Source organism: Aeromonas sp. s5, from assembly GCF_040907865.1.
Taxonomy (GTDB): domain Bacteria; phylum Pseudomonadota; class Gammaproteobacteria; order Enterobacterales; family Aeromonadaceae; genus Aeromonas; species Aeromonas dhakensis.
The window spans coordinates 114419-171449 of sequence record NZ_JBFOCO010000014.1 but is presented as its reverse complement, the minus strand read 5'-3'; the positions used below and the strand labels follow the sequence as shown (position 1 = coordinate 171449).

Genomic DNA, 57031 nt, shown 5'->3' with positions numbered 1-57031 from the left:
CATCAGGGCGCAGACACCGTAAGGGGCCAGCGCCATTACCATCTGGGTCAGCTTGAACATCCCCTCCGCCAGCGAGGTGAAGAAGAGGATGGCGGGGCGGCCGCGCCGACCGGTGGCGTTGAGGGCGAGGGCGAGGGCCACCGCGAACACGATCACCTGCAGGATCTTGCCATCCACCATGGCCTGCACCGGGTTGCGCGGCACCAGGTGGCTCAGCACGCTGGCCAAGGTGGGGGACTCCGCCATGCCGACCCGCTCATAGGGCCCCATATTGGCACCCATGCCGGGTTCCAGCAGCCAGCCCATCATCAGGCCGATGCAGATGGCGACAGCGGTGGAACAGAGGTAGAGGCCGATGGCCTTGCCGGCGATGCGGTCGAGGGCCTTGCCTTTGAGCAGCGAGGTGAGGCCGGCGATGACCGAACAGAAGATGAGGGGCACCATCAGCATCTGGATGGTGTTGACGAACAGCACGCCAATGGGTTTGAGCAGCAATGCCTGTTCGCTGAAAAGGGCGCCGAGCCCGATCCCCGTCAGCATGCCGAGCAGGGTCTTCAACCAGAGCGGACGGCGGGTCCAGATCCGCCAGGGTTTGAAAGCCAGTCCATGGAACAGCATGACGCCAATGTCCTTATATTCGGTCTGCGGTGGCAAAAAGGGGCGTTAGTGTAGCCATCCCCTGCTCAGGTTGCCACATTATCGACAAAGCCGTGACCATCACCAGTACGGGGGCAGGGAAATCGGCAATTTGTTGGCCTATATCAAGGTCGTCGGCAGTGGGGCAGGATTTAATAGGCATCAAATATGTCTATTAAAGAGGTTTGCAATGACTCAATCGGTACACGGTCACGAAGTGATGGAGATGATGTTGGCGCAGGGCGGCCAGTTCACCCGGGCCAGCCTCAAGCAGGCCATAGATGCACGCTTCGGGGCGGATGCCCGTTTCCACACCTGCAGCGCCAGCGAGATGGATGCCGAGGCCCTGATCGACTTCCTGGCCAAGCGCGGCAAGTTCGTCGAATCGGAGCAGGGTTTCCAGACCCGCGCCGACAAGATCTGCAACCACGGTTGATCCCCGCCGGCGAGCGCCTGCTGCGCTCGCCGAATCCCGCCGCCTTTGTTATATTCGCCCTCTTTCCCCTCCTCTGTTGAAGGCTTGGCCTGGGCGTTGTATGGATACTTTCTCCGCTGCCGTCATGTTGTTTCTGATCATGGATCCGCTGGGCAACCTGCCGGTCTTTCTGTCGATCCTCCGCCATATCGATCCCAAGCGACGCCGTAAGGTGATGATGCGGGAGCTGCTGTTCTCGCTGGTGATCATGATGGCCTTCCTGTTCGTCGGTCAGCAGATCCTCAATTTCCTCAATCTGCGCCAGGAGGCGGTCAGCATCGCCGGCGGCATCATACTGTTCCTCATCGCCATCAAGATGATCTTCCCGAGTGAAGGGGGGGTGACCGGGCTGGCCGCGGGGGAGGAGCCCTTCCTGGTGCCCATGGCGATCCCCATGATTGCCGGCCCCTCGATCCTGGCATCCTTGCTGCTGCTGGCCAACCAGGAGCCGACCCGGATGGCGGACTGGTCGCTGGCCCTGCTGATGGCCTGGGGCGCCAGCGCCGTGATCCTGATGTTCTACGAGGTCTTCAACAAGCTGCTGGGTGAGCGAGGACTCACCGCGGTGGAGCGGCTGATGGGTATGCTGCTGGTGATGATCTCGGTGCAGATGCTGCTCGACGGGGTGCACCACTACCTGGCGGTGACCGGTCAGAACTGACTGGCTAACAGGAAAGACGCGGGGCTCGACGAGCCCCGTTTTTTTTGTTTGTGATCCGGCGTTTTGGCTATCAGGTGCCTGCGGCTGCCGAAGGGGCCAGCTTGCTCATTCTGTCGGGTGCTCGCGGCCTAGCACCTGTATCAGGCCGGTTCGGCAGCAGTGGGCTCCAGCTTGCCCATGATGAGGGTTAGCAGGGTTTCCCGCAGCCAGCGGTGGCCCGGATCCTCCTCGTGGCGCTGATGCCAGATCAGCAAATGGGAGATGCTGTCGAGGGCGATGGGCAGCGGCAGCGGCACCAGCGGATAGACCTGGGTGGCGTGGCGGGCGTAGAGCCGGGAGAGGGTCACTATCATGTCCGAATGCATGCCCATCCGCAGCGCCGCCTCGAAGGAGGGCACGGTCGCCTCGATGCGGCGGTAGAGATCCTGCTCCGCCAGCTTGTGATCCAGCATCCAGCGGTCGCGCCCCTCGCAATAGGTCTGCACGTGGGGATAGGCCAGGTAGCGGGTGAGATCCCATTCGGGTTCGTGCAGGGCCGGGTGGTCGTGCTGCACCAGGCAGGTCAGATCGTCGATGGCGAGCAGCCGCTGACAGATGGCGTTGGGCAGGGTGTCGAGCCGAAAGTCAGAGTTGATGCAGTTCTCCCGCACCGTGAAGGCGATGTCCACCTGGCCCTGGCTCATCTCGGTCAGGCTGTTCTCGGTCCACTCCTCGTAGCGCAGCCGGATGCCGGGGGCCTGCCGTTTCAGCTCGCTCAGGTAGAGCGGCGCGAACAGGGTAAAGGCGCTGTCCATGCTGGCGATGACGAACTCCCGCTCGGTGGTGGTCGGGTCAAAATCCGGCGGCTGGATCAGGTTGTCCAGCGACAGCAGGATCGGCTGCAGTTGCTGCTGCAGGCTGAGGGCGCGTGCTGTGGGTTCCAGCCCGTAGGCCGAGCGCACGAACAGGGGATCGTCGAAGGTTTCCCGCAGCCGGCCGAGCGCCTTGCTGACGGCAGACTGGCTCAGATGCAGGCGACGGGCCGCCCGGCTGCCGTTTCGTTCTTCCAGCAAAACTTGCAGGATTATCAATAGATTGAGGTCGATACGCCCCAGCTGTTCCAGCAACATGATATGAATCCTCTTCAATTCTTAGATGAATTTATACCATTTGTTTTCATATCTAGGCGAACTTATGCTCGAAACGTCTCTCGCCTTCAATGGCGGCTGGTACAGGATGTAGTGGTTGAGGGGACAAGTAGCATCAAGCAATACGGCGGCCTTCGGGTCGCCGTATTTTTTGGTGATTTATTTGCAAACTTGCGCCTGTCTTGATTTTGCCCAACAATCTTTGCGCCTTCTTTTGATACAAACGATCGGTATCTATCAGTCAGGAGTATCCCTATGGGACTCGGTGGAATTCATATCTGGCATTTGTTGATCCTGCTCGTCGTCGTGGTCGTGGTGTTTGGCAGCAAACGCCTGGCCGGCGCCGGGGAAGATCTGGGCACCGCCATCAGGGATTTTCGTAAAGCCTTGCGTGACGATGAATCACAGCCGAAATAAGTGGGAGTTGAATGATGTCCGTAGAAGATAAAGTGGAATTGAACGAGACCTGTGACAGCTGCGGCTGCTTCGCCGAAATTGGCACCATCATCGGCGAGGGTGACGATGTGATGGAGCTGGTGATCGAGGCCGCCGAAGAGGCCGACGCCCGCGCCAAGCTGGCCGCCTACGAGGCGCTGGCCAAGCAGGTCTCCGCCGAAGCCAAGAGCAGCAGCGAACTGAGCCAGGGCGCCAACGGCGTGATCCTGAAAGCCCGCCTGCAATTCACCTGCACCGCCGAAAAACTCATTTTCGAGATGCGTGCCCGCTCTATCTGAGCCCCCTGAAAACACGGCAGGTTCGCCTGCCGTGCTGACCCTTCTGCTGTGGGTCTGCGTTCTATAGTTAGTTATCCCACAGACGGTTTTGCCCGACGCGAGTCGGCCAACAGAAGGCGATCTCATCATGGTTCAGCGCAGGCTCTTCGCCACCCCCCTCCACGTCGCTCATCATCTGTTTGACCAGCCCGGACAGCCACTGGCGGTGACGCCATGAGGCGGCGCTGGCTCTGGAGCCTGCTCTTCCTGTGGGCGCTGCCGCTGCTGGCGGCGGATCTCAAGCCGCAGCGGCTGCCCCAGCCAGGGGATCTCGCCAGCATATTGCAAAAGAAAGAGCTGAGGGCCCTGGTGGTCTATGAGCGGGGCTTTTTCTTCCTCGACAAGGGGACCCAGCACGGCATCCTGGTCAACCAGCTGCAGGGGTTCGAGCGCTGGCTGAACCAGACCTACCTGGCCAAGGAGAAGATCAAGCTCAAGATCATCTACATCCCGGTGCGCCAGGACAAGCTGCTGGACTATCTCGCCGAGGGGCGGGGGGATCTGGTGGCTGCCAACATGACGGTGACGCCGACCCGGCGCGAGCAGGTGACCTTCTCCAACCCGGTGATCGCCCCCATCGAAGAGTGGGTGGTGAGCCAGCACAGCCTGCCGACCTTCAACCGCATTACCCAACTCTCAGGCCGGCGGGTCTGGGTGCGGGCCAGCTCCAGCTATTACGAGAGCCTGCGCCAGCTCAACTGGCTGTTTCGCGAGCTGGGGCTGCCCCCCGTCTATATCGAAACCGTGCCTGAATACCTGCAGGACGGGGATCTGCTGGAGATGGTGGCGGCCGGCATCATACCGCTCACCGTGACCGACAGCTTCAAGGGGCGGATCTGGCTCGGCATGATCAGCGGGCTGCGAGCCCACAAGTTGATCCCGCTGCGGGACAACGGCCGCAGCGCCTGGGCCCTGCGCAACAACAGCCCAGAGCTGCTCAAGGCGGTCAACGACTATCTGGCCGATGCCGGCAAGCGCACTCTTTACAGCGACATGGCCCTGCGCCGCCTGCTTGCTCGCAACGACCAGATGAGCAACATATTGGCGCCGGATCCGCTGGGCCGGTTGTCGACCATCCGCAAGGTGCTGGAGCAGCAGGCCGACAAGTACCGGCTGGACTGGCTGATGCTGGCGGCGCTGGCCTACAAGGAGTCTGGCCTCAATGCCAATATCCGTTCCGAACGGGGGGCGGTGGGGATCATGCAGCTGTTGCCGAGTACCGGCAGCGAAGTGGGCATTCGCGGCGCCCGCCTCGCCAGCCTGGAGGGTAACGTGGAGGCGGCCTGCCGCTACATGCGGTTGATCCTCGACACCTATTTCAACGATCCCAAGCTGGACGTGCTCAACCGCCACCTGTTTGCGCTGGCGGCCTACAATGCCGGCCCGAACCGGGTGCAAGCGCTCAGGGCCAAGGCCGAGGCCGCCGGACTGGATCCCGACGTCTGGTTCGGCAACGTGGAGCAGCTGGTGGCCAACGAGGTGGGCCAGGGGCCCATCAACTATGTCAGCACCATCTACAAGTACTATGTGGCCTACCGCTTCAGTCTGCCCCAGCTGGAGGGGAAGGCGGCCGCCATCGAGGCGGTGGCCCAGCCCTGACGTCCGGCTAGTGCGATGGGGCGGGCGAGGTGAAAGGCTGCCAGGCCTGATCCCTGTGTTGCAGATACCAGGGGGTCAGCTGGCCGCTCGGCGAGGGATCCGGCTCACTGGCCTGCGGTCTGTGACTGATGGCGGGGCGATCCGTGAGTTCCATGGTAAATTCCTTCATCCTGTTGCTACGAGGCCCTTAGCCAGCGTTATGCCATTTCCTCATGACAGGCGGATGACGCCATGATCCCCGCTGAATTCGCCCTGATCGACCAGCCCGAGCTGGCGCTCAAGCTGCGCTGTCAGCTGATCCGCGGCGCCAGAAGCCGGATCCAGGCCCAGTACTACAGCTGGGAGGAGGACAGCAGCGGCAAGCTGCTGCTGTCGGAGCTGCTGCATGCCGCCAAACGCGGGGTGCGGGTGCAGCTGCTCATCGACGACCTCTATGCCGGCGACAACCGCTTCCTGGAGATGGTGGCCCACCAGCCGGGCATCGAGGTGCGTCTGTTCAATCCCTTCTGGTTGCGCGGCTGGCGGCCACTGACCCTGCTGCTGGAAGGGTTGCTCAGCTTTCGCCGCATCAATCACCGCATGCACAACAAGCTGCTGCTGGTGGATGGCAGCCAGGCGGTGATCGGTGGTCGCAATATCGGGGATCGTTACTTCGGACTCGGCGGTGCCCCCCAGTTCGTCGATCTGGATCTTGCCTGCCGCGGCCCGCTCTGCCAGCGGGTCGAGCAGGGATTCGATCAATTCTGGCGCAGCCGCTGGAGCCACCCGATCCGCCGTCTGTTGCGCCGCCCGCTGCAACGGGCCGAGGCGCAGGTGGTGAACGACTTCCTGCTGACCCTGAACGAGCCGCAGGTGGCGGCCGTCTATGACCTGCCGGCCAGCCTGTTCGATCCCGAGCCCATCCCCCTGCGCTGGCATGCCGGGCGGGCCGAGGTGTGGTTTGACCGCCCTGGCAAGGGGCTGGTATCCCGGCCCACCACGGCGCGCCTGCTCTGGCGCAAACTGGCCGACAATCAGGGCACATTGCGCCTGGTCACCCCCTATCTCATCCTGACCCGGGGTCTGCGCCGCCGGCTCAGGCAGCAGCGCCAGGCGGGGGTGACCATCGACATCCTGACCAACTCCCTGGCCAGCACGGATGTGCCGCTGGTGTACGGCGCCTACCGCCGTCACCGCCCCTGGCTGATACGCCAGGGCATAGCGCTGTCGGAGCTGGAGGGGGCATCTCTCAGCCTGCACGCCAAGCTGATCCTGGTGGGGGAGGAGGAGGCGCTACTCGGCAGCTTCAATCTGGATCCGCGCTCCCTGCTGCTCAACACCGAGCTGGTACTGCATCTGGCCTGCCCCGCGCTGTGCGCGGAGTTGCAGCAGTGGCTGACGACCTGGCAGCAGCGTTCATCCCACTCGGTGGCTGCCCCGCCCTCGACCCTGCGCCGCCTGCTGGCTAGGGTCAGTGACTGGTTGCCGTTGCAGCGCTGGTTGTGAGTGGATCACGGCTTGTGCGAGATCTCGCAAAGCCTTGTGCGCCTTCGAGGATAACGTTTGCCATCCAATGGCGATGGGGTGATTTATCGTATTGTTTTTAATCAGATTGTTTTCTGGTTGAAGTTGGATGAGCGGCAGATGCTTGCATAGATGGCCAAATATATCAGTTTTTTATTTTATTTATCTGCGTAATATTTCAACTGCAAGGACAACACGGCGGCTTGCCGTCGTGCGGAAGAGGGTCGTGAAGGGAATCGGCCGACTGGATCGCTCCAGCCGGAGCCTGCTTCAGATGGGTAGCGGAAACTCAGGAAACAGGAGAGGAACCCGACGGGACCGGATTCCAATATGGAACATGCTATTTGCGAGGGGGTGACATGCGAGTGTCACCCCATTTTTTATGGCCTGCTGGCTGGGCTGAACAAAAAGACCGCCGATTGGCGGTCTTTTTGTTTGCGTAGTCTGACGGCCGATGATCAGGCGATGCCTGCCAACAGGCGGCTCCAGTTGCGTTTGGCCACGGTGAAGGCATCGTGCAGGCTGCGATACTCCAGCTGCAGTTTCAGCTGGTCGTAGCGGGCCAGCGCCTTGCGCTTGCGCTGCTCCAGCAGGCGTTTGCGGCTGGCGTAGTAGTGCTGCAGCTGCTGGCTCAGCTTGTCGTACTCCTCTTGCAGCAACGCCTGCCACAGCTCCCTGTCGTCCTGTCTGTGCAGCCTGGCCTGGGCCCGTTTCAGCTGCATCTCCAGCCTGGCCTGCTCGATCCGCTCTTCCGGGCAGGCGCGCAGATCCCGTGCCAGCCCGCACCAGGCGGCACTGCGGATCAGCCACTTGGTAGGATCGAACTGCCACCAGCGGATGCCGTTGCGATAGTCGTTCTCGAACAGGTGGTGGAAGTTGTGGTAGCCCTCGCCGAAGGTGAAGAAGGCCAGGATGCCGTTGTCCCGCGCGCTGTTGCGGTCGGTGAAGGGCTGACTGCCCCAGATGTGGGCCAGGGAGTTGATGAAGAAGGTGGTGTGATGGGTCATCACCATGCGCAGCACCCCGGCCAGCAGCAGCATGCCGAGCAGATCGCCGTGGACGAGCCCCAGCAGCAGCGGGATGCCGATGTTGGTGGCCAGGGTCAGCGCCAGATAGTGCCTGTGCTGGAAGGCGACCACGGGGTTGTTCTGCAGATCCCGCACGTTGCTGTAGTCGTGGTAGATGTCGCGCTGATATTCCCGCAGCATCCAGCCGATGTGGGAGAACCAGAAGCCGCGGCCCGCACTGTAGGGATCCTTCTGGTTGTCATCCACGTGGCGGTGGTGGCGACGATGATCGGAAGACCAGTGCAGCGCCGAGTTTTGCAGGGCGAGGGCGCCGCCGATGGCGAAGATCCACTGCAGGATCGGGTGCGCCTTGTAGGCCTTGTGCGACCAGAGCCGGTGGTAGCCGGCGGTGATGGAGATGCCGCAATAGCAGAACAGCAGCAGGAAGCTGCCCCACTGCCAGAGGTCATAGCCATGGGTCATGCCGTACCAGGGCACGGCGATCAGGGCGGTCAGCCCGGAGAGGGCGAACAGCAGGGTGTTGGTCATGATGATCGGGGGGCGTTCCATCTCACTCGGTTCCTTTCAGCGAACAGCTGTGCGCTATTTTCCATGCAGCCGGAATTGGGGTCAATGGTAAAAAAGTAGGAGACAAACCTGATCCTGGCGCAGCCTTCGGGTTATCATTTGGCCTCGATAACCTGAAGGTGACTGTTTTCGTGGGTATTCGCGCGCAACAAAAAGAAAAAACCCGGCGTACTCTGATCGAGGCGGCGTTCAGCCAACTGTGCGCCAATCGCAGCTTTTCCAACCTCAGTCTGCGGGAAGTGGCGCGGGAGGCCGGCATTGCGCCCACCTCCTTCTATCGTCATTTTCGCGACATGGAGGAGCTGGGGCTGACCCTGGTGGATGAAGGCGGCCTGACCTTGCGCCAGTTGATGCGCCAGGCGCGTCAGCGCATTGCGGGTGGCGGCAGCGTCATCAGTACCTCGGTACAGACGTTCATGGAGTTCGTCGAGAACAACCCGAACATCTTCCGGCTGCTGCTGCGCGAGCGCTCCGGCACCTCTGCTGCATTTCGCCAGGCGGTGGCGCGGGAGATCCAGCATTTCATCGCCGAGCTGACCGACTACCTCGAAGCCACCACGGGGGCGCCGCGGGAAGAGGCCTACATCCAGGCCGAGGCCATGGTGACCATCGTCTTCAGTGCCGGTGCCGACGCCCTCGACATGACCAGCGAGGAGTGCCGGGCCTTGTCCGATCGCACCATCCGTCAGCTGCGCATGATCGCCATGGGCGCCGAGGTCCAGAACCAGAAGCGCCGTGAACCTCTCTCTTAAGTCAAAGGATGGACAGCTCCATGCATGACCAGAACACGATTCCGAAGAAACCCCTGCTGCTGGCCCTGCTCATCGGCATCTGTGGTGATGCCTCCCTGACGGTCTTGTCAGAGTCTGCGGTGCCCTTCTCCTTCTTCCCGATGATCGCCTTCGTGCTGGCCGCCTATCAGCTATACCAGCACTACCGTCATGTCTCGCTGGAGGGCAACACCCCGGTCTGCATGCTGCTCAGCTTCTTCATCGGCGTGTTCGGCCATTCGGCGCTGGTCAAGGTGCAGTACCCAGAGCTTGGCAGCAACTTCTTCTCGCTGATCATGATGTTGCTGCTGCTGGCCGTGCTCTCCATCAAGCTCGGCATCAGCGTGGGGAAAAAAGAGAAGGAGTGACCAGCACTCCTTCCATCACCACCATGACAGAGCCGGGATCACCCGGCTTTGTTGTCTTCGCCGCGCCGCTTGGCATCGACGATGGCCTGCAGCTTGGCGCGGATCTCCACCATGCCGAACACCCCGAACACCAGCACCTGGGTAAACTCGAGCCGGCTAACCGCGAAGTAGGGCTTGCAGGCAGCCTTGACCATACTGGCCTGCACCCAGTGCATCAGGATCACGATCACGCCGCACACCGGCAGGAAGCCATTGAGCTTGCCCGGCAGCGGGGCGATCAGGCTGACCAGCACGCCGAACCAGAAGAACAGGATCAGACCCATCGCCAACAGATTAAACACCCGCTTCATCGTTTACCTCCCGCACATAGTGTTGATAGCAGACCTGATTTGATCGGCCTGTTTGTCCTTGAGTCGTTGTCCAGATTGACGGGGAGGGGCTCGTGCCCATCTTCCCCAGCCACCCGGCTGTTAAACCGCGGCGTCATTCTTGATCTCTCGCAGATAGAGCTGGTAGCAGACCTGACCCGCTTGCTTGTCCTTGAGCAGTTGCCAGCTGGCCGGCAGCGGCAGATCGGCCATCTCCTTCTCTCGCTCCAGATAGATTAGGGCGTCCGGCGCCAGCCAGCCGCGCAGCTCCAGCAGCTCGCACACCTGGGGCAGCAACTCGCGGCGAAAGGGGGGGTCGAGAAACACCAGGTCGAACGGCGTGGCCGGCCCCTGCAGCCAGCTGACGGCATCGGCCTGGATCACCTGACCCTGGCTGCTACCGAGGGTGGTCAGGTTCTTCTTGATCTGCTCGGCGGCGCCCCTGTCCATCTCGATCAGGGTGACCTGCTCGGCGTAACGCGATAGCGCCTCCAGCCCCAGCCCGCCGCTGCCGGCGAACAGATCCAGGCAGCGGGTGCCGCGCACATGGGGAGCCAGCCAGTTGAAGATGGTCTCCTTGACGCGATCCGTGGTGGGTCTGAGTCCTTCCACATCCCTGACCGGCAGTTTGCGGCCTCGCCACTGGCCGCTGATGATTCTTACAAAGCCCGATTTCCCCTGCGGGGCTGGGCTCTTGCTCGGGCCGTTACGGCTGGATTTCACTCTGGGCATCGCGTTTCGTCGTCAGAAAATAAAGTGATAGTATAAGGCGGTTCATTTTTATGCCGACCCGCCGAGGGACGGCTATCTTAGCAGTCAGCCTTTGATGTGAGTATTTTTAGATGGCAAAAGGTTTGTTTTCCTGGCTGGGTTTCGGCCGCAAGAAAGAAGAGGCTGAGGCTGTCCAACCACAGACACCGCAAGCCACCCCGACTACCGCTGAGCCCGAAGTCGCGGCTCACCCCGCTCCCGCTCCCGTTTCCGAGACGACTGTTTCCGATAGTACGCCGGCCGTCGCTGCTGAAGTGCCCGCCAGCGCACAGAATTCCGTTTTGCACGATGATTGCTGCCCGCCTGCCGAGCTGGACGACCATGGTCCGCTGGTGGTGGAGGAGTGTGCCTCCGATCTGGAGCCGGTGATCGTCAATGAAGCCCTGATCGCCGAAGAGGAGCGTGCGGCTGCCGAGGCGCAAGCCGCTGAGGCTGCCGAAGAGGATCGCATTGCCGCCGAAGCCCGCGCGGCGGAAGAGGCTCGCGTTGCCGCCGAAGCCCGCGCCGCAGAAGAGGCCCGTCTTGCCGCCGAAGCCCGCGCGGCAGAAGAGGCTCGCGTTGCCGCCGAAGTCCGCGCCGCAGAGGAGGCTCGCATTGCTGCCGAGGCCTGCGCTGCCGAAGAGGCGCGCATTGCTGCCGAAGCCCGTGCGGCAGAAGAGGCTCGCGTTGCCGCCGAAGTCCGCGCCGCAGAGGAGGCTCGCATTGCCGCCGAAGCACGCGCCGCAGAAGAGGCTCGCATTGCTGCCGATGCCCGCGCGGCAGAAGAGGCTCGTATTGCTGCCGAAGCTCGTGCCGCGGAAGAGGCTCGTATTGCCGCTGAAGCGCAGGCTGCCGAGGAAGCCCGGATCGCCAAAGAGGCCCAGCGAGCGGAAGATTTGCGCCTGGTCGCCGCGATGGAGGCTGAGGCCGCTGCCCTCGCAGCTCTGCCGCTGGCCGCCAAGGTGGACGACGACACCCAGGACAAGCCGCAGCGGGAGGGCTTCTTCGCCCGCCTCAAGCGCAGCCTGGTGCGCACCAAGGAGAATATCGGTTCCGGCTTCTTCGGCCTGTTCCGTGGCAAGAAGATCGACGACGAGCTGTTCGAGGAGCTGGAGACCCAGCTGCTGACAGCGGATCTCGGTGTCGACACCACCACCCGTATCATCGAGGGGCTGGTGCAGCATGCGGATCGCAAGCAGCTCAAGGATGCCGAGGCGCTCTACGGCCTGCTCAAGCAGGACATGGGCGAGATGCTGGCCAAGGTCGAGCAGCCGCTGGTGATCGACACCGACAAGAAGCCTTACGTCATCCTGATGGTGGGCGTGAACGGGGTCGGCAAGACCACCACCATCGGCAAGCTGGCCAAGCAGTTCCAGGCCGAGGGCAAGAGCGTGATGCTGGCCGCTGGCGATACCTTCCGCGCCGCCGCCGTCGAGCAGCTGCAGGTGTGGGGTCAGCGCAACAACATTCCGGTGATTGCCCAGCACACCGGCGCCGACTCCGCCTCCGTCATCTATGATGCCATCGAGGCAGCTCGCTCGCGCGGGGCCGACGTGCTGATCGCCGATACCGCCGGCCGCCTGCAGAACAAGAGCAACCTGATGGAAGAGCTCAAGAAGGTGGTACGGGTGATGAAGAAGCTGGACGATGCGGCGCCCCACGAAATCATGCTGACCCTGGACGCAGGCACCGGCCAGAACGCCCTGAGCCAGGCCAAGCTGTTCAGCGAGGCGGTGGGCCTGACCGGCATCACCCTCACCAAGCTGGATGGCACCGCCAAGGGCGGCGTCATCTTCGCGGTGGCCGACAAGTTCCAGATTCCGATCCGCTACATCGGGGTGGGCGAGGGGATCGACGATCTGCGTCCGTTCGTCGCCAACGACTTCATCGAGGCGCTTTTCAGTCGCGAGGAGTGAGTGTCTTCGCGATGAGCAAGCTCGGGCGCCGTGAGTTGAGCGCCCCCTGCCCCGACCCAGGTCGGGGCTTGTCACTGTCAGGGAACCGTTATGATCCGTTTTGACAAGGTCAGCAAGGTTTACAGCGGCGGCCATCAGGCGCTGCAGAAGGTCAGTTTTCATCTGCGCAAGGGGGAGATGGCCTTTTTGACCGGGCACTCGGGCGCAGGCAAGAGTACCCTCCTCAAACTCATCAGCGTAATGGAACGGCCGACCGACGGCCGTGTCTTCTTTCATGGCGACGACGTCAGCCATATCAAGCGGGGGGAGATCCCCTATGTGCGCCGCCAGATCGGCATGATCTTTCAGGATCACCGCCTGCTGATGGACCGCACCGTGTTCGACAACGTGGCGCTGCCGCTGGTGATCGACGGTTACAGCCATGGGGACATCAACAAGCGGGTGGCCGCTGCGCTCGACAAGGTGGGGCTGCTCGGCAAGGAGCGCTACCAGCCGCGCATGCTCTCCGGCGGTGAACAGCAGCGGGTCGGCATCGCCCGTGCCATCGTCAACAAGCCGCCGCTGCTGCTGGCGGATGAGCCAACCGGCAACCTGGATCCCCAGCTCTCCATGGACATCATGCGGCTGTTCGAGGAGTTCAACCGCTTCGGCGTCTCCGTGCTGATTGCCACCCACGATCTGGGGCTGATTGCCCGCATGCGCTATCGCACCCTGACCCTCAAGGCGGGTCGCATGTATTCGTCCGGGGAGGAGCTCTGATGGCCATTCGTGCGCGTCACAAACAGCCGCCGCTGCGGCGTTTCATGATGTACTGGGTTGACCACGCCCGCCAGGCCTTTGCCAGTCTGGGGGAGCTGTGGCGCAATCCGCTCGCCTCCCTGATGACGCTGGCGGTGCTGGGGGTCAGCCTGGCGCTGCCCTCCTGCTTCCACGTGCTGCTGAAAAACGCCGAGGTGGTGGAGGGGAGCTGGCAGACCAGTTCCCAGATCTCCCTCTACCTGCGCAAGGATCTGCCTGAGCAGAACATCCTCGACATGAAGCAGCGGATCCTGCTCTACCCGGAGGTGGAGTCGGTCACCTACATGAGCCGGGATGAGGCGCTCAAGGAGTTTCGCGAGATCTCCGGCTTTGGCGATGCGCTCGACTACCTCGACAGCAACCCGCTGCCGCCGGTGTTGAGCGTGATCCCGGATCCGCGCTGGCAGAACCCGGAAGGGGCGGCCGAGCTGCTCAACAAGTTGAGCAACGAAGACGGGGTCGAGCAGGGCAAGCTGGATCTGCAGTGGCTGACCCGGCTGCAGGGGATCATGAACCTGCTGCGTCACACCATCACCGGCATCGCCGTGTTGCTGCTCTCCGCGGTATTGCTGATCGTCGGTAACACCCTGCGCCTGAATATCCTCAACCAGCGTTCCGAGATCGAAGTGCTCAAGCTGGTGGGGGCGACCGATGCGTTTATCCATCGTCCCTTCCTTTATACCGGCATCTGGTTCGGGGTCATTGGCGGCATGCTGGCCTGGTGGCTGACCGAGGTGATGGTGATCTGGAGCGAAGGGGTGGTGAAGGAGCTGGCGGGTCTCTACAACAGCAACTTCCGGCTGGTGGGCATGGGAGCGGTGGACGGGATCAACCTGATCATGCTGGGGGCCCTGCTGGGGCTGATCGCCTCCTGGTTTTCGGTCCATCGCCACATTCGCGACATCGAACCGTCCTGATTAATTTATCAGCGTTTCAAAGCGCTGGATTTTGCGACCTGGATCAAGTAAAAGAGTGGCCGTTTCTGGCACGGCCACCGTTCTGGGAGTAATCTGGATAGCACCAGTCTTCAGGATCTTCTCTGGATCCTGTGAACCTTCTGATTTATAAGCAGTCTACAATTGCGAAGAATTTATACGGGTGTGGCCCCTATGCCTTGCTCGTCTGACTTGGCAAGCATGTGAAGGTTGCGAGCTCCGCAACAATGGACTTAGCATGCTACTTTTCGGGGGTCCTTCATTGTGACCCCCTTTTTTTGACTGTTCATTCATGATTCATCCTGCCGGCCTAAGATAATTCCGGTTCAGACATGCCAGTCATGTTTGATGCAGGCCGCAGAATGGCGTCCGGTCAGTAGACAGGCCCTCTCAGGGTGTTAGACTGATTCGATTGAAAAGTAAGAGGTAGAACATGGGAACTTCATTGCAGCGCACTATGGCTCTGATTCCGCAAGGTAGTCTGGAAGGCTATATCCAGGCAGTAAACTCGATTCCGGTGCTGAGCGCAGAGGAAGAGCGTGAGCTGGCTGAGCGTTTGCAGCAGGAAGGCGATCTCGAGGCTGCCCGTCAGCTGGTTATGTCGCACCTGCGTTTTGTCGTTCACGTCGCCAAGAGTTATGCCGGTTACGGTCTGCCCCAGGCCGATCTGGTGCAGGAAGGCAACATAGGCCTGATGAAGGCGGTCAAGCGCTTCGACCCGAGCGTCGGCGTGCGTCTGGTCTCCTTCGCGGTGCACTGGATCAAGGCTGAAATCCACGAATACGTGCTGCGCAACTGGCGCATGGTCAAGGTGGCGACCACCAAGGCCCAGCGCAAGCTCTTCTTCAACCTGCGCAAGTCCAAGAAACGCCTCGGCTGGCTGAACCACGAAGAAGTCCAGGCCGTGGCTGCTGACCTCGGCGTCTCCGCCGCCGACGTCACCGAGATGGAAGCGCGCATGAGCAACTACGATCAGGCGTTCGATCTGGTCGGTGATGAGGACGAAGAGGGCGGTTTTGCGCCGGTCCACTATCTGGAGGACAAATCCTCCGATCTGGCCGCCACCATCGAGAACGACAACTGGGACGATCATGCGACCCGTCGTCTGAGCTCGGCCCTGGCCACCCTGGATGAGCGCAGCCAGCACATCATCCGTGCCCGCTGGCTCGACGACGACAGCAAGACCACCCTGCAGGAGCTGGCCGATACCTACGGCGTCTCCGCCGAGCGGGTGCGTCAGCTTGAGAAGAATGCCCTCAAGAAGCTGAAGGATGCGATGGAAGCATAATCCTGTGCGCCGGGCGGGTCAGTCAGCTTGAGAGGCACGCGCCCAGGCAGCTGAAAGATACGAGGGAGGCCTGAGCCTCCTGATGAAAACAGGGCCTGATGGCCCTGTTTTTGTTTGGCGGGGATCTGGTCGGCCTTGCCTTGGTTACCCTTGTGTATGGTATGTTGCCGCCACTGCCACAGTAGGGAGAGCAGATAGTGAAACTCTTGAACGACTTGTTTACCAACAACCGCGAGTGGGCGGAACGGATCAAGGCCGAGGATCCCGAATTCTTTGCTACCCTCTCCGCCCAGCAGGCCCCCGAATACCTCTGGATTGGCTGCTCCGACAGCCGGGTACCCGCCAACCAGCTGATGGGGCTGCTGCCGGGGGACGTGTTCGTCCACCGCAACGTCGCCAACCTGGTGGTGCACACCGACTTCAACTGCCTCTCGGTGCTGCAATACGCGGTCGAGGTGCTCAAGGTGAAGCACATCATCGTCTGCGGCCACTACGGCTGCGGCGGCGTCAAGGCGGCGATGCAGAACCAGGAGCTGGGGCTCATCGACAACTGGCTGCGCAATATCAAGGATGTCTACTTCAAGTATCGCGAGCAGCTGGATGCCATCGAGGATGAGCACGAGCGCTTCGACTACCTGTGCGAGCTGAACGTGGCCGAGCAGGTGGCCAACGTCTGCCATACCACCATCATCCAGAACGCCTGGCGCAAGGGGCAGGAGCTGGCGGTACACGGCTGGATCTACGGCATCAAGGACGGTCTGCTGCACGATCTCGATCTCTGCATCAGCGGGCCCGAGCAGATCCCGGACGTCTATCGCGCCTGGCCGGACATGCGTCCGCCCCACCGCCGTCGCTGAGGAGCATTCCGTTGGCACCGGCTCTCTATCTGCAGATCAAGCAGCACATCCTGGACGGGATCCGCGAACGCCACTATCAGGCGGGCGACCGGATCCCGACCGAGGCCGCCCTGTGCGAGCAGTTCACCGTGAGCCGGATGACGGTCAACAAGGCGCTGCGCGAATTGGTGGCCGAGGGCTGGCTGGTGCGCACCGCCGGCTCCGGCAGCTTCGTAGCGGACCGGCGCACCGAGTCGCCGCTGCTGGCCATTCGCAACATCGCCGACGAGATCGCCGAGCGGGGCAGCGAGTACAGCGGCCGGGTGATCCGGCTGCAACGCCAGGCCGCCGACGAGAAGGTGGCGGTGCAACTGGGGCTGCGGGTCGGGGCGCCCATCTTTCACAGCCTCATCGTCCATCAGGCCGACGGTGAGCCGCTGCAGCTGGAGGAGCGCTTCGTCGATGCGGAGCGGCTGCCGGAGTACGGCGAGCAGGATTTTGCCAGCCAGACCCCCAACCGTTATCTGATGGAGGTCTGCCCCCTCTCCGAGATGGAGCACGTGGTGGAGGCGGTGCTGCCGAGCGCCGGCGAGGCCGGCTTGCTGCAGGTACGGGTCGATACCCCCTGCCTGCTGCTGCATCGGCGTACCTGGTCCGACGGTTATCTGGTCTCCTATGCCCGCCTGCTCTCGCCAGGCTCCCGCTACAAGTTGAGCTCCAAGACCAGCCTTAGCTAATTGTATATACATATCATTTTTTGAAAAAGCCCGCCTCTGGCGGGCTTTTTTGTGTTTAAGCTCTAATGAACACGCTGTTATCAAGATGTGAACTTGATCCTTTCTTTCCCGTCAGAGATCAGATATAAGTTAATGTATATACATTTAGAGGTCGGTATGAACAAGGAACTGTTGAACTGCGAGCGGGTCTGGCTCAACGTGACACCCGCCACCCTGCGCTCCGATCTGGCTGACTACGGTCTGCTGGAGCCCCATGCCCTCGGCGTTCATGAGGGGAGGATCCACGCCCTGGTGCCCATGCAGGATCTCAAGGGCCCCTATCCTGCCCATTGGCAGGACATGAAGGGCAAGCTGGTTACCCCCGGCCTCATCGATTGCCACACCCACCTCATCTTCGCCGGCAGCCGTGCCGAAGAGTTCGAGCTGCGCCAGAAGGGTGTGCCCTATGCAGAGATCGCCCGCAAAGGCGGCGGCATCATCAGCACGGTGCGCGCCACCCGTGCCGCCAGCGAGGATCAGCTGTTTGAGCTGGCGCTGCCACGGATCAAATCGCTGATCCGGGAAGGGGTCACCACGGTGGAGATCAAGTCCGGCTACGGCCTCACCCTGGCAGACGAGCTCAAGATGCTGCGGGTGGCCCGCCGACTGGGAGAGGCGCTTCCGATCCGGGTCAAGACCACCCTGCTGGCAGCCCATGCGGTGCCGCCGGAGTATCGCGACGATCCCGACTCCTGGGTCGAGACCATCTGTCAGGAGATCATCCCGGCCGCCGCCGAGGCGGGCCTGGCCGATGCGGTGGACGTCTTCTGTGAACACATCGGCTTCTCGCTGGCCCAGACCGAGCAGGTCTATCTGGCGGCGGATCAATATGGCCTAGCGGTGAAGGGGCACATGGATCAGCTCTCCAACCTGGGCGGCAGCACGCTGGCTGCCAACTTCGGGGCCCTCTCGGTGGATCATCTGGAGTATCTGGATCCGGAAGGGGTCCAGGCGCTGGCTCACCGCGGCGTGGTCGCGACTCTGCTGCCCACCGCCTTCTATTTCCTCAAGGAGACCAAGCTGCCGCCGGTCGCCGCCCTGCGCAAGGCGGGAGTGCCGATGGCGGTCTCCTCCGACATCAACCCGGGCACGGCCCCCATCGTCTCCCTGCGGATGGCCATGAACATGGCCTGCACCCTGTTCGGCCTGACCCCGGTGGAGGCCATGGCCGGGGTGACCCGCCACGCCGCCCGGGCGCTTGGCGAGCAGGAGCAGCTGGGACAGCTCAGGGTCGGCATGCTGGCGGATTTCCTGGTCTGGAACTGCGGCCATCCGGCCGAACTCAGCTACCTCATCGGCGTCGATCAGCTGGTGAGCCGGGTGGTCAACGGGGAGGAGACCTTGCATGGATAAGATCAACGGGATCGACATGTCGGTCTGGCAGGGGCGTCAGGATCCGGAAGACGGTGTCCTGGCCCTGCGCTGGCACGACAAAGTTCTGCCTTGGCAAGAGGCGCAGCCCTGGCAGGGCGAGGCGCCCGGCGTGGTGCTGCTCGGCTTTGCCTGTGACGAGGGGGTACGCCGCAACAAGGGTCGGGTCGGCGCCGCCGGTGCGCCGCTGGCCATTCGCAAGCTGCTCGCCAACACCGCCTGGCACCTGAGTCAGCCTGTCTACGACGGTGGCGACGTGCGCTGCGAGGATGGCGATCTCGACGCCGCCCACGAGCGGCTGGCCGAGCGGGTATCCGCGGCCCTCGAGCAGGGCCAGTTCCCGCTGGTGCTGGGGGGCGGCCACGAGGTGGCCTTCGGCAGCTGGAGCGGCCTCAACCGACATCTTGGCGGCCGTGGCAGGGTGGGCATCATCAACTTCGACGCTCATTTCGACCTGCGCATGAAGCTGGAGCAGGCGAGTTCCGGCACCCCCTTCTTCCAGATCGCCGAGCAGTGCGCTGCCCAGGGCTCGCCTTTTACCTACGCCTGCCTCGGGGTGGCCGAGACCGCCAACACGGCGGCCCTGTTCGCCCGCGCTGAGGCGCTGGGGGTGTGGCACGAGCTGGACGAGGCGATGACGCCGACCGAGCTGCCAGCCTTGCTCAACGGGCTGGATGCCTTTATCGCCCGCTGTGACCACCTCTATCTGACCATCGATCTGGACGTGCTGCCCGCCGCCGTGATGCCGGGGGTAAGCGCCCCTGCCGCCCGCGGCGTGGAACTGGCGGTCATTGAACCGCTGATCGCCCATATCCGGGCCAGCGGCAAGCTCAGGCTCGCCGATCTGGCCGAGTACAACCCGAACCTGGATCAGGACAACCGCAGCGCCCGCGTGGCCGCGCGCCTGGTCCACCTGTTGACCAAGTAGCGGCGCACTGCGCCGCCTGACCGTATCGCTAAACAAGGAGTGTCTATGTCTGTACAACACCAGGATCCCCGCCACGATCCGAGCCGGATCATCCGTGCTCCCCACGGTACCCAGCTGACTGCCAAGAGCTGGCTCACCGAGGCCCCACTGCGGATGCTGATGAACAACCTGGATCCGGAAGTGGCCGAGCATCCCCAGTCCCTGGTGGTGTACGGCGGCATCGGTCGCGCCGCCCGCAACTGGGCCTGCTACGACAAGATCGTCGAGGTGCTGACCCGCCTCGAGGAGGATCAGACCCTGCTGGTGCAATCCGGCAAGCCGGTTGGCGTGTTCCAGACCCACAAGGACGCCCCGCGGGTGCTGATCGCCAACTCCAACCTGGTGCCGCACTGGGCCAACTGGGAGCACTTCAACGAGCTCGATAAGAAGGGCCTGATGATGTACGGCCAGATGACCGCCGGCTCCTGGATCTACATCGGTACCCAAGGGATCGTGCAGGGCACCTACGAGACCTTCTTCGCCGTGGCGAACCAGCACTTCAACGGCGAGCCCAAGGGCCGCTGGATCCTCACCGGCGGGCTCGGTGGCATGGGCGGCGCCCAGCCGCTGGCCGCCACCATGGCCGGCTTCTCCATGATCGCCGTGGAGTGCGACGAGACCCGCATCGATTTTCGCCTCAAGACCCGCTACGTCGACAAGAAGGCCCATAGCCTAGATGAGGCGTTGGCCATGGTCGAGGAAGCAAGGCAGAGCGGCACTGCCGTCTCCGTCGGCCTGCTCGGCAACGCCGCCGACGTCTTCGCCGAGTTGGTGGCCCGCGGCATCACGCCGGACGTAGTGACCGACCAGACCTCAGCCCACGACCCAATCCACGGTTACCTGCCCCAGGGCTGGAGCGTGGCCCAGTGGCGCGACCTGCAGAAGAGCGCGCCGCAAGAGGTCAATGTGGCCGCCCGCCGCTCCATGGCTCGCCAGGTGGAGGCCATGCTGACCCTGCAATCCCGCGGCGCCGCCACGCTCGATTACGGTAACAACATTCGCCAGATGGCGCTGGAAGAGGGCGTCAAGAATGCCTTCGACTTCCCCGGCTTCGTCCCGGCCTACATCCGTCCGCTGTTCTGCCAGGGGATAGGTCCGTTCCGCTGGGTGGCGCTGTCCGGCGACCCGGAAGACATCTACAAGACCGATCAGAAGGTGAAGGAGCTGATCCCGGACGATCCCCACCTGCACAACTGGCTCGACATGGCCCGTGAGCGCATCGCCTTCCAGGGCCTGCCGGCGCGGATCTGCTGGGTCGGCGTCAAGGATCGGGTACGCCTGGGCCTGGCCTTCAACGAGATGGTGAAGAACGGCGAGCTGAAGGCTCCGGTCGTCATCGGTCGCGATCACCTGGATTCCGGCTCCGTGGCGAGCCCGAACCGCGAGACCGAGTCCATGATGGACGGCTCCGACGCCGTCTCCGACTGGCCGCTGCTCAACGCCCTGCTCAACACCGCGGGCGGCGCGACCTGGGTCTCCCTGCACCACGGTGGCGGGGTCGGCATGGGCTTCTCCCAGCACTCCGGCGTGGTGATTGTCTGTGACGGCACCGACGACGCCGCCCAGCGGGTCGGCCGCGTGCTGCGCAACGACCCGGCCACCGGGGTAATGCGTCACGCCGACGCAGGCTACGAAATTGCCATCAACTGTGCCGTTGATGAGAAACTGGATCTGCCGATGATTGACGGCGCCAACGGTGTCAAAGGAAAGGTGTAACACCATGTTTGAATTGACTATTACCCCGGGCGAGCTGGATCTCGCCACCCTGCGCCGCGTCAGCCGCGAGCCGGTACACGTTTCGCTGGATCCGGCCGCCCTGGCGGGGATCCACGCCTCCGCCGCCGTGGTCACCAAGGTGATCGAGCAAAACCGGGTGGTGTATGGCATCAACACCGGCTTCGGCCTGCTGGCCAACACCCGCATTCCGGTGGAACAGCTGGACGAGCTGCAGCGCTCCATCGTGCTCTCCCATGCCGCCGGTATCGGCGAGTACATGGATGACGCCACCGTGCGGCTGATGATGGTGCTCAAACTCAACTCCCTGGCCCGTGGTTTCTCCGGCATCCGGCTGGTGGTGCTGGAGGCCCTGATGCGCCTCATCAACGCCGAGGTGTATCCGGTGGTGCCGAAGAAGGGCTCCGTCGGCGCCTCCGGCGACCTGGCGCCGCTGGCCCACATGAGCTGCCTGCTGATCGGTGAAGGCAAGGCGCGCCACAAGGGCGAGCTGATCGACGCCTCCACGGCCCTCAAGATTGCAGGCCTGGAGTCCATCGCGCTGGCACCGAAAGAGGGACTGGCCCTGCTCAACGGCACCCAGGCGAGCACTGCCTTCGCGCTGGAAGGGCTGTTCCACGCCGAGGATCTCTACGCCGGCGCCATCACCATAGGTGCCATGAGCGTGGAGGCGGCCCTTGGCAGCCGCCGGCCATTCGATGCCCGCATCCACGCGGTGCGCGGTCAGCGTGGCCAGATTGACGCGGCCGCCTGCTACCGCCACCTGCTGGTGGATGGCAGCGAGATCGGCATGTCACATCACAACTGCGAGAAGGTGCAGGATCCTTACTCCCTGCGCTGCCAACCCCAGGTGATGGGCGCCTGCCTGACCCAGATCCGTCAGGCCGCCGAGGTGCTGGTGTGCGAGGCCAATGCTGTCTCCGACAACCCGCTGGTGTTTGCCGAGGATGAGGACATTCTCTCCGGCGGCAACTTCCACGCAGAACCCGTGGCCTTCGCCGCCGACAACCTGGCGCTGGCCATCGCCGAGATAGGCTCCCTGTCTGAGCGGCGCATGGCGCTGCTGATCGACTCGCGCATGTCCGGTCTGCCGGCCTTCCTGGTCAACAACGGCGGCGTCAACTCCGGTTTCATGATCGCCCAGGTCACCTCGGCGGCGCTCGCCTCCGAAAACAAGACCCTGGCCCACCCGGCCTCGGTGGACAGTCTGCCCACCTCCGCCAACCAGGAGGATCACGTCTCCATGGCCACCTTCGCCGGTCGCCGGCTGGCTGACATGGCCGAGAACACCCGCGGCATCCTGGCGGTGGAGCTGCTGGCGGCAGCGCAAGGGTTGGATTTCCGCGCACCGCTGCGTTCCACCGAGCTGGTGGAGCTGGCCAAGGGCCGCCTGCGCGAAGAAGTCAGCTTCTACGACAAGGACAGGTACTTCGCGCCGGACATCGAGGCGGCCGCCGCCCTGCTGGGCCGTGCCAGCTACAACGACCTGATCCCGGCCGGCGTGCTGCCGAGCCTGTAAGCGGCCATTCAGCCCATGACAAAAGACCGCCCATCGGGCGGTCTTTTCGTTGCTGTGGTCGATGATTCAGCGGTTATTCGTGCTCGAACATCAGGAACAGGTAGACCACGAACAGCACCAGGTGGGTAGCCCCGTGCAGCGCATTGGTGCGGCCGCTGCTGAAGGTCACCTTGCACACCATGAGGGTGGTGATGAGCAGCACCATGTCGGCGGCGGAGAGGCCCAGACGAACCTCCTGTCCCAGCATGGCGCCGATGAACAGCACCGCGGGCACTGTGAGGGCGATGGTGGCCAGCACAGAGCCGAAGTAGAGGTTCATGGCCCGCTGCAGCTGGTTGTTGAAGGCCGCCTTGATGGCGCCGACCGCCTCGGGGGCCAGCACGATACAGGCGACGATGAAGCCCCCCAGCGCCGGCGGCGCCGCCAGCACCTTGACCCCGTGGTTGATGGGAATGGCGAGGGTCTTGGCCAGCAGGATCACCACCACCAGGTAGGCGAGCAGCAACAGGGTGTGGTAGACGTTGCTCTGCAGCGGGCCGTGGTGCTCTTCGTAATCCTCGTGATCGCTGTCGATGAAGAAGTGGCTGTGGCTGCGGGTCTGGATCAGCAGGAAGACGCCGTAGAGCAGCACAGAGATGATGATCAGCATCCAGGACATGGCGCTCGACATGCTGCCGATGTTGCCCCCCTCGGTGAAGTTGGGCAGTACCAGACAGAGCAGCGCCAGCGGAATGATGGCCACCAGATAGGATTTGACCCCGTCCAGATTGAAGCTCTGGGTGTGGTAGCGCCAGCCGCCAAACAGCAGGGTGAAGCCCACCAGGCCGTTGGTCACCAGCATCACCACCGCAAACATGGTGTCGCGGGCCATCACCGGATTGGGTTCGCCGGTCAGCATGACCGAGGAGATCATCACCACCTCCAGCGAGATGACCGACAGGGTGAGGATCAGGGTGCCGAAGGGTTCGCCCAGCTTGATGGCGAGGGCATCGGAGTGGCGCACCACCGAGAAGATGGCCCAGGTGACGATGGCAAGCAGCACAGCCGACACCGGAAGATAGATCCCGAGCGGAGTTGTCTCTGTCAGCAGGTCGCTACCTAGCGTCTTGAAGAAGAGCAGGGTGAGCAGGCCGACGGGCAGGGCAATCTCTTGCCGGATAAATGACTTCATAGGCAGTGGTTCTCATCTCGGGGCGGCGTGAGCCGACGGGTATGGAGCAGGATGGCACGTCACCGCAGTGACGGCCCTGCCAATGATAAAGGCTGTTGTCCGCGCAAGGAAAAAACATTTTGTTGCAAGATATGAGGGGAGCCGCATCCTCACCCGCTGCCAGCACCGAGTGGTGTTCGCCTGTGCGATCGAGAGGGCAGAGGCTGGCTCAGCGCTCGCCCCCGTGGTTCTGGTACCAGGCCAGCAACCAGATCTTCAGCTTGGTCAGGGCCATGGGCGGGGCATAGACGTAACCCTGGATCAGGTGCACGCCGTGCTGGTCCAGATATTCCACCTGATCCTGGCGTTCGACCCCCTCGGCGATCATTTCCATGCCCGACTCGCGGCCAAAGGCGATGGTGGCATCCAGCACGCTGCGTTTGAGATCGTCTGTGCCTATGGTGTCGACGAACATCTTGTCGATCTTGATCTGGCGGATGCCGAGCCGCTGCAGGTAGGCGAAGCCGCCGTAACCGGTGCCGAAGTCATCCAGCTTGAAGTGGTAGCCCCGCTGCTGCAGGGCGCCGATCTCGGCGCTCGCCGTCTCGATGTCGGTGATGGGCTTGCGCTCGGTCAGCTCGAAGGTGAGCTGGGCGGGAGAGGGCCAGCCGTGGCGCAGCAGCAGGTTGCGCAGGTGCGGTTGCTCCAGGTGGGAGGCCACTATGTTGACGCTGACCCACTGGCCGGGGATGAGCTTGGGCAGGTCGGCGATGACTTTTTCCAGCAGCTGGCTGGTCATCGGCAGGATCAGCTCCTGCTCTTCTGCATAGTCGATGAAGGCCCCTGGTGGGATCAGGCCGCCGCCCCGCTGCCAGCGCAGCAGTGCCTCGAACCCCACCACCTGCTGGCTGCGGCTGTCCACCACGGGCTGGTAGAAGGGGACGAACTCCCGCCGCGCCAGCCCGGCCTGCAACAATCCCTTGAGCGAGCGCCGGTAGTTGCGCAGCCCCCAGTAGGCCGCGACCAGCAGGGCCCCGATGGCGGCGCCGCACCAGAGCCCGTAGTAGCGGGCCTGCTGCAGGGCGTACTGCTCGAGCGCCCGGCCGGCCCACAGGGTCTGCCGGATCTGCTCGTGGGGATCGAGAAAACTGAGGCTGAGGCTTTGACTGCCCGCCTCCTCCTTGATGGCGCTGTCGCCGCGGGGGAAGGTCGGGCTGGAGCCCCCCGGTTGCAGCTGGCTGAATTCGAGGTAGAAGCAGTTGGCGCAGGGATATTGCAGCAGGGCGTGGCTCCAGCTGTTGCTCAGCACCCAGTAGACTATGTTGCCGCCGCTGCGGTAGTAGGCGACTATCTCCTGTTCGGTGTTGAAGCGGGCCTGGGTGGCCGCGATCCCGAAAGCATCCTGATTGGGGTAGGGTGGCAGCTCGGCCAGGGTGAAGGGCAGATCCATCCCCAGGCTGGAGCAGCCGCCACCGGAGGCGAGCAGCAGCCCCTGAATGCGGATGTGTTCGTTGTAAAAACGGGGGGCCCGCAGCAACGCCATGTCCTGCTCGCCGCAGTCAAAATGGAACTGCACCAGCTGGTTGCGAATGCTCTTGTCCAGTACCTGATGGCGCTCCACCAGGGCGGCATTGATCTCCTCTTTCTTCTTCTGCAGCAGCCGGTGGGCCAGGGTGCCGCCGAGCAGCTGGCTGAGGGGCAGACTGGCCAGCAGCGGCAGGCAGAACAGCAACAGAGTGAGCCAGAGTGGGGAGATAGTTCGCAAGGGGCACCTGCCTGATGGGCGAATAGGATGCATATGAGTGGCATCATCATAGTGCATTAGCTGCATCGATTTGAGCGGAGGCGATCACACTTGTGTCGTAGATTTATAATCTGCTGATAAATAATGGTTTTATAAAATCGGCTGCTGAAGATTCAATCGCTGACCTGTCATAAATGACAATTGTCCAGCTTATCTGAAGTGGCTAGAGTAGCCGTGCGGTTTGACTCACCGTGTGTTCAATACTCCTGTATCTGTTTTTTTGTCAGTAGCACAGAGTGTTAGTTTTGATATGAGTGTTTCTTTTGGTCCCCTCTGCGGGACCATTTTTCTGCCTGTCATTCGGCCATGGCCCTGAGCCTTGCCTCCTTTCTCTTCCTTGATCCCCCTTTTTTGGCTGCCACCCTGTCCGGGGCTTGGTGTTCTCGCACCTGTTTGGGTATGCTCGCCCGCTTAATTCCAGAAGCGGGATCTTCGTCCATAGGCGCGCTTCAAGGTTGGCTGATACGATGAAGCCACATGGAAGTTGTCGGGCATACGGAAAGGTACATGAAACTGACCACCCAGCTTGTCTCGTTTATTACCCTGTGCGTCATCGCGGCCATGGCCATGGTGCTGCTTGGCGGGGTGTTCAGCTTTCGCGAGCTGGGCATGGAGCTGCAGCAGAAGAAGGTCAACTCCCTGGTGGAGATCATCGACAAGCAGCTGGAGATCGCCGACGATCATCAGGATCTCACCCGCTGGCTGCCGACCCTGCTGCGCTCGGCCCACGTGGTTGAGCTGGAGATCCGCCAGAACAAGCAGCGGATCTACTGGTTTCGCGACGTGCAGCAGCCGACCGACGAGAGCCTGCTGATCCCCTATCACCAGGCCATTCCCCATCAACCCGACATGCAGGCCGACTTCAAGCTGGAGCGGCCGTTCAAGGAGTTCGAGTACTCCATCAAGGCCATGTCCGGCATCTCCCTCGGCATCTTCATCGTGGTGTTCGGGCTCTGGTACTCCATCCGCTGGCTGCGTCTGCAACTGCGTGGGGCCGAGCTGCTGGCTGAGCGGGCCCAGCTGATCCTGGACGGCAAGCTGACCAAGCTGGCCCACGATCCGGCCGACGAGTGGCCGCAGTCCGCCAGCCAGGCCCTCGATTATCTGCTGGCCGAGCTGGCGGATGCCCGCAAGGAGCGCAGCCGCTTCGACAACTTCATCCGCAGCAACGCCTTCGTCGACAAGCTGACCGGCATCGGCAACCGGCTGTTCTTCGACAACCGGCTGGAGAGCGCCATCATGGAGGCGAGCGTGATGAGTGGCGGCGTGCTGCTGATCGAGCTGGCCGGGCTGGAGGAGCTGGATCCCGAGCTGAACGGCCGCCAGAGCCAGGATCTGCTGATGGAGGCGAGCGCCTCCATTGCCGCCTTCGTGCGCAAGCACAGCGGTGCCCTGCAGGCGCGCTATGCCGGCCAGGTGTTTGCGGTGCTGCTGCCCAACATGTCGGAGAGCGAGATGGTGGATGCCGCCGGCCAGCTGCACAAGAGTCTGCAGCGGCTGCACTGGCCCGAGGCGGTCAATGCCGATACCGCCGTCTATCTGGGGGCGGTCTGCTATCAGGCCGAGGACTCCCTGCTCAAGGTGCAGGAGGAGGCGGAGCTGGCGCTCAAGAGCGCGCAGCTGCAGGGCCACACCGGCTGGTTCCTCTACGAGAAGCAGCTGGACGAGGAGCAGAGCAGCAAGGGTACGGTGCGCTGGCGCACCCTGATCGGCCGGCGCATCGAGGAGCACGGCATCGACTTCTACGTGCAGCCGGTGCAGCAGGAGCGGGATCAGGTGGTGCTGCAGCAGGATCTGCTGATCCGGATCCACGACGAGCAGGGGCGGGAACTGCAGGCCGGCGTCTTCATGCCGATGGCGGAGAAGGCGGGGCTGCTGCTGCCGCTGGATCGGCTGGTGGCACAACAGACCCTCACCCTGTTGCGTCAGCGCTCCGAGCAGAGCTGTCCCATCAGCCTGACCCTCTGCGCCCAGAGCCTGCTGCACCGGGAGTTCCAGCGCTGGCTGTTCTTCGATCTGTTCCAGCTGCCGCGCAGCACCAATGAGCGGTTGATCCTGCAACTCTCCGAGGCCCAGGTGACCCGCCACTACGAGGCGCTCAAGCGGCCGCTGCGGGCGCTGCGCATGCTGGGCTGCCAGCTGGCCATCGATCATGCCGGCCAGGACGTGGTGAGCACCCAGTACATCAAGGAGTTCGAGATCAACTTCCTCAAGCTGCACCCCAGCCTGGTGCGCGAGATCCACACCCGCCAGGTCAACCAGATGGCGGTGCGCAGCCTGGTGGGGGGCTGTGCCAATACCCGCACCCGGGTCATCGCCGTGGGGGTGGAGAGCGGCGACGAGTGGAAGATGCTGCGCCACCTCGGGGTGCACGCCGGGCAGGGCCCCTGGTTCGCCGAGCCACAGCGGCTGGTGCTGGAACCGGCCGGCGCCTGACGGAGACAAGAGAGGGTCGCCCGGGCGACCCTCTCTTTTTTGTGGTCAAGAGTGGTGGTTCAACGCCTGCACCGCGCCCGGCAGCCCGTCACAGGCGCCCCTGCTCTCTCAGTCCCGCCAGCCCCTGCATGCCGCCGGTGTGGATGAAGACGATCTTGCTGCCGCGCGGGATGCGACCGGCCGCCAGTTCGCGAAACAGCCCCCACATCGCCTTGCCGCTGTAGATGGGCTCAAGTGGCAGACCGGTCTCGGCGCTGAAGGCCTGCACCCACTGCCAGAGCGCCGGAGTGAATTTGGCATAGCCGCCGTCGTGGTGATCCAGCGCGATCCACCAGCCGGGCGTGTCGGCGGCGGCCGGGTGGAGGCGGCGCACCTCGTCGGCGATGAAGCTCCCCCCCTTGAGCACGGCGATGGCGAGGATCTGTTCCGGATCCCGCTTGCCGGCGATGAGCCCGGCCAGGGTGCCGCCGCTGGCACAAGGCAATACCCAGAGATCCGGCGAGAAGGGCACCTCGTCGACCAGCTCGGCCACTCCGGGAATGGCCAGCGGGCTGCTGCCCCCCTCCGGCACTATCAGGGTCTCTTCATCCTGGAATTGGTCCAGCCAGGCGGGATCCTGCCGTCGCCGGTAGCTCTGGCGGTCGACAAAAATGAGATCCATGCCCCAGCCTTTCGCCGCGCTCAGGGTGGCGTTGCTGACGGCCTCCGGTTCCCCGCGTATGATGCCGGTAGTACGCAGGCCAGATTGGCACCCGGCCGCCGCCAGGGCATGGATATGATTGGAGTAGGCGCCGCCAAACGAGAGCAGATGGCGCTTGCCTTGCTCCTCGGCATACCGCAGGTGGTACTTGAGCTTGCGCCACTTGTTGCCCGAGATGGCGGGGTGGATCAGATCGTCCCGTTTGCACCAGAGCTGGACATCATGGGTGTTCAACAGCGGGTGCGAGACAGCGTGCAGCGGCGAGGGCAGCAGGGCCGGTTGCAACGGCAACGACAAGCCGGATTGGGGCTGGGGTGGCAATGAGTAATCCGTCATTTATCTGGAGGCTAATGCTCTGTTTATGCTAAGGTTTAATCCATTTTTGGCGGCCAGGTGCGGGTTTCAATGAAACAACTTTTCAGACGTTCGACCCCGGGCGGACAGGTGGGACTCCTGCTGGCCGGCGATCGGATCATGCTGGCTTCGCTCGGCAACCCACCTATCTTCGCCACCCGCGCCATCAACGGCCAGCAAGAGTGGTCCCAGGCCATGGGCGAGCTGTTCAGCCGCCACGGCCTCGCCAAGTCTAAGGTGCGAGTCGCCCTCGCGGCCAGCCTTTATCAACAGGTCCAGATCGACAAGCCGGCGGTGCCCGATGCCGAAATGGCCGGCGCCCTGCCCTGGGCGGTCAAGGATTACGTCAACGAGCCCGTGCTGCAGCTCGCCATGGATTATGTGGATCTGCCCACCCCGCCGGCCGGCCGGCCGCGCATCAACGTGATCTGCGTGCCCAAGGCCCGGGTGCAGCAGCTGGCGGATGCGGTCAATCAGGTGGCGATCCTGGAGGCCATCGTCAGCGACGAGCTGGCGATGACCGCCCTCTACGAGCCGGACCAGACGGTACGCATGCTGCTGTGGCAGCCGAAGGGGCAGGACCTGCAGTTGTTGGTGTTCCATCAGGGGGGGCTCTGCTTCTCCCGTCAACTGCGTGGTTTCACGGCCCTCGCCGGCGAGCACGAGCCGGACGCCATGCTGCTCGACTCGCTGGCGCTGGAGATCCAGCGCTCCCTCGATTACCTGGCGGGCCAGCTCAAATTGCCGGAACTCGGCCAGATGCAGCTCGCCATCGCCTCGCCCTTCATCGGCACCCTGGTGCGCCACATGGAGCAAACCTTCGGCTTTGCCGTCTCCGCCATGGCCAACAAGGCGATCCTGTCTGGAGTCGAATATCTCTCGGCCTATGCTGCCGCCCTGGGAGGTGAGCAATGAGCGCGCTTGCCATGTCGGCTGCCATGGCCAACAAGGTGATCCTTGCCGGTGTTGAATATCTCTCGGCCTATGCAGCTGCTCTGGGGGAGGATGCCTGATGAAGCGTCAGATCAACCTCTATGGCGCCGAGTTTCGGCCCAGACGGCAGTGGGCCAGCCTAAACCAGATGGCGCTGGTGTGGGGTGCTTGCGTGCTGGTACTGCTGTGCGCCGCCGCCGTCATCGGCTGGCAGCAGCACGGGGTCGAGCGCGAGCTGGCCCAGCTGCGGGCTGCGCTGGAGGTCAAACGCGGCGAGGCGCAGCGGCTGGATGCCGAGTTGGCCCGTCACCAGGCCGATGGCCTGCTGCAGCAACAGCTTGTCACCAAGCAGGAGGAGCTGACCGCCAAGCAGGGACTGATCACACAGCTGGGCAGCCTGGCGCTGCAAAAATCTAGGGGCTTTGCCGGGCTGATGGCCGATCTCTCCCGGATCCGGGATCCGCAGCTCTCCTTGCAGCGGATCGAGATCGCCGACGGGCGTGTCAATCTGTCCGGTTTCGCCGGCCGCAGCCAGGACGTGCCGGCCTGGGTCAACCGTTTCAAGCAGACCCCCAGTCTGGCGGGCAAGCAGTTTGGTGAATTGACCTTGAGCCGCGACAAGGAGGGCCGGCTGGCCTTCCAGCTCAGCGGCATCGAACGGGAGAAGCCCTGATGAGCCTGAAAGCGCAGTGGCAGGTCTGGGCGGACAAGCTGGCCGCCCTCAGCCAGCGTGAGCGGGTGCTGATCATGCTGACCGGCGTGGTGCTGGTCGGCTCTATCGCCACCTATGGCTGGCTGGATGCCGCCGTCGTGCGGCTGGAGCAGGATCGGCTGGCGCTGAGTTCTGCCCAGCGGGATCTGGAGATCATGGATCTCGAGAACCAGGGCAAGCAGGCCAGGCTGGCGCGGGATCCGGATCAAAACGTGCGCACCCAGCTGGTTGGCGTGGATGAGGAGATCGGCAAGCTGGATGCGGCGCTCAAGGCCCAGACGGTGGATCTGATCCAGGCCCACGAGATGCCTGAGGTGCTGGAGGCGCTGCTGTCGCGCTCCGCCAATCTGCACATGGTGGCGCTCACTTCGCTGGCGCCCGAGCCGCTGATGGCGGGCGAGCAGCGCATCAACCTGTTCAAGCACGGCATCCGCCTCAAGCTGGAGGGCGGCTATTTCGATGTCTACCAGTACCTCAAGGCGCTGGAGGCGCTGCCGCGCCACTTCTACTGGAAGCAGTTTGACTATCAGGTGCAGGAGCATCCAAGGGCCGTGGTGGAGATGGAGATCTACACCCTCAGCACCAGCAAGGAGTTCATTCGTGGCTAGATGGTTTCCCCTGTGGGCGTGTCTGTTCACCCTGCAGGCCCAGGCACAGACCGAGGTGTTGCAGGATCCCACCGCTCCCTTGAGCGGCGTCACCAGTGGCGCCAGTGCGACCGGTTCCCGCGAGGCCGGTCTACCCAGGCTGCAGAGCATCATGCTGGGCAACGGCCCGGCGCTGGCGGTGCTCAACGGCAGCAGCTATCGGGTCGGCCAGCAGGTCGAGGGCTATCGCGTGGTGGCCATCAGTGCAGATGCCGTGGTGCTGGAGAAGGGGGGCAAGCGCCAGTCGCTGACCCTGTTTGCCAGCAAGATCCGCATCTGAACGCGCTCCGTCCGGGATGGGCGGGGCCAGGTTTGTCGAGTTTAATTGCAAGTCAGGGCGCACTAATTACATGAAAAAACATCATCTCTGCCTGATTTCCGTGGCCGTGCTGACGGCAGGCTGTACCAGCTACCGCCACCCAGAACCCGTGCAGGCCAAGGACGCGCTTCGGCATGCCATGACCGAGCAGAGCAAGGCCGGCGCATTGACCAGCGTACCCAAGTCGGTACAGAGCGAACTGCTGCAACTGAACCGCCCGCCCCAGGCCATCAGCATGCCGGAGCCCAGGCTGCGCATCGCCGCGCACGACGTGGATGCGGTGGAATTTTTCGGCTCTCTGTTCAAGGGCTCCCGCTACAGCGTGGCGGTGCATCCCGGGGTGGCCGGCCAGATCTCGGTCGAGCTCAAGGACGTGACCCTGACCGAAGTGCTGGGGGTGGTGGGTGACATGTACGGCTTCGATGTGCAGCGCAAGGGCAACGTGTTTCACGTCTACCCGGCCGGGTTGCGTACCGAGACCATTCCGGTCAACTACCTGATGATGTCCCGGCGCGGCCTCTCCCGCACCTCGGTCAGCACCGGCGGGGTGACGGCCAACGACAGTAATGGCAACAGCAACAACTTCGACAATGCCAACAACAGCACCAATAACAACAGCACCAGCAACCGCTCCTCCAATGGCGGCTCGGGCAGTGACGGCAACGGCACCCGCATCGAGACCGACACCAACAGCGACTACTGGACCGATCTGCGCGATACCCTGCAGACCCTGATCGGCAGCGGCGACGGCCGCGCCGTCATTACCAGCCCGCAGGCTGGTCTGGTCACCGTCCGGGCCTATCCGAAGGAGCTCAAGGCGGTGCGCGAGTTCCTCAACCAGTCCGAGAGCCACCTCAAGCGTCAGGTGGTGCTGGAGGCGCGGATCCTGGAGGTGGCCCTGAACGAGGGTTACGAGCAGGGGGTGGACTGGAGCGGTCTCTCCGCCAGCTGGGATGGCAACAAGGGCATCACCGGCGGTGGTTCGGCAGCGCCTTCCCAACTGCCCATCACTCCCAACCAGGTCTTCAGTGCTCTGGGCGGTGGGGCCGGCTTCAAGATCTCCGACGGCAACTTCAACGTCGCAGTCAACCTGCTCAAGACCCAGGGGGATGTGAATACCCTCTCCAGCCCGCGGGTGACGGCGACCAACAACCAGAAGGCGGTGATAAAGGTAGGGACCGACGAGTATTTCGTCACCAACGCCTCCACCACCATCACCACCAACTCGTCCGGGGTGTCCGACAAGACCCCCAATGTGGAGCTGACCCCCTTCTTCTCCGGCATCGCGTTGGATGTGACGCCGCAGATCGACGAAGAGGGCAAGGTGCTGCTGCATATCCACCCCTCCGTCATCGATACCGAAGAGCAACAGAAGACCATCGACATGGGGACCACAGGTGGCAAGCTGCAACTGCCGCTGGCCAAGAGCTCGATCCGCGAGTCCGATACCGTGGTGCAGGCCAACAACGGCGACATCATCGTCATCGGCGGCCTGATGAAGACCGACAAGCAGGAGATCGTCAGCAAGGTACCGCTGCTGGGGGACATTCCCTGGGTTGGTGAGGCCTTCACCAACCGGCGCGAAAGCACCAAGAAGGTGGAGCTGGTGATCCTGCTCAAACCGACCGTGGTGGAGAAGGACACCTGGCAGAACGAACTGCAGCGCTCCTCCGAACTGCTCGACAAATGGTATCCCCCCAAGGGTTGATGGCATGAACGCGTATCAGGCTCTGTCCCCTGGTCTGGTGCTGCCGGGTAGTCTGTTGCAGACCACCCGGCCTTGGCGTGGGAGCTGACGACATGTACCTGAACCACTTCGGGTTGCAGGAGGCCCCCTTCGGCCTCACTCCCAACACCGGTTTCTATTACGGGCTGCCTCCGCACGAGGAGGCGCTGCAGGTGCTCAACTGGGCGCTGGCACAGGGGGAGGGCTTCATCAAGGTGACCGGCGAGGTTGGCACCGGCAAGACCCTGCTCTGCCGCAAGCTGCTGAGCGAGCTGGGATCCGAGGAGCAGCCGGTGCGTCTGGCCTGGCTGCCCAACCCCCATCTCACGCCGGCCGAGCTGCGCATCGCCCTGGCGCTGGAGCTGGGGTTGCCGGTGCGGGATCAGAGCGAGCTGGATCTGACCGACCGCATCCATCGCCACCTCATCAGCCTGCATCGGCAGGGGAGCCGGGTGGTGGTGCTGATCGACGAGGCGCAGGCGCTGCCGGACGAGACGCTGGAGGCGATCCGGCTGTTCGGCAACCTGGAGACCGAGTCGAGCAAGCTGCTGCAGATAGTGCTGTTTGGCCAGCCCGAGCTGGATAGCCGGCTGGCCAAGCCCCATCTGCGCCAGCTGCGCCAGCGGATCGGCTTCTCCTATTGCCTGCGGCCGCTGCGGTTCGACGAAACCCGGGCCTATCTGGAGCACAGATTGCACATCTCCGGTTATCGCGGGGCCCCGCTGTTTGGTGGGTCGGCCCTGCGCCAGCTATGGCGCGCCTCGCGCGGCATCCCGCGGCTCATCAATATCCTGGCGCAGAAATGCCTGATGCTGGCCTATGGTCAGGGGGCGCGCCAGATCGACGGCCGGCTGGTGCGACTGGCCGTGCGCGACACCGATGACGCTCGCCGCTTCGTGTCGCGGTGCTGGTGGCCACTGCTGTTGCTGCTGGGCTGCGCCCTCGCCTATGGAGTCTGGCAATGAGCGTGATCAATCAGATGCTCAAGGATCTGGAACAGCGCCAGCAGGGGGGCGAGGGGGCCGTCTATGTGCCGCCCGTCCGCCAGCAGGGCTGGTGGATGTTGCTGCTGACCCTGATCTGCGGGCTGGCCCTCGGCATTCTGGGCTGGCGTACCTGGATCTACTGGCAGCAGAGCCAGCGGGTCGCCGAAACCCACCAGTTGCAGACGACCGGCGAGCCCAAACCGGACGCCGTTGCCCGCGCCGTTCTCGCACCTGTGCCGGCCAGTGCAGAACAGGAGCCGGTGGATCAGGTGGTGACGCTGCCGACCCCGCGCCAGCTTGCCCCATCGCCGGCCGCCGAGCCGCAACAGGCGCCGGCTGCGCAGGAAGAAGCTGTCGCCGACGAGGCAGACGTAGCGGCCATCGACGAGGAGGGGCCAAGCGATGAGGAGCTGCAACCCGACCTTTATGCCGAACTGGCGGCGGAGCAAGAGGCCCCCGCGGCCGCGCCGCGCAAGCCCGGCGTGCTCAAGATAGAGACGGTCAACCTCTCCGAGGCCGAACTGGCCACCCTGGCCGAGCGCAAGGCCACCACCGCCATGGCCAAGGGCCAGCTGCGCGATGCCCAGGACAACTACTATCAGGTGCTGGCCCACGACCCGCACAATCAGGGGGCGCGCGAACAGCTGGCGGGTCTGCTCTACGGCGAGGGGCGGCTGAGCGAGGCGAGCCAGCTGCTGGAGGAGGGGCTCAGGCTCGATCCGGGGCAGGCGGATTTTCGGCTGTTGCTGGCGCGGCTCGCCATCAGTGGCGGTGATCAGCGCAAGGCGCTGGATTGGCTGACCGGCTACCGACCGGATCTCGCCAGCAATCTGGACTATTACGCCACCTGGGCCGGGCTCAGCCAGGAGCTGGGCCAGCACACCGAGGCGGCGGATCTCTATGTGAAATTGTTGCGCCAGCAGCCGGATCAAGGCCGCTGGTGGCTCGGGCTCGGCGTGGCCGAGGATGGGCAGGGCCACAGCCAGCGGGCGCTGGACGCTTATCGCAATGCCCAGTTGCACGGCAACCTGGGCGAGGCCTCGACCAGCTGGCTTGAACAGCGTATTGCCCAGCTCGCCCCCTGACGGGCGGCCGGGATCACTTTTTTGGAGTTTGCATGGCACAACCCAGACTGAAAATGCGCCTCGGCGACCTGCTGGTACAAGAGCAGATCATCTCGGATGATCAGCTGCAGCTCGCCCTGCAGCAGCAGCGTCAGACCGGCCGCAAGCTGGGCACCACCCTGATCGATCTCGGCTTCATCAGCGAGGTGCAGCTGCTGCAGTTCCTCGCCCGCCAGCTGGACGTGCCCTTCTTCGATCTCAACAACCTCACCATAGATGCGTCGGCGGTGCCGCTGCTGCCGGAAGTGCAGGCGCGCCGCTACCGGGCGCTGGCGGTCAACCTCACCGACAACAGGGTGACGGTGGCCATGTCGGATCCGGCGGACCTGAGCGCCCTCGACGCCATCGCCGCCCTGCTCAGTCCCCGCGAGATGGTGCTGGCGGTGGCCCGGGAAGGGCAGCTGCTGGAGTATTTCGACCGCCTCTATCGCCGCACCCGCGAAATAGAGAGCTTCGCCGAGCAGCTGCACGAGGAGTATCAGGACGCCGGCTTTGAGCTCGGCTCCAGCAACCTGGGGGCCGGTGACGAGGGGGAGGCGACGGTGGCCAAGCTGCTGCGCTCCCTGTTCGAGGACGCGGTGCAGGTGGGGGCCTCCGACATTCACATCGAGCCGGACGAGAAGGTGCTGCGCATTCGCCAGCGCATCGACGGTATCCTGCACGAGAACATATTGAGCGAGGTGCGCATCGCCCAGGCGCTGGTGCTGCGGCTCAAGCTGGTGGCTGGCCTCGACATCTCCGAGAAGCGGTTGCCGCAGGATGGCCGCTTCAACATGAAGGTGCGCGGCCGCGACGTGGATGTGCGGATGTCGACCATGCCGGTGCAGTACGGCGAGTCCGTGGTGATGCGGCTGCTGGACCAATCCTCCGGCATCCTGTCGCTGACCGAGACCGGCATGCCGCCGGAGATCCTGACCCGCTTCCGGCGCCAGCTCAAACGGCCCCACGGCATGATCCTGGTGACGGGCCCCACCGGCAGCGGCAAGACCACCACCCTCTACGGCGCCCTCTCCGAGCTCAACCAGGCCAGCCAGAAGATCATCACGGTGGAAGATCCGGTGGAATACCGGCTGCCCAGGGTCAATCAGGTGCAGGTCAATCCCAAGATCGGGCTTACCTTCTCCCACGTGCTGCGCTCCACCCTGCGCCAGGACCCGGACATATTGCTGGTGGGGGAGATGCGGGACAACGAAACGGTGGAGATCGGCCTGCGCGGTGCCATCACTGGCCACCTGGTGCTGACCACGTTGCACACCAACGACGCCGTCACCAGCGCCCTGCGCCTCATCGACATGGGGGCGCCCGGCTATCTGGTGGCGAGTGCGCTGCGGGCCGTGGTGGCCCAGCGGCTGGTGCGGCGGGTGTGCGAGCACTGCGTGGAGGAGAAGGCGCCGGACGAGGGGCAGGCCACCTGGCTGACCGTGCTCTCCGGCGAAGCGCCGGGGGCACACGTCTACCACAAGGGACGCGGCTGCCAGAGCTGCAACTTCACCGGCTATGCCGGCCGGATCGGGGTGTATGAGTTGCTGGAGCTGGATCAGCCCATGATGGATGCCCTGCGCCGCAACGACGCCGAAGGGTTTGCCAGGGCGGCGCGGGAGCACGAGCACTACCGACCCCTGGCCCTGACGGCGCTCGACTATGCCCGCCAGGGGATCACCTCGGTGGACGAGGTGCTGAGACTGGCCGAGGATCTGGGGTAAGTGATGACCAACTTCATCGGCAGTGAATGGGGCCGGCTGGCGCGAGGCACACCATGAGCAGCTTTGCCTACAAGGGGCGCGACAGCCAGGGCAATGCCGTCAGCGGCGTGGTGGACGCGGCCAACGAGATGGCCGCGGCCGAGCAACTGATGCGTCGCGGCGTGATGCCGACCGAGTTGAAACCCGGCAAGGCGAAGGCGGCCGCCCTCGACTGGTCCCTGTTGCTGGAGCGGGGCGTGCGGCTGGACGAGCTGGTGGTGTTCAGCCGCCAGATGTATGCCCTGACCCGGGCCGGCATCCCCATCCTGCGCGCCATCGCCGGGCTGGAGGAGAGTGCCCACAGCAAGCCGCTCAAGCGGGCGCTGCACGCGCTGGGGGAGGATCTGGGCAACGGCCGGCCGCTGTCGAGTTCGATGCAGGCTCACCCCAGGGTGTTCAGCAGCCTGTTCGTGGCCATCATCCACGTGGGGGAGAACACGGGTCAGCTGGAAGAGGCGTTCTTGCAACTGGCCAACTATTTCGAGCTGGAGCTGGAAACCCGCAAGCGGATCAAGACCGCCATGCGCTACCCCAGCTTCGTGCTGATTGCCATCGGCATCGCCATGGTGATCCTCAACATCATGGTGATCCCGGTCTTTGCCGGCATGTTCGCCAAATTTGGCGTCGAGCTGCCGCTGGCGACCCGGATCCTGCTCGCTACCTCCCACTTCTTCGTGCACTACTGGTGGGTGATGCTCGGCGTGCTGCTGGCCATGGTGTTTGGCTGGCGGCACTGGGTCAGCACGGTCAAGGGCAAGCTGACCTGGCACAGATGGCAGCTCAAGTTGCCGATCGTCGGCACCATCATAGAGCGCTCCCTGCTGGCCCGCTTCGCCCGCAGCTTCTCCATGATGCTCAAGGCCGGGGTGCCGCTCAACACGGCGCTGAGCCTGGTGGCCGACGCGGTGGACAACGCGCACATGGCGGGGCGGATCCGCGACATGCGGGCCGGCATCGAGCGGGGCGAGAGCCTGCTGCGTACCGCCGGGGCCAGCGGCCTGTTTACCCCGCTGGTGATGCAGATGATCGCGGTGGGGGAAGAGACCGGCCAGGTCGATGATCTGCTGCACGAGGCGGCCGAGTATTACGAACGGGAGGTGGATTATGACCTCAAGAGCCTCACCGCCCGGATCGAGCCGATCCTGATCGGGATCGTGGCGGTCATGGTGTTGATCCTGGCGCTGGGTATCTTTACGCCCATGTGGGACATGATGCGGGCCGTACGCGGCAAGTAACCGGTATCTCTACGGTCAATGGGGCATGCCGTGCGTGGCAGGTAAGCCGGTATCTTTACCGTCACTGAGGCGGGGCATGATGCAGGCGGTGCGTGGCAAATAACCGGTCAACGAGGCGGGATATGATGCGGGCGGTGTGGATAAGCGGCAGAGCGTGGAGCGAGACGGGTGAGTCGACAGTCACAACAGGATGAGCACTGGCTGGGAGGCTATCGGCGACTGGCCGCGGTGATCCTGTTGCTGATCATAGTGGCGACCCTGGCCCGGAGCTATCTTGTCCATCGGGAGGAGGCGCTGGCAGTCAGCCTGACCCTGCTGGGGGAGCAGTTTGCCGAGCGAGCCCAGCGCCTGCACGGACTCTGGCTCGAGCAGCGACGACCGGCCCTGTTGCACGTCGACGGGGTGGCCTGGCAGTTTGATGCGCGGGGCTGGCCGCTGGGTAGCGGTGACCCGCTGACGCCCTCCGAGCATTGCCGCTGGCTGTGGGATCGGCTCATCGGCGCAACGGCCTCGACCCAGCCGCCGGTGCAGGCCCTGGCGAGCCTGGATGGCACCGGATGTGAGTTCGGCTTGGAACCTAATTGGCTGATTTATCACTTTTCTGACGGCAGAGTGCTGGAAAAGCCCTGAATGAGGCTTTTTTTGCGAGCCAGCTAAATGATTTTTTTGTATCTACATGAAATAATGTGGGTTATTACGGAGGGTTCATGACAACAACGCGACTGGTTCCAAAATATGCCGGTGTGGCGAGCCCCCATCGGGCAGCGGGTTTCTCGTTGATCGAACTGGTGATCGTCATCGTCATCCTGGGGATCCTGGCGGTGACGGCCTTGCCCCGTTTTCTCGATGTGACCGACGAGGCCAAGAAGGCCAGCGTGGAGGGGGTCTCCGGCGGGTTTGCTACTGGCGTATCGCTGGTGCGGGCCCAGTGGGAGGCCGAAGGGCGTGCCAAGCAGGACAGCCTCAATACCGTGCTCTATGACGGCTCCCGCTTCTACCTGACCACGCCGACCGATACCCAGGTCAGCAATGGCGAGCTGTCGCCCGGCTATCCCATGGATACTTCGGCGGGCGGTGGCATCGACGTGGATCCGGCCAACCTGACGGCCCCGCGCTGTCTCAAGATTTGGGAGGGTCTGCTGCAGAACCCGCCCAAGGCTACCACCAGCTTCAGCGAGGTGCGTGGTAGTGGCAATGACCTGAAATACTATGTCAGTGTGACCAATAACGGCCTGGACTCGGTCTGCCGCTACTATCTGGTCAATAGTTTGAGTAAGGGTAGTGATGGCAAGTATCAGGATCCGCAAGGCAGTACTGATGCATTCATGAGTTTCAGTTACCGTCCGGCTTCCGGTCAGGTGACCACCAACATTAATTGACAGAGGAAAACAAGATGAAAAAACAGGCGGGTTTTACCCTGATCGAACTGGTCATCGTGATCATCATTCTGGGTATCCTGGCAGTGACCGCTGCACCCAAGTTCCTGAATCTGCAGGATGATGCCAGAACGTCCACCTTGAAAGGTGTTGCTGGTTCCTTGAACTCTGCTGGTGCCATGGTTTACAGCAAGTCAGTTCTCAAAGGGAAAGACAAAGAAAGCACTGCTTACGACCTGGATCTGGGCAATGGAAAAACAGTTTCTACGCTGTTTGGCTACCCGGTTGCGACCTCTGCTGCGCTGTCAACTGTTGTTGAGTTGAATAGTACTGAATGGGCGTTTTCCGCACCGACTGGTTCTAGTCCTGCCGCCATCAAAATTTTCCCGAATGGCGTATCTACCACTTCTACCACTTGCTTCGTGACTTACACCGAGGCAACGTCGACTTCAGTACCGACAGCGGTGACCACTGACTGCAATTAATACAATGTTCGGATGAGCAGAGAGAGGTTCTCTCTGCTCATTTTTGATGGGTAAAAATGGTATGCGATCTATTTCAATGAGCAGACTTGGCTTTACCCTGATTGAACTGGTTATCGTGATCCTGTTGCTCGGGATTCTGGCCGCCTTTGCCGTGCCCAAATGGCTGGGCAAAGGCGGCGTTGAAACCCAAACCCTGCGTGATGAGCTGCTGACCCGGCTGCGGTTGGTGCAGACAATCAACATGCATGAACCCGCCGACCGCTGTACCCAGCTGGTGGTGGAGGCTTCCCGTTTTGCCCATATCACGCTGGCGGCGACCGGGGCTGGCTGTCCGGCCCCCGGCCTCATGGCCGGCTGGAGCGACAATCAACGCACCCGTGGCCGTCTTGTCACTCCTTCCGCCGGTATGGCGGTCTCCCTCAATAACGCCAGCAGTTTCGTGCTGCGCTTCGATCAGATGGGCAGGCCGCTCGGGGGTTGTGCCACGGGCTGCACCCTGCGGGTCAGCGATGGCCAGGAGACGGGCGGCATCAAGATAGAGTCGGAGGGCTTCATTCATGAGAGCCCCTGATCGCGGTTTTACCCTGATTGAGCTCATCGTCGGCATAGTGCTGCTGGCGGTGGCCTTGACCGGCATCCTGGGTCTGCTCGTCAACCAGGCCCCCAGCGCGGTGGATCCGGTGCAGCAGGTGCGGGCGGCTCAGCTGGCCCAGCGGCTGGCCGGCGAGATCCAGCAAAAGTCGTTCGACGAGCAGTCGGATCACAATGGCGGTCGTTATCGCTGTGGTGAAGTGGTGGCCGGTGTCACCATTGCGGCCTGCTCGACCCGCTACGGTCCGGATGGTGAACCCACCCCCTATGCGTTCAACGACGTGGACGATTTCGATACCGCCGGCAACTGGCAGGATGCCAGTTTCTACACCCAGAGCGGCGGCATCATCGCCAGCGACGAGTATCGCAACTATCAGGTCAGGATTGCGGTGAGTCCGGTCGACTTCAGCGATGGCACCTTCAAAAGCTGTGCGTCCCCCTGTTCGGTGGGCAAGCGCATCGATCTGCAGATCAAACTGCCGGATGAGAGCGTGCTCGACTTCTCCTTCTATCGGGGCAACTACTGATGCGGACGGCGGGCGGTTTTACCCTGATCGAACTGGTGATGGTGATCCTGCTGCTGGGGATCATGGCCACCTTCGCCAGCCAGTTCATCGGCATCGGCAGCCAGATCTACGGGGATGCCAGCAGCCGCGAGCAGCTGATGAGCGATGCCCGCTTCGCCATGGAGCGGCTCAACCGCGAGGTACGCAATGCGTTGCCGGGTTCGGAGCGCATCGAGACGCTGGATGGCAGCTGGAGCGACAGCGGTCCCTGCCTGCGCTTCTGGCCCATCAGCACCTCCAGCCGTTACATCGCCCTCAACCGGAATGTGTCCGGCAGCACAACCACCCTTGAATTGGTGATGGCTACCCCTGCCTCGGCCGTCGATCCCTTAAGCCCGGATGCCAGTGCAGTCACGGTGGGGGATCTGCTGGCCGTCTTCCCGCTGCCCGATGCCAACCAGCCTGCGCTCAGCAATGGTTGCGAGTACGGGCGCTGCGTCGCCAGGGTCACCGAAGTGCTGGCTCCGGTCTCGGGGGCACAGACCCTGCGCTACGCAGCGACCGAGAGTCTGGCCGGTCTCTCCCCTGGTAGCCGGGTCTACTTTGCCCGCGAACAGGTACGCTATTGTGTGCAGGCAGGGTCCATGTACCGCGCAAGCATGGCGCTGAATGGTACAAGCGCGGCCATGCCGCTGGGGATCCTGATGGCCGACGCCCTGCGGGCCGGCTCTTTCTACCGGGAGGCCACGGCCTTCAACAGCGAAGGGGAGTTCGGCGTGCGGCTGGTGTTCGAGCGCAAGGGGGAAGCGGTCACCTTCAACCACAAGCTGGGGGTGTTCAATGTTCCCTGAGCGGCGCCAGAGCAAGAAGATGGGGGGCAGTGCCCTGCTGATCGCCCTGTTCGTGATCGTGGTGATGGCCATGCTGGCGGCGGTCATGGGGCGTTTTCTGCTCGACAGCAGCGAGAAGAACACGGTGGAGGTGCGCAGCGTGCGCGCCCTGCTGGCGGCCCAGAGCGGGCTGGAGCTGGCGCTCTATCGACTGTTCCCCAACCGGACGGCGGCCCAGCCCCAGCCACCGGCACAGTGCGAGCCCAGCAGGACGATCAGTTTCGCCGGCAACCCCGGGCTGGTCGACTGTCAGGCGGTGGTGCAGTGCCGCACCCTGGCGACCAGCTACAACAACGTGACGAGCACCGGCTATCGGCTCGAGAGTGTCGGCACCTGCGGTTTGCGCAATGACCTGACCAGTGCCAGTCCAGACTTCAGGGTGAGTCGCACCCTGATGGTCGAAGCGTACGACGGAGGCTGATGATGAAATGGTTGTGGGCGCTGGCCCTCTTCACTAGCCAGGTCTGGGCCTTCGATCCCATCGATACCGGCACCTTCTTTCCGGCCGTGGTGCAGGGTCATCATGACGACAACAACGATGTTTGCCACCAGATCAGCGGCTATCAGCTGAGCCAGCTCAACAACGCCAAGATCAACGGTACCGGCGGGTTGCCGCTCAACTTCTGCTCTATCCAGCCGGATCAGAACAATACTCCCCGTTGCGATAACGGAGCGGGTGGCTACAAGGTCTGCACCGTCACCGGCAGCGATATCCGCGGCCTTGCGCTGACAGGTAACAACAAGTTCCCGACCATAGCTGCCAGCAATGACCTGACTTGCTCATCAGGCGCTCAAACTGCCTCCAACGCTGCCTATCGCACCATGAAAGTGGACGGCTGCACCATGACCTTCCCCAGTCGCAGCTCGTATCAGATCAAGACCCTGACTCTGCTTAACAAGGCGACTCTGATACTGGGGGACGGTGACTATTTCATCGACAAGTTGAATATCGACAACGTGACCATTCGCCTCTCCGGTAGCGGCACAACCCGGATCTTTGTCAATCAGGACGTCACCCTGCTCAATACGGTCAGCGTAAACAGCAATGGTCAGGGGAGCCTTGTCTGGGTTAGCTACGGCAACATGGTGCTCGATAACGCCACCACATTTTATGGCTATCTCTACACCGACGGCCGTTTGACCATGAACAACAATGCCACCGTCTATGGCAGGGTAACGGCCCGCTACCTGACCATGGATGCCCAGTCCAGCATCAACGACTACTCGGTGCCGCCGCCGTTGACCTGCTTTACCGACGATTTCGACAGCGGCCAGATCAACCCGGACAGCTGGGTGGTGGCCCAGCGCAACAACAGTACCCTGCCATCGGTACAGAATGGCCGCCTGCGACTCACCCAGAACGTCACCGATCAGGCCACCTCGGCGACCTTCCAGCGCCTCTTTCCGGGGGCCGGCAATCTGGTGACGATCGAATTCGATCAATACGCCTACAAGACCTTCGGTTCGAGCGGGGCCGACGGCATGGCGGTGGTGCTCTCCGATTCGACCCTGACGCCGCAGCCGGGAGCCTTCGGCGGCCCGCTGGGCTATGGCTACAAGACCGGGATCAGCGGCTTTGCCGGCGGCTGGCTCGGGGTCGGGCTCGATGAGTACGGCAACTATGCCAACGAGGGGGGAAGTACCAACCTGGGGTCGCGGCCGCAGGCGGTCTCCATCCGCGGCTCCGGGTCTGGCACCTCAGGCTACAACTATCTCGCCGGTACCGGCAGCTACCTGAGCCCGACCGTCGACAGCGGCACCAACGGCAACCGGCCCCATCGCTATCGCATCACGGTCGACTCCCGGGTGGCTGGCAGCTCGCTGGCCACGGTGGAGCGGGATACCGGGGCTGGTTACAGCGCCCTGATCGGCCCCCTCAACATGGCGAGCCAGGCCGGTCAGGCGGCTGTGCCTGCCAATTTCCTGCTGTCGCTGACCGGCTCCACCGGCTCGGTGACCAACTACCACGAGATAGACAACGTGCGGATCTGCGCCCTGCGATCCAGCCCGGTGGGTACCCAGATCGATCACTTCGAGTTCGATCACAGCGGCAATGCGCTGACCTGCAACCCGGAAACCCTCACCATCCGGGCCTGTGCCAACCCGGATTGCAGCGTGCTGATCACCGATCCGGTCAGCGCGACCCTGCTCCCCACCACGACGACCAGCGGCGGCTGGGTCGGGGGCAACGTAGTCAACTTCAGCGGCGGCAGCACAACATTGCAGCTCAGAAATACTACGGCAGGCGCGGTCACCGTGGGGGTCAGCGGTTCGACGCCCTCGACCAAGCCGCTCAGCACCACCCTCTGCCGCTCGGGTGGCGGGGCGCTGAGCAGCGCCGCCTGCACCCTCACCTTTGCCGACAGCGGCTTCATCTTCGATGTGCCCGACACCTACTCGAACCAGCCGCAGACGGTGGCCATCAAGGCGGTCAAGAAGAGCGACGTGACCAAGCAGTGTGTGCCGGGGTTTGCCAACCAGAGCAAGAGCATCAAGTTCTGGAGCAGCTATGTCTCGCCCGCCAGCAACATCTACAACAGCAGAATGAGCGTCAACAACAGCGTGATCGGCACCAGCCAGGGCAATGCCACTGCGCTCTCCCTCAGCTTCGATGCCCAGGGGCAGTCGAGCATGACGGTCACCTATCCGGATGCCGGCAAAGTTCAGCTGGATGCTCGCTACGACGGCACCGGCAGTGAAGCTGGCCTGGTGATGCTGGGCTCGGATGCGTTTGTGGCGCGGCCGGTGGGGCTCTGCATCACGACCGCAGCGGCAGCATGTACGGGCAGCTATGCCAGCTGTCCGATCTTCAAGAAGGCGGGGGAATCATTTCAGGTCGACATCAAGGCGGTGGCCTGGGAGTCAGCCAACGACGGCGACATCTGCACCGGCAATCTCGCGACCCCCAATTTCTCGCTCAGCGGCATCGCCCTGAGCAATACCCTGGTGGCGCCGACGCCGGGCAGTACCGCCAGTCTGGGTAAAACCAGTTACGACCATGGCGCCGCGGCCAACGGGACGACCAGCATGGAACAGAGCGTCAGCGAGGTGGGGGTGTTCAGGCTGACGGCGACCCCACCGACCAATGGCTACTTCAATACCACAGTCCCGCCGAGCCAGAGCCAGCCGGTGGGCCGCTTCATCCCGGCCGACTTCGAGCTGGTGAGCGGCGACATAGTACCGGCCTGCGATCTCTTCACATATATGGGGCAGCCCTTCGGGGTTGCGTTGGATGTGCGCGCCCGCAACCTGGCCGGTGCCCAGACGGCAAATTACACGGGGGATTTCGCCAAGGGTAGTGCGTTTATCACCGTGGCCAACGACAAGGATGGCAAGACCTTGTCGAGCCGCCTGCGCAGCCTGCAGCCGCTGCCATGGCTCGATGGACGAGCCACCTTTACTGGCAGCAGCGAGTTTGTTCGCGTGTCTGACGTCCAGCCGGATGGCCCCTACAAGTCGCTGCTGTTTGGCCTCTACATGCGGGATAACGATGGTGACAGAAGCCTGATCGCCATGCCCAATTTCAACGATGGGGTGGTGGGTGACTGCAGTGGTGGCAGTTGCAACGCCCGCCTGATCGACACAGTGCCGATGCAGGTCTATTTCGGCCGGCTGCTGGCGAAGACCGAGACAGGGGTGGCATCGGCCGCCTTGGCCGTGGCGCAGCAGATGCAGTATTACGAGGCCGGTGGCTGGCAGCAAAACAGGCTGGATCAATGCACCCTGCTGTCGCTGGCCAATCAGGGCTTCAGCTTCTCGGGCGCAGGCCAGAGCCTCGATACAGCCAGCAGCGAGCTCAACATAGGGGGCAATCGCAAGATAAAGCTAGGGCTGGGCAGCTCGCCACCAGGCGGCATGGCGGCGGTGGCCAAAGATGGCGAAATCCTGCTGCAGTTTGGCAAACCCGAGATAGCGGTGCGCATTCCGTACCGGGTGGAGCTAGTGAAACAGCCGACACAACCACTCTGGCTGTCGGATCCCCAGACCCTGCAGGGGGAGGCCATTTTCGGCTCAAGTCGCGGTAATGACAGAATTATTTATCGGCGCGAAGTGATGCATTGAGCGGGGCTGCGGGGGCGCTGGCTGGCCGCCGACCCCCTATCCCCTTGTTTATTAGCGTTTGCCGGCTTGTGCGGGTGAGTGATGACTCGCATTTTTGTCGCGCCCGATGGGCTGGCGACAGTTTGAGCGCTTGCCGATTGGGGTGGGCATTGGTAAAGTTAGCCGGTTTTCTGCACCTCCAAATTCTTAGGATTTCCCGTAGCCATGTTCAAAAAGCTCAGAGGCGTCTTTTCCAACGATCTGTCGATCGACTTGGGAACTGCCAACACCCTGATCTATGTAAAAGATCAAGGGATCGTCCTTAACGAACCCTCAGTTGTCGCCATTCGCCAAGAGCGCGGGAACGCCAAATCGGTCGCTGCTGTCGGTCATGCCGCCAAGCAGATGCTGGGTCGTACCCCGGGTAACATCTCCGCCATTCGCCCGATGAAAGACGGCGTGATCGCCGACTTCTACGTGACCGAGAAGATGCTGCAGCACTTCATCAAGCAGGTTCACGACAACAACTATTTCCGCCCCAGCCCGCGTGTGCTGGTGTGCGTACCGTGCGGCTCCACCCAGGTGGAACGTCGCGCCATCAAGGAATCCGCTCTGGGCGCCGGCGCCCGCGAGGTTTACCTGATCGATGAACCCATGGCTGCCGCCATCGGTGCCGGCCTGCCGGTCTCCGAAGCGACCGGCTCCATGGTGGTGGACATCGGTGGTGGTACCACCGAAGTGGCCATCATCTCCCTGAACGGTGTGGTTTACTCCCAGTCCGTCCGCATCGGCGGCGACAAGTTCGACGAAGCCATCATCAGCTACGTGCGCCGCAACTACGGCAGCCTGATCGGGGAAGCCACCGCCGAGCGCATCAAGCACGAGATCGGCTCCGCCTATCCTGGCGAAGAGGTGCGCGAGATCGAAGTGCGTGGTCGCAACCTGGCCGAAGGTGTGCCGCGCAGCTTCACCCTGAATTCCAACGAGATCCTGGAAGCGCTGCAAGAGCCGTTGTCCGGCATCGTCTCCGCCGTGATGGTGGCGCTGGAGCAGTCTCCGCCCGAGCTGGCCTCCGACATCTCCGAGCGCGGCATGGTGCTGACCGGTGGTGGTGCCCTGCTCAAAGATATCGACCGTCTGCTGATGGAAGAGACCGGTATCCCTGTGGTGGTGGCCGAAGATCCGCTGACTTGCGTGGCCCGTGGCGGCGGCAAGGCGCTGGAGCTGATCGATATGCACGGTGGCGATCTGTTCCACTACGAATAAGACCCAAAGCCGGCCAGCGTGCCGGCTCTTTTTTGACGACCCATGAAACCCATTTTTGGTAGAGGCCCTTCGCTTCAGTTACGGTTGTTTCTCGCCGTCATCATCTCTATTGCTGCCATCGTAGCGGACTCTCGCTTCGGTGTGTTCAGCCACGTCCGCGTCTACCTCAGCTCACTCGTCAGCCCGCTGCAATACATGGCCAATGCGCCAGGTACCCTGCTCGATACCATGTCGACCCAGGTGCAGACCCGGGCCGGCCTCATCGAGCAGACCAAGCAGCAGGAACAACAGCTGTTCACCCTGCGTTCGCGCCTGCTCAAGATGGATCATCTGGAGCACGAGAACCAGCGTCTGCGCGAGCTGCTCGGTTCGCCGGTGCACAAGGAGTCCCGCAAGATGGTGGCCGAGCTGCTGTCGGTGGATTCCGACCCCTTCAGCCATCAGGTGCTGATCAACAAGGGGGCGCTGGACGGTGTCTACAACGGCCAGCCGGTGATCAACGATCAGGGGGTGATAGGTCAGGTGCTGCACGTGGGCTCCACCACCAGCCGCGTCCTGCTCATCACCGACTCCAGCCACGGCATCCCGGTGCGGGTGCTGCGCAACGACTTGCGTGCCATTGCCTCCGGCAGCGGCGAGCTCGACAAGCTGGAGCTGCGCAACCTGCCGCGCAACACCGACGTGCAAGTCGGTGATCTGCTGGTCACCTCGGGCCTCGGCGGCCGCTTCCCGGAAGGGTATCCGGTGGCGACCGTGACCCGCTCCGACTACGTGGAGGGCAAGCCCTTCGCCCAGGTCGAGGCCAAACCGCTGGTAGCGCTGGACCGCCTGCGCTATCTGCTGCTGCTGTGGACCGACAAGAAACCGGAAGTGCATGACGATGAAGAGGCCCCGGCTACCGCGCCGGCGCCTTCTGCTGCGGGAGCGACGCGCTGATGTTACAACCCGCCAGCGGCAGGATCTGGATCTGGATCTCGATCCTGCTGGCCTTGAGCCTGTCGATCCTGCCGCTTCCTTTCCAACTCGAACCCTTCCGGCCTGACTGGCTCGCCATGGTGCTCATCTACTGGGCACTGGCGTTGCCGTACCGGACCAACGTCGGCACCGCCTGGGTGGCGGGCCTGCTGCTGGACGTGCTGCTCGGTAGCACCCTCGGCGTGCGGGCCATGGCGATGGCCATCACCACCTATCTGGCGGCGTTCCAGTTCCAGAAGATCCGTAACTTCTCCCTCTGGCAACAGGCGCTGATCATCGGCTGCCTCTCGCTGGTGGGCAAGGTGACCATCTTCTGGGCCGAGCACCTGTTCAGCCGGGCCAGCCTCAATTTCGCCTACTTCTGGTCGACCCTGAGCACCATGCTAATATGGCCCTGGGTTTTTCTGGTCTTGCGCAAGGTGCGCTGGCGCTTCAATATCAAGTGAATGTGAGTAAAAACAACTAATTGTAACCGTACCTCATCTCATCAAGCGATTATGAACAAGCACAACGAACTGCAACTCTATCTCGCCTCGGGCTCACCCCGCCGCCACGAACTGCTGACCCAGCTGGGTTACCGTTTCGAAGTCCTCAAGCTGGATGTGCCGGAGCAGCGGGAAGAGGGTGAAAAGCCCCAGGATTACGTGTGCCGGCTGGCACGCGACAAGGCGATGGCCGGCGTGGCCGCCGCGCCCACGGCGCTGCCGGTATTGGGGGCCGACACCATAGTGGTGCTGGGTGACCGGGTGCTGGAGAAGCCTTCCGATCTGCTCGATGCCAAAGACATGCTGGAAGCGCTCTCCGGCAAGGTGCATCAGGTAATGACGGCGGTGGCGCTGGCCACTCCGGAGCGCTGCGACGTGCGGCTGGTCACCACCAACGTGGCCTTTCGCAAGCTGGACGAGGCCGAGATCGAGGCTTACTGGCGTACCGGCGAGCCGTGCGACAAGGCCGGCGCCTATGCTATCCAGGGCATCGCCGGCAAGTTCGTCAGCCGCATCGAGGGGAGCTACAGCGCCGTGGTCGGCCTGCCCCTGCTGGAAACGGATCTGCTGATCAAGCATCATCTGGAACAGGTCCGCTAATCCCGTCGCCGCCTTGGTCAGCACCGCCCGCCTCGCTGGCCGGCATGGTATTCGAACAGGGCGGCCAGAATTTGAAGCCATCACAGGCAAGGCATAGGTCGGTGACAACCGCCGGCTGTTTCTTACTGCGTTACTCACCGGTTGCGCGCCGGTTTGGCTGCCAGAATTTAAAACTAGAAAGGCAAGGTAACTTATGTCGGTAGAACTGCTGGTAAACGTCACCCCCTCCGAAACCCGGGTCGCCCTGGTCGAGAACGGTCTGCTGCAGGAAGTGCACGTGGAGCGTCAGGCCAAGCGTGGCATCGTGGGCAACATCTACAAGGGCAAGATCAGCCGGGTGCTGCCCGGCATGCAGGCGGCCTTCGTCGACATCGGCATGGACAAGGCGGCCTTCCTGCACGCCTCCGACATCGTCCCCCACACCGAGTGTGTGGCGGTGAAGGAGAAGGAGCAGTTCCAGGCCGGCAACATCGCCGAGCTGGTGCGTCAGGGGCAGGACATCATGGTGCAGGTGGTGAAAGATCCGCTGGGCACCAAGGGCGCCCGCCTCACCACCGACATCACCCTGCCGTCCCGCTATCTGGTGTTCATGCCGGGCAGTGCTCATGTGGGGGTCTCCCAGCGCATCGAATCCGAGGCGGAGCGCGAGCGCCTCAAGCGCACCGTGGCTGGCTATGTGGACGAGCTGGGCGGTTACATCATCCGCACCGCCGCCGAAGGGGTGGGTGAGCAGGAGCTGGAGCAGGATGCCGCCTTCTTGAAGCGCCTGTGGCGCAAGATCCTGGAGCGCAAGCAGAAGTATCCCCCCTGCAAGATCCTCTACGAGGATCCCAGCCTGGCCTTTCGGGTGGTGCGTGACTTCGTCGGCGCCGAGCTCGACAAGATCCGGGTCGACTCGCGCCAGAGCTTCGATCAGCTCAAACGCTTCACCGAGGAGTACGTGCCTGAGCTGGCCGGCAAGCTGGAGTACTACTCCGGCGAATCCCCCATCTTCGATCTCTACGATGTGGAGAACGAGATCCAGCGCGCACTGGAGCGCAAGGTGGAGCTCAAATCCGGCGGCTACCTCATCATCGACCAGACCGAAGCCATGACCACGGTGGACATCAACACCGGGGCCTTCGTCGGCCATCGCAACCTGGAAGAGACCATCTTCAACACCAACGTCGAGGCGACGGCGGCCATCGCCCGCCACCTGCGCCTGCGCAACCTCGGCGGCATCATCATCATCGACTTCATCGACATGCAGTCCGAGGATCACCGCCGGCGGGTGCTGCACAGCCTGGAGCAGGCGCTGTCGAAGGACCGCGCCAAGACCAACGTCAACGGCTTCTCCCAGCTCGGCCTGGTGGAGATGACCCGCAAGCGTACCCGCGAGAGCCTGGAGCATGTGCTCTGCTCCGAGTGCCCCGAGTGCAAGGGGCGCGGCCGGGTCAAGACGGTGGAGTCGGTCTGCTTCGAGATCCTGCGGGAGATCATCCGGGTCAACCGGGCCTACGACGCGGATCAGTTCACCGTCTATGCCGCCCCGGCGGTGGCCGACTATCTGCGGGGCGAGGAGTCCCACAGCCTGGCCGAACTGGAAGTGTTCATCGGCAAGCAGGTCAGGGTGGTGAGCGAGCCCCTCTGCGGGCAGGAGCAGTTCGACGTGGTGATGATGTAATTGGTCTATCGCTGGCTGAGTCGGGGCTGGTTGGCCCTCGGGGTCTTCTTCGTGCTGCTGGCCATCCTGGTCAGTCTGGTGCGCGTTGGCGGCCCCTTGCTCAATCAGCACAGACAGGCGCTGCTCGATACCCTGCTGGCCGACAGCAAGCTGGAGGCTAGCGTCGATCGCATCGGGCTGGACTGGACCCAGCGCGGCCCGGCCCTCGAGCTGCAGCAGCTGGTGATCGCGCCGAATTCGGGCCGCTTCGCCCTGCGCCTTGGCAAGGTGTGGGCCCACCTCGACTTCTGGCGCTCCCTCAACGAACTCAAGCCGGTATTCGGCCAGCTGATCCTGAGCGATGGCGACATAGCGCTGGATTTGAGTCAGCCTGCGGAGCCGGAAACCGGCGACGGCAGCGACCAGCAACAGGCGTTGCTGCGCTTTCTGCTGACCCAGCTCTCCACCTTCGATATTCACGACACCCGCCTCAGCCTCACCACGGCGCTGGGGGAGGTGCGGGCCCTCGACATCGCCCAGCTGCGCTGGCAGAACCGCGGCAAGCGCCACCAGGGGGTCGGCAAGGCTTACCTCATCAACGGGGTGGGCGAGAGCACCCTCGATCTCATCGTCGATGTGGATGCCCCCCAGGTGCGGCTCGACCGGCTCAAGGGCCAGCTCTATCTGGGGGCCCGTCAGCTCGACATCAGCCCCATGCTGGCGCGCACCCATGCCGGGGAGCCCAAGGTGAGCGGCCAGCTCGACTTCCAGCTCTGGAGCGAGTTCAAGGCCGGTCAGCTGGGGGATTCGCTGCTGGCGTTTGGCGACAACTACCTGATCTGGCAGGATGAAAAAAAACAGGGTGACCTGCACCGGCTCGGGCTGCAGGGGGGCAAGATCCAGCTGCGCCGGGACGGCAAGGAGTGGCAGTTTGCCAGCCACGACGTCACCTTCAAGCTCGACGGCAAGCCCTGGCTGCACAGCCGGTTGCAGCTCGAGCGAGTCGGCGATCGCATCCAGGGCTATGTGCCGGCCATCGATCTGGACCAGATCGCCAACCTGAGTCAGCTGGTGTCGGGGATCTATCCCGAACTGACCGAGACCCTCAAACGCACCCGTCCGACCGGCAAGATAGAGGATCTGATCCTGCAGGCGGATGCCGGCTGGCAGGGGCTCTCCGTCAGCGGCCAGCTCTCCCACATCCGGGTCAACGCCTGGCGCGACGTGCCCGGCGTGCGCGATCTCAACGGCGAGTTCTGGCTCACTCCGACCGGCGGCAGTGCCAGGCTGCAACTGGCAAACGATGCCATAGATCCGGCCCGCCACTTCAAGGAGCCGATCCCCGTCGATCGCTTCTCGGCGCGGCTCGACTGGTGGCAGGTGCCGCAGGGCTGGGTGCTCTATGGCCAGGATCTGGTGCTGGACAACCCGGACTTGAGCCTCGCCAGCCGCTTTCGGCTCGAGCTGTTCGAGCACCCCTTCCTCGCCCTGACCGGCCGCATCGACGTCAAGAATGCGGCCAACGCCGATCGCTACTATCCGCTGCAGGTGATGGACAAGAGTCTGGTGGACTACCTGAGCGGGGCCATCAAGGGGGGCAAGGCCAAGGGGGCTGACCTGCTCTGGTATGGCGAGTTCCGCGACTTCCCCTATAGCAAGGGCGAGGGCATCTTCCAGGTGGCGGTGCCGCTCAAGCAGGCCTCCTACGAATTCTTCCCCGGTTGGCAACCGCTTACCGACCTGCAGATCGATCTGCTGTTCCAGAACGCCAGCCTCGACATGAACAGCCGCGCCACCCGGCTCGGCAAGGCCAGCTCCGACTCGGTGCATGCCTGGATCCCGGATCTCTACCCGGGGGCCCACCTCTACGTGGATGCCAAGGTGGAGGGCGAGGGCAAGGCCATCAGCGACTACCTGCAGGACTCGCCGCTCGGCGGCTCGGTCGGTCAGGCGCTGCGGGAGGTGGAGATCCGCGGCCCCATGAAGGGCTCGGTGAAGCTGGATATTCCGCTGGATGGCGAGAGCGAGGTCAAGGCCAGCGGCGACGCCCTGTTCAGCAACAACAAGGTGCGGATCACCAGCCTGGATCTGCCACTGGAGCAGGTGCAGGGGCGGCTCGAGTATGACAACGAGCAGACCCGCTTCAGCAACCTCAAGGCGAGCCTGTGGAACCAGCCGCTCACCCTCGATTATCAGGGCCGCCAGCAGCCCAATCGCTATCAGGTCGATCTCAAGTTCAAGGGACAGTGGGACAGCCGCCGCCAGCGCCAGGACATCCCGGCGCTGGCCATCCTCAAGGGGCGCAGCAACTGGGCCGGCAGCCTGGGGCTGACCCTGCCAAACGATCAGCCGTTCAGCTTCCAGCTGGCGCTGGACTCCAACCTGCAGGGCATGGGACTGGATCTGCCCGCACCGCTCGCCAAGGCGGCCGACAACCGGCTGCCGCTCAAGGTGACCGCCCGCGGCCGCGACGGCAGTGCCGACATTCGCGCCGTGCTGGGGGCCGACGTCGACATGCAGAGCCGGCTGGTGTACGGCGACGGCGTGCCCTACCTCAGCCGGGTGCGGGTGGACGTGGGTCAGCCCGGTGCCCGGGTGCTGCGCGACCGGCCCATGCTGCTCGCCATCAACCAGCAGCAGGCCGACGTGGCCGGCTGGCTGGCCCGCCTCAAGCAGTGGCTGCCGGTCAGTACGGCGCCGAGCGGCAATGCGGTGGTGGGCCCCGCCTTCTTGCCGCAGGAGTGGTGGGTGGACGGCCAGCTGGCCCGCGCCGACATCGGCAGCGCCAACCTCAAGGCGGTGCACTTCACCGTGGGACCGGTCAATCAGGCCACCGAGGTGATGATCGACAGCCCGGACGTGATGGGGGTGGTACGCCTGCCGGTCTCCGATCGCCAGCCCATCGATGCCAAGTTCGCCCGTATCTACTGGTCCGGCAAGAGTTCGGATCTGAGCCCGGATCCCGATGCGAGACAGGACAAGGCCATCATGGATGCCATCCCCTGGCTCACCTTCAGCTGCGTGGATTGCCGCTTCGGTGAATTGCCGCTGGGCGAGGTGAAGGGGGAGCTGATCCCAGGGGCCGACAAGTTGAGCCTCAAGGGGCTGGAGATGCGGCTGGCGGGCAGCCAGCTGAGCGGCAGCGCCGAGTGGCTGGCCGGGGCGGACGGCATGCAGACCCGTGCCCGCGCCCACATCAGCAGCAACAACAGCGAGCTGCTGCTCAAGCGGCTCGGCTACACCTCGCCCATCGGCGATGCACCCGGCAAGATGGCGCTGGACTTGAGCTGGCGCGACGTACCCTACCGGCCGAACCTGCCGACCCTAGCCGGCAAGGTCGACTACCAGCTGGAAGGGGGCACCCTGCGCGAGGTCAACGACAAGGGGGCGCGACTGCTCTCCCTGCTCAGCCTCGACTCATTGCTGCGCAAGCTGCGCCTCGATTTTCGCGACGTGTTCGACAAGGGCTTCTACTTCGAGTCCATGTCGGCCTCCGCCAGGATCAAGCAGGGGGTGGTGGAGAACGACGACTTCTACATGAAGGGGGCGGCCGGCAACCTGCGCGGTGAGGGCATCGCCGATCTGGTGCGCTGGCGGCTCGACTACGAGCTGAGCTTCTCGCCGAACCTGGGCGGCACCCTGCCGGTGGTGGCGGCCTTCTCGCTGACCCCGATCACCGGGCTCTACGTGCTGGCGCTCTCCAAGCTGCTGGAGCCGGTGGTGGACGTGGTCACCCGCATCGATTTTCGGGTCTCAGGCCCGCTCGACGATCCCAAACTGATCGAGGCGGGGCGCAACCGGGCCCGCATCAAGCTCAACCAGCAGCAGAAGGAGGCGGTCGACGCCGTGGCCCCCAACCTGCCGGCGCAGGAAGTAACCCCCTTCCTGCTCAGCCCCAAGCACGCCGGCCCCGCCCAGCGCTGAGCGGGCGGCCCGGCACCATCACAAGGAGTGAGCCATGATCCGACATATCCTGCTGATCGCCTTCAAGCCGGGCACCCAGCCTGAACAGATAGACGCGGTGCGCGCCGCCTTTCTCGCCATCCCCCATCAGGTCAGCGGCGTGCTGGCGGTGGAGTGGGGGCGGGATGACAGCCCGGAGGGGCGGGCCGAGGGCTTCACCCACAGCGTGCTGATGACCTTTGCCGACGAGGCGGCCCGCCAGCGCTATCTGCCCCACCCGGATCACGATGCCCTCAAGGCCATCTTCCGCCCGGTGCTGGAGCGCATCATAGTGCTGGATTACACCCTGCAGGCCGGCGATGTGGTCACGCTAGGACCGCAGTCATGATGGACGAGGCTCGTTGGGCCAAGATTCCACCGCTTCAGTTCGCACTGCTGCAGGCAGTGGTGGAACATGGCAAAGCCCATCCCGCTATTGCTGCCGGGGTGGTAGTTGGCTCGCTTGCCAAGGGCACGGCTGACCGGGTATCCGATGTCGATGTATTGCTGCTGGCCGAACCGGGCTTTCATCAGCATGGGGAAGCACTGGTACGTTCCATCGTGGGCGAACGTGCGGTGTTCCACTGCTGGCAAGGAAGACATGAAGATGTCTGTTCCTACTGGCGTTATATCTTCCTGGATATGTCCAGCATCGAGATCCATATCCTTGATCGCGATGCCGGTTTTCCGCTTGCCAAGCCTTACTTGCCTCTTTTTGATAAAGCCCATTCGCTATCGGCACTGGAGGTCGCGGGGCCTGCTCCCAGCCATTGGGATTTCCCTGCCTACATGGGAGACGGTGATGGTCTGGTGTGGGAGCTGTTCGACTGCCTCAAATGGGCGGAACGGGGCCAACGGGGATTAGTCAGGCATCATCTGCGTAAACTGTTGGCAGAGATGGATAAAGACCCGAATATTGTGGATCGCGAGTAACGTGGACAAGGAGAGAACCATGTGGTTAGCCGCAATACAGCTGGTATCGGGCCGTCACTGGCAGGATAACCGGGAGCAGATCGCCGCCGAGCTGGCCCTGTTGCCCAGGGAGCGGCCGCTGCTGGTACTGCTGCCGGAGAACTTCGCCCTGTTTGGTGAGCGACAGGGCTATCTGGACGGGGCCGAGACCATAGGTCCCGCTCTGGGCGGAGCAGCGCCGATCCAGCAGCAGCTGGCCGAATGGGCCCGTGACTACGGTATCTGGCTGGTGGCCGGGGCCATGCCGACCACCATCGCCGGTTCCGACCATATCCACACCAGTACCCTGGTGTTCGACCCCAGCGGCGAGCGCAAGGGCCACTACCACAAGATCCACCTGTTCGACGTGGATGTGGCGGACAATCACGGCCGCTACCGGGAGTCGGAGACCTTCAGCCCCGGCGAGGAGCCTGTGCTGGTGGACTCCCCGTTTGGTCCCCTCGGCCTCTCTATCTGTTATGATCTGCGCTTTCCCGAGCTGTACCGCCGGCTGGCCCGCGCCGGCGCCCGCGTGCTGCTGGTGCCTGCCGCCTTCACCGCCGTGACCGGCGAGGCGCACTGGGAGCCGCTGCTGAGGGCCCGCGCCATCGAGAACCAGTGCTACGTGGTGGCCGCCAATCAGGGCGG

54 protein-coding genes (1 of these 54 only partly in view) are annotated in these 57031 nt (G+C 63.3%); 45 read left to right on the top strand and 9 right to left on the bottom strand.

The genetic code is table 11. From position 1 onward, the window contains the following. Window positions 1–618, bottom strand: the beginning of a protein-coding gene (locus AB5Y94_RS10155) for a dicarboxylate/amino acid:cation symporter (protein ID WP_005308029.1). 666 nt of this gene lie to the left of the window's left edge; 618 of the gene's 1284 nt are visible here — the first part of the coding sequence; it begins with the start codon at window positions 616–618; its stop codon lies off the left edge, out of view. 208 nt (window positions 619–826) lie between these two features. On the opposite strand from AB5Y94_RS10155, the gene AB5Y94_RS10150 reads away from it, so the two are divergent. Then, entirely contained in the window at window positions 827–1072 is a 246-nt protein-coding gene (locus AB5Y94_RS10150; RefSeq protein WP_017785721.1) for a YecH family metal-binding protein, read from the top strand. 100 nt (window positions 1073–1172) lie between these two features. Next, on the top strand, window positions 1173–1772 hold the full coding sequence (locus tag AB5Y94_RS10145) for a YhgN family NAAT transporter (protein WP_010635400.1): 600 nt from the start codon (window positions 1173–1175) through the stop codon (window positions 1770–1772). 140 nt (window positions 1773–1912) lie between these two features. Here AB5Y94_RS10145 and AB5Y94_RS10140 read toward each other — a convergent pair whose 3' ends face one another. Then, window positions 1913–2881, bottom strand: a complete 969-nt coding sequence (locus AB5Y94_RS10140; protein WP_017408788.1) for a LysR substrate-binding domain-containing protein — start codon at window positions 2879–2881, stop codon at window positions 1913–1915. 273 nt (window positions 2882–3154) lie between these two features. Between AB5Y94_RS10140 and tatA the strand changes: the two genes are divergently transcribed. The 3 genes from tatA (at window position 3155) to AB5Y94_RS10125 (ending at window position 5271) form a co-directional block, all read left to right on the top strand. Further along, window positions 3155–3316 carry a twin-arginine translocase TatA/TatE family subunit gene (gene tatA / locus AB5Y94_RS10135; RefSeq protein WP_005308036.1) on the top strand — a complete coding sequence of 54 codons (162 nt, stop codon included), beginning with the start codon at window positions 3155–3157 and terminating at the stop codon, window positions 3314–3316. 14 nt (window positions 3317–3330) lie between these two features. Beyond that, window positions 3331–3633, top strand: coding sequence for a YfcZ/YiiS family protein (locus tag AB5Y94_RS10130; protein WP_336291470.1), 303 nt, complete (start codon window positions 3331–3333; stop codon window positions 3631–3633). A gap of 213 nt (window positions 3634–3846) precedes the next feature. Then, window positions 3847–5271 (top strand): lytic transglycosylase F, encoded by a 1425-nt coding sequence (locus tag AB5Y94_RS10125; protein ID WP_026141109.1) that lies wholly within the window; start codon window positions 3847–3849, stop codon window positions 5269–5271. Between the two features lie 7 nt (window positions 5272–5278). Here the strand turns inward: AB5Y94_RS10125 and AB5Y94_RS10120 are convergent, their stop codons facing one another. After that, on the bottom strand, window positions 5279–5425 hold the full coding sequence (locus AB5Y94_RS10120; RefSeq protein ID WP_005308040.1) for a hypothetical protein: 147 nt from the start codon (window positions 5423–5425) through the stop codon (window positions 5279–5281). 77 nt (window positions 5426–5502) lie between these two features. Between AB5Y94_RS10120 and AB5Y94_RS10115 the strand changes: the two genes are divergently transcribed. Then, complete coding sequence (locus AB5Y94_RS10115; protein ID WP_368205441.1) at window positions 5503–6756, top strand: phospholipase D family protein; 1254 nt, start codon at window positions 5503–5505, stop codon at window positions 6754–6756. Window positions 6757–7232: 476 nt separating this feature from the next. On the opposite strand, the gene AB5Y94_RS10110 is transcribed toward AB5Y94_RS10115, so the two are convergent. After that, the gene (locus AB5Y94_RS10110) at window positions 7233–8351 is read right to left on the bottom strand and encodes a fatty acid desaturase (protein WP_065017355.1); all 1119 of its coding nucleotides are present in this window, start codon (window positions 8349–8351) and stop codon (window positions 7233–7235) included. A 149-nt stretch (window positions 8352–8500) separates the two neighbouring features. Here AB5Y94_RS10110 and fabR point away from each other — a divergent pair, with 149 nt between their 5' ends. After that, window positions 8501–9121, top strand: a complete 621-nt coding sequence (fabR, locus tag AB5Y94_RS10105) for an HTH-type transcriptional repressor FabR (protein ID WP_005308043.1) — start codon at window positions 8501–8503, stop codon at window positions 9119–9121. Between the two features lie 20 nt (window positions 9122–9141). Then, complete coding sequence (locus AB5Y94_RS10100) at window positions 9142–9507, top strand: YijD family membrane protein (RefSeq protein ID WP_005308044.1); 366 nt, start codon at window positions 9142–9144, stop codon at window positions 9505–9507. A 38-nt stretch (window positions 9508–9545) separates the two neighbouring features. On the opposite strand, the gene AB5Y94_RS10095 is transcribed toward AB5Y94_RS10100, so the two are convergent. Together AB5Y94_RS10095 and rsmD are read right to left on the bottom strand one after the other, a co-directional pair. Next, the gene (locus AB5Y94_RS10095; RefSeq protein WP_065017356.1) at window positions 9546–9857 is read right to left on the bottom strand and encodes a DUF1145 domain-containing protein; all 312 of its coding nucleotides are present in this window, start codon (window positions 9855–9857) and stop codon (window positions 9546–9548) included. A 120-nt stretch (window positions 9858–9977) separates the two neighbouring features. Then, window positions 9978–10607, bottom strand: coding sequence for a 16S rRNA (guanine(966)-N(2))-methyltransferase RsmD (rsmD, locus tag AB5Y94_RS10090; RefSeq protein ID WP_065017357.1), 630 nt, complete (start codon window positions 10605–10607; stop codon window positions 9978–9980). A gap of 110 nt (window positions 10608–10717) precedes the next feature. Here rsmD and ftsY point away from each other — a divergent pair, with 110 nt between their 5' ends. The 10 genes from ftsY (at window position 10718) to hutH (ending at window position 22765) form a co-directional block, all read left to right on the top strand. After that, complete coding sequence (gene ftsY / locus AB5Y94_RS10085; protein WP_368205440.1) at window positions 10718–12541, top strand: signal recognition particle-docking protein FtsY; 1824 nt, start codon at window positions 10718–10720, stop codon at window positions 12539–12541. A 90-nt stretch (window positions 12542–12631) separates the two neighbouring features. Then, window positions 12632–13300 (top strand): cell division ATP-binding protein FtsE, encoded by a 669-nt coding sequence (gene ftsE / locus AB5Y94_RS10080; protein WP_005308049.1) that lies wholly within the window; start codon window positions 12632–12634, stop codon window positions 13298–13300. After that, entirely contained in the window at window positions 13300–14256 is a 957-nt protein-coding gene (gene ftsX, locus AB5Y94_RS10075; protein WP_368205439.1) for a permease-like cell division protein FtsX, read from the top strand. The genes ftsE and ftsX overlap by 1 nt, the downstream gene beginning before the upstream one ends. Window positions 14257–14707: 451 nt before the next feature. Further along, complete coding sequence (gene rpoH / locus AB5Y94_RS10070; RefSeq protein ID WP_005308053.1) at window positions 14708–15562, top strand: RNA polymerase sigma factor RpoH; 855 nt, start codon at window positions 14708–14710, stop codon at window positions 15560–15562. A gap of 197 nt (window positions 15563–15759) precedes the next feature. Continuing rightward, window positions 15760–16419, top strand: coding sequence for a carbonate dehydratase (gene can / locus AB5Y94_RS10065; protein ID WP_005308055.1), 660 nt, complete (start codon window positions 15760–15762; stop codon window positions 16417–16419). A gap of 11 nt (window positions 16420–16430) precedes the next feature. Next, window positions 16431–17135, top strand: a complete 705-nt coding sequence (gene hutC, locus AB5Y94_RS10060) for a histidine utilization repressor (protein WP_005308057.1) — start codon at window positions 16431–16433, stop codon at window positions 17133–17135. A 156-nt stretch (window positions 17136–17291) separates the two neighbouring features. Continuing rightward, window positions 17292–18527, top strand: a complete 1236-nt coding sequence (gene hutI / locus AB5Y94_RS10055; RefSeq protein WP_005308059.1) for an imidazolonepropionase — start codon at window positions 17292–17294, stop codon at window positions 18525–18527. Beyond that, window positions 18520–19473, top strand: a complete 954-nt coding sequence (gene hutG / locus AB5Y94_RS10050; RefSeq protein ID WP_368205438.1) for a formimidoylglutamase — start codon at window positions 18520–18522, stop codon at window positions 19471–19473. Before hutI ends, hutG begins: the two co-directional genes overlap by 8 nt. 45 nt (window positions 19474–19518) lie before the next feature. Then, complete coding sequence (gene hutU / locus AB5Y94_RS10045; protein ID WP_368205437.1) at window positions 19519–21228, top strand: urocanate hydratase; 1710 nt, start codon at window positions 19519–19521, stop codon at window positions 21226–21228. A gap of 4 nt (window positions 21229–21232) precedes the next feature. Next, window positions 21233–22765, top strand: a complete 1533-nt coding sequence (hutH, locus tag AB5Y94_RS10040; protein ID WP_139726150.1) for a histidine ammonia-lyase — start codon at window positions 21233–21235, stop codon at window positions 22763–22765. Between the two features lie 73 nt (window positions 22766–22838). Here the strand turns inward: hutH and AB5Y94_RS10035 are convergent, their stop codons facing one another. Beyond that, the gene (locus AB5Y94_RS10035; RefSeq protein ID WP_005308064.1) at window positions 22839–23936 is read right to left on the bottom strand and encodes a calcium:proton antiporter; all 1098 of its coding nucleotides are present in this window, start codon (window positions 23934–23936) and stop codon (window positions 22839–22841) included. A gap of 208 nt (window positions 23937–24144) precedes the next feature. Further along, window positions 24145–25680 carry an EAL domain-containing protein gene (locus AB5Y94_RS10030; protein WP_368205436.1) on the bottom strand — a complete coding sequence of 512 codons (1536 nt, stop codon included), beginning with the start codon at window positions 25678–25680 and terminating at the stop codon, window positions 24145–24147. A 546-nt stretch (window positions 25681–26226) separates the two neighbouring features. Here AB5Y94_RS10030 and AB5Y94_RS10025 point away from each other — a divergent pair. Continuing rightward, window positions 26227–28155, top strand: coding sequence for an RNase E specificity factor CsrD (locus AB5Y94_RS10025; protein WP_005308066.1), 1929 nt, complete (start codon window positions 26227–26229; stop codon window positions 28153–28155). Between the two features lie 88 nt (window positions 28156–28243). Here AB5Y94_RS10025 and AB5Y94_RS10020 read toward each other — a convergent pair whose 3' ends face one another. Beyond that, the gene (locus AB5Y94_RS10020; RefSeq protein ID WP_368205435.1) at window positions 28244–29191 is read right to left on the bottom strand and encodes a 1-aminocyclopropane-1-carboxylate deaminase/D-cysteine desulfhydrase; all 948 of its coding nucleotides are present in this window, start codon (window positions 29189–29191) and stop codon (window positions 28244–28246) included. A gap of 69 nt (window positions 29192–29260) precedes the next feature. On the opposite strand from AB5Y94_RS10020, the gene mshI reads away from it, so the two are divergent. The 26 genes from mshI to AB5Y94_RS09890 form a co-directional block, all read left to right on the top strand. Continuing rightward, complete coding sequence (gene mshI / locus AB5Y94_RS10015) at window positions 29261–30124, top strand: MSHA fimbrial biogenesis protein MshI (protein ID WP_368205434.1); 864 nt, start codon at window positions 29261–29263, stop codon at window positions 30122–30124. A 97-nt stretch (window positions 30125–30221) separates the two neighbouring features. Continuing rightward, a complete protein-coding gene (locus AB5Y94_RS10010) occupies window positions 30222–30815 on the top strand; it encodes a PilN domain-containing protein (protein ID WP_368205433.1) in 594 nt (197 codons plus the stop codon). Then, entirely contained in the window at window positions 30815–31462 is a 648-nt protein-coding gene (locus AB5Y94_RS10005; RefSeq protein ID WP_368205432.1) for an MSHA biogenesis protein MshJ, read from the top strand. The genes AB5Y94_RS10010 and AB5Y94_RS10005 overlap by 1 nt, the downstream gene beginning before the upstream one ends. Beyond that, window positions 31455–31781, top strand: coding sequence for an MSHA biogenesis protein MshK (locus tag AB5Y94_RS10000; RefSeq protein ID WP_267996359.1), 327 nt, complete (start codon window positions 31455–31457; stop codon window positions 31779–31781). The genes AB5Y94_RS10005 and AB5Y94_RS10000 overlap by 8 nt, the downstream gene beginning before the upstream one ends. 70 nt (window positions 31782–31851) lie before the next feature. Next, window positions 31852–33528, top strand: a complete 1677-nt coding sequence (mshL, locus tag AB5Y94_RS09995) for a pilus (MSHA type) biogenesis protein MshL (protein WP_368205431.1) — start codon at window positions 31852–31854, stop codon at window positions 33526–33528. Window positions 33529–33620: 92 nt separating this feature from the next. After that, window positions 33621–34511 carry an MSHA fimbrial biogenesis protein MshM gene (gene mshM, locus AB5Y94_RS09990; protein ID WP_017778491.1) on the top strand — a complete coding sequence of 297 codons (891 nt, stop codon included), beginning with the start codon at window positions 33621–33623 and terminating at the stop codon, window positions 34509–34511. After that, window positions 34508–35617 (top strand): tetratricopeptide repeat protein, encoded by a 1110-nt coding sequence (locus AB5Y94_RS09985; RefSeq protein ID WP_362817215.1) that lies wholly within the window; start codon window positions 34508–34510, stop codon window positions 35615–35617. The genes mshM and AB5Y94_RS09985 overlap by 4 nt, the downstream gene beginning before the upstream one ends. A gap of 32 nt (window positions 35618–35649) precedes the next feature. Beyond that, window positions 35650–37359, top strand: coding sequence for an MSHA fimbrial ATPase MshE (mshE, locus tag AB5Y94_RS09980; RefSeq protein WP_017778493.1), 1710 nt, complete (start codon window positions 35650–35652; stop codon window positions 37357–37359). Between the two features lie 53 nt (window positions 37360–37412). After that, entirely contained in the window at window positions 37413–38633 is a 1221-nt protein-coding gene (mshG, locus tag AB5Y94_RS09975) for an MSHA fimbrial biogenesis protein MshG (protein ID WP_010635376.1), read from the top strand. Window positions 38634–38801: 168 nt separating this feature from the next. Continuing rightward, complete coding sequence (locus tag AB5Y94_RS09970; RefSeq protein ID WP_017778495.1) at window positions 38802–39263, top strand: hypothetical protein; 462 nt, start codon at window positions 38802–38804, stop codon at window positions 39261–39263. Window positions 39264–39340: 77 nt separating this feature from the next. Continuing rightward, on the top strand, window positions 39341–40012 hold the full coding sequence (mshB, locus tag AB5Y94_RS09965; RefSeq protein ID WP_005308090.1) for an MSHA fimbrial major subunit MshB: 672 nt from the start codon (window positions 39341–39343) through the stop codon (window positions 40010–40012). A 14-nt stretch (window positions 40013–40026) separates the two neighbouring features. Then, window positions 40027–40494 (top strand): prepilin-type N-terminal cleavage/methylation domain-containing protein, encoded by a 468-nt coding sequence (locus AB5Y94_RS09960; protein WP_005308091.1) that lies wholly within the window; start codon window positions 40027–40029, stop codon window positions 40492–40494. 76 nt (window positions 40495–40570) lie between these two features. Continuing rightward, window positions 40571–41065: a type II secretion system protein gene (locus AB5Y94_RS09955; protein ID WP_025202354.1), complete on the top strand. Its 495-nt coding sequence runs from the start codon at window positions 40571–40573 to the stop codon at window positions 41063–41065. Next, window positions 41052–41612, top strand: coding sequence for a prepilin-type N-terminal cleavage/methylation domain-containing protein (locus AB5Y94_RS09950; RefSeq protein ID WP_005308094.1), 561 nt, complete (start codon window positions 41052–41054; stop codon window positions 41610–41612). The genes AB5Y94_RS09955 and AB5Y94_RS09950 overlap by 14 nt, the downstream gene beginning before the upstream one ends. Then, a complete protein-coding gene (locus AB5Y94_RS09945; protein ID WP_208201084.1) occupies window positions 41612–42442 on the top strand; it encodes a PilW family protein in 831 nt (276 codons plus the stop codon). Before AB5Y94_RS09950 ends, AB5Y94_RS09945 begins: the two co-directional genes overlap by 1 nt. After that, a complete protein-coding gene (locus AB5Y94_RS09940) occupies window positions 42432–42902 on the top strand; it encodes a hypothetical protein (protein ID WP_010635369.1) in 471 nt (156 codons plus the stop codon). The genes AB5Y94_RS09945 and AB5Y94_RS09940 overlap by 11 nt, the downstream gene beginning before the upstream one ends. Next, window positions 42902–46543, top strand: a complete 3642-nt coding sequence (locus tag AB5Y94_RS09935) for a DUF6701 domain-containing protein (RefSeq protein ID WP_368205430.1) — start codon at window positions 42902–42904, stop codon at window positions 46541–46543. The genes AB5Y94_RS09940 and AB5Y94_RS09935 overlap by 1 nt, the downstream gene beginning before the upstream one ends. Before the next feature lie 204 nt (window positions 46544–46747). Next, window positions 46748–47788 (top strand): rod shape-determining protein, encoded by a 1041-nt coding sequence (locus tag AB5Y94_RS09930; RefSeq protein ID WP_005308111.1) that lies wholly within the window; start codon window positions 46748–46750, stop codon window positions 47786–47788. 42 nt (window positions 47789–47830) lie between these two features. Then, window positions 47831–48724, top strand: a complete 894-nt coding sequence (gene mreC, locus AB5Y94_RS09925) for a rod shape-determining protein MreC (RefSeq protein ID WP_005308113.1) — start codon at window positions 47831–47833, stop codon at window positions 48722–48724. Next, window positions 48724–49209, top strand: a complete 486-nt coding sequence (mreD, locus tag AB5Y94_RS09920) for a rod shape-determining protein MreD (protein ID WP_368205429.1) — start codon at window positions 48724–48726, stop codon at window positions 49207–49209. The genes mreC and mreD overlap by 1 nt, the downstream gene beginning before the upstream one ends. A 51-nt stretch (window positions 49210–49260) precedes the next feature. Next, a complete protein-coding gene (locus AB5Y94_RS09915; protein WP_010635366.1) occupies window positions 49261–49848 on the top strand; it encodes a nucleoside triphosphate pyrophosphatase in 588 nt (195 codons plus the stop codon). 193 nt (window positions 49849–50041) lie between these two features. Continuing rightward, window positions 50042–51511, top strand: a complete 1470-nt coding sequence (gene rng, locus AB5Y94_RS09910; RefSeq protein ID WP_005308119.1) for a ribonuclease G — start codon at window positions 50042–50044, stop codon at window positions 51509–51511. Continuing rightward, window positions 51512–55414 carry a YhdP family protein gene (locus AB5Y94_RS09905; protein WP_368205428.1) on the top strand — a complete coding sequence of 1301 codons (3903 nt, stop codon included), beginning with the start codon at window positions 51512–51514 and terminating at the stop codon, window positions 55412–55414. Between the two features lie 34 nt (window positions 55415–55448). After that, the gene (locus AB5Y94_RS09900; RefSeq protein WP_201989522.1) at window positions 55449–55781 is read left to right on the top strand and encodes a Dabb family protein; all 333 of its coding nucleotides are present in this window, start codon (window positions 55449–55451) and stop codon (window positions 55779–55781) included. Further along, a complete protein-coding gene (locus tag AB5Y94_RS09895) occupies window positions 55778–56365 on the top strand; it encodes a nucleotidyltransferase domain-containing protein (protein ID WP_054543927.1) in 588 nt (195 codons plus the stop codon). Before AB5Y94_RS09900 ends, AB5Y94_RS09895 begins: the two co-directional genes overlap by 4 nt. 19 nt (window positions 56366–56384) lie before the next feature. Further along, window positions 56385–57031, top strand: a 647-nt coding sequence (locus AB5Y94_RS09890; protein ID WP_368205427.1) for a carbon-nitrogen hydrolase family protein, incomplete at its 3' end; no start/stop codon positions are given.

Bases quoted from the DNA above. Each gene is read 5' to 3' on its own strand.
- AB5Y94_RS10150 (WP_017785721.1), top strand. From the start codon at position 827: ATGACTCAATCGGTACACGGTCACGAAGTGATGGAGATGATGTTGGCG.
- AB5Y94_RS10145 (WP_010635400.1), top strand. From the start codon at position 1,173: ATGGATACTTTCTCCGCTGCCGTCATGTTGTTTCTGATCATGGATCCG.
- AB5Y94_RS10140 (WP_017408788.1), bottom strand. From the start codon at position 2,881: ATGTTGCTGGAACAGCTGGGGCGTATCGACCTCAATCTATTGATAATC.
- tatA (WP_005308036.1), top strand. From the start codon at position 3,155: ATGGGACTCGGTGGAATTCATATCTGGCATTTGTTGATCCTGCTCGTC.
- AB5Y94_RS10130 (WP_336291470.1), top strand. From the start codon at position 3,331: ATGTCCGTAGAAGATAAAGTGGAATTGAACGAGACCTGTGACAGCTGC.
- AB5Y94_RS10125 (WP_026141109.1), top strand. From the start codon at position 3,847: ATGAGGCGGCGCTGGCTCTGGAGCCTGCTCTTCCTGTGGGCGCTGCCG.
- AB5Y94_RS10120 (WP_005308040.1), bottom strand. From the start codon at position 5,425: ATGGAACTCACGGATCGCCCCGCCATCAGTCACAGACCGCAGGCCAGT.
- AB5Y94_RS10115 (WP_368205441.1), top strand. From the start codon at position 5,503: ATGATCCCCGCTGAATTCGCCCTGATCGACCAGCCCGAGCTGGCGCTC.
- AB5Y94_RS10110 (WP_065017355.1), bottom strand. From the start codon at position 8,351: ATGGAACGCCCCCCGATCATCATGACCAACACCCTGCTGTTCGCCCTC.
- AB5Y94_RS10100 (WP_005308044.1), top strand. From the start codon at position 9,142: ATGCATGACCAGAACACGATTCCGAAGAAACCCCTGCTGCTGGCCCTG.
- AB5Y94_RS10095 (WP_065017356.1), bottom strand. From the start codon at position 9,857: ATGAAGCGGGTGTTTAATCTGTTGGCGATGGGTCTGATCCTGTTCTTC.
- rsmD (WP_065017357.1), bottom strand. From the start codon at position 10,607: ATGCCCAGAGTGAAATCCAGCCGTAACGGCCCGAGCAAGAGCCCAGCC.
- ftsY (WP_368205440.1), top strand. From the start codon at position 10,718: ATGGCAAAAGGTTTGTTTTCCTGGCTGGGTTTCGGCCGCAAGAAAGAA.
- ftsE (WP_005308049.1), top strand. From the start codon at position 12,632: ATGATCCGTTTTGACAAGGTCAGCAAGGTTTACAGCGGCGGCCATCAG.
- ftsX (WP_368205439.1), top strand. From the start codon at position 13,300: ATGGCCATTCGTGCGCGTCACAAACAGCCGCCGCTGCGGCGTTTCATG.
- rpoH (WP_005308053.1), top strand. From the start codon at position 14,708: ATGGGAACTTCATTGCAGCGCACTATGGCTCTGATTCCGCAAGGTAGT.
- hutI (WP_005308059.1), top strand. From the start codon at position 17,292: ATGAACAAGGAACTGTTGAACTGCGAGCGGGTCTGGCTCAACGTGACA.
- hutG (WP_368205438.1), top strand. From the start codon at position 18,520: ATGGATAAGATCAACGGGATCGACATGTCGGTCTGGCAGGGGCGTCAG.
- hutU (WP_368205437.1), top strand. From the start codon at position 19,519: ATGTCTGTACAACACCAGGATCCCCGCCACGATCCGAGCCGGATCATC.
- hutH (WP_139726150.1), top strand. From the start codon at position 21,233: ATGTTTGAATTGACTATTACCCCGGGCGAGCTGGATCTCGCCACCCTG.
- AB5Y94_RS10035 (WP_005308064.1), bottom strand. From the start codon at position 23,936: ATGAAGTCATTTATCCGGCAAGAGATTGCCCTGCCCGTCGGCCTGCTC.
- AB5Y94_RS10025 (WP_005308066.1), top strand. From the start codon at position 26,227: ATGAAACTGACCACCCAGCTTGTCTCGTTTATTACCCTGTGCGTCATC.
- AB5Y94_RS10020 (WP_368205435.1), bottom strand. From the start codon at position 29,191: ATGACGGATTACTCATTGCCACCCCAGCCCCAATCCGGCTTGTCGTTG.
- mshI (WP_368205434.1), top strand. From the start codon at position 29,261: ATGAAACAACTTTTCAGACGTTCGACCCCGGGCGGACAGGTGGGACTC.
- AB5Y94_RS10010 (WP_368205433.1), top strand. From the start codon at position 30,222: ATGAAGCGTCAGATCAACCTCTATGGCGCCGAGTTTCGGCCCAGACGG.
- AB5Y94_RS10005 (WP_368205432.1), top strand. From the start codon at position 30,815: ATGAGCCTGAAAGCGCAGTGGCAGGTCTGGGCGGACAAGCTGGCCGCC.
- mshL (WP_368205431.1), top strand. From the start codon at position 31,852: ATGAAAAAACATCATCTCTGCCTGATTTCCGTGGCCGTGCTGACGGCA.
- mshM (WP_017778491.1), top strand. From the start codon at position 33,621: ATGTACCTGAACCACTTCGGGTTGCAGGAGGCCCCCTTCGGCCTCACT.
- AB5Y94_RS09985 (WP_362817215.1), top strand. From the start codon at position 34,508: ATGAGCGTGATCAATCAGATGCTCAAGGATCTGGAACAGCGCCAGCAG.
- mshE (WP_017778493.1), top strand. From the start codon at position 35,650: ATGGCACAACCCAGACTGAAAATGCGCCTCGGCGACCTGCTGGTACAA.
- mshG (WP_010635376.1), top strand. From the start codon at position 37,413: ATGAGCAGCTTTGCCTACAAGGGGCGCGACAGCCAGGGCAATGCCGTC.
- mshB (WP_005308090.1), top strand. From the start codon at position 39,341: ATGACAACAACGCGACTGGTTCCAAAATATGCCGGTGTGGCGAGCCCC.
- AB5Y94_RS09960 (WP_005308091.1), top strand. From the start codon at position 40,027: ATGAAAAAACAGGCGGGTTTTACCCTGATCGAACTGGTCATCGTGATC.
- AB5Y94_RS09955 (WP_025202354.1), top strand. From the start codon at position 40,571: ATGAGCAGACTTGGCTTTACCCTGATTGAACTGGTTATCGTGATCCTG.
- AB5Y94_RS09950 (WP_005308094.1), top strand. From the start codon at position 41,052: ATGAGAGCCCCTGATCGCGGTTTTACCCTGATTGAGCTCATCGTCGGC.
- AB5Y94_RS09945 (WP_208201084.1), top strand. From the start codon at position 41,612: ATGCGGACGGCGGGCGGTTTTACCCTGATCGAACTGGTGATGGTGATC.
- AB5Y94_RS09940 (WP_010635369.1), top strand. From the start codon at position 42,432: ATGTTCCCTGAGCGGCGCCAGAGCAAGAAGATGGGGGGCAGTGCCCTG.
- AB5Y94_RS09935 (WP_368205430.1), top strand. From the start codon at position 42,902: ATGATGAAATGGTTGTGGGCGCTGGCCCTCTTCACTAGCCAGGTCTGG.
- AB5Y94_RS09930 (WP_005308111.1), top strand. From the start codon at position 46,748: ATGTTCAAAAAGCTCAGAGGCGTCTTTTCCAACGATCTGTCGATCGAC.
- mreC (WP_005308113.1), top strand. From the start codon at position 47,831: ATGAAACCCATTTTTGGTAGAGGCCCTTCGCTTCAGTTACGGTTGTTT.
- mreD (WP_368205429.1), top strand. From the start codon at position 48,724: ATGTTACAACCCGCCAGCGGCAGGATCTGGATCTGGATCTCGATCCTG.
- AB5Y94_RS09915 (WP_010635366.1), top strand. From the start codon at position 49,261: ATGAACAAGCACAACGAACTGCAACTCTATCTCGCCTCGGGCTCACCC.
- rng (WP_005308119.1), top strand. From the start codon at position 50,042: ATGTCGGTAGAACTGCTGGTAAACGTCACCCCCTCCGAAACCCGGGTC.
- AB5Y94_RS09900 (WP_201989522.1), top strand. From the start codon at position 55,449: ATGATCCGACATATCCTGCTGATCGCCTTCAAGCCGGGCACCCAGCCT.
- AB5Y94_RS09895 (WP_054543927.1), top strand. From the start codon at position 55,778: ATGATGGACGAGGCTCGTTGGGCCAAGATTCCACCGCTTCAGTTCGCA.